This window comes from Arsenicicoccus cauae (assembly GCF_043162025.1).
Lineage (GTDB): Bacteria > Actinomycetota > Actinomycetes > Actinomycetales > Dermatophilaceae > Arsenicicoccus > Arsenicicoccus cauae.
On record NZ_CP171001.1, the window covers coordinates 3212854 to 3269171 of the forward strand.

53 protein-coding genes, 1 other RNA gene and 1 pseudogene (1 of these 55 running past the window's edge) are annotated in these 56318 nt (G+C 71.9%); 14 read left to right on the plus strand and 41 right to left on the minus strand.

From position 1 onward, the window contains the following. Positions 1-384, minus strand: partial view of an RdgB/HAM1 family non-canonical purine NTP pyrophosphatase gene (gene rdgB, locus ACF3NS_RS14945; protein WP_392467052.1) — the 5' portion only. Its footprint begins 219 nt before the window's first position; the window shows 384 of its 603 coding nt (coding positions 1-384); the start codon lies at positions 382-384; the stop codon falls past the left edge of the window. Next, positions 381-1130 carry a ribonuclease PH gene (gene rph / locus ACF3NS_RS14950; RefSeq protein WP_154592628.1) on the minus strand — a complete coding sequence of 250 codons (750 nt, stop codon included), beginning with the start codon at positions 1128-1130 and terminating at the stop codon, positions 381-383. The genes rdgB and rph overlap by 4 nt, the downstream gene beginning before the upstream one ends. Positions 1131-1214: 84 nt before the next feature. Between rph and ACF3NS_RS14955 the strand changes: the two genes are divergently transcribed. Then, a complete protein-coding gene (locus tag ACF3NS_RS14955; RefSeq protein WP_392467054.1) occupies positions 1215-3452 on the plus strand; it encodes an MMPL family transporter in 2238 nt (745 codons plus the stop codon). A 37-nt stretch (positions 3453-3489) separates the two neighbouring features. Here the strand turns inward: ACF3NS_RS14955 and ACF3NS_RS14960 are convergent, their stop codons facing one another. Then, entirely contained in the window at positions 3490-4344 is an 855-nt protein-coding gene (locus ACF3NS_RS14960; RefSeq protein WP_392469140.1) for a TetR/AcrR family transcriptional regulator, read from the minus strand. A 110-nt stretch (positions 4345-4454) separates the two neighbouring features. On the opposite strand from ACF3NS_RS14960, the gene ACF3NS_RS14965 reads away from it, so the two are divergent. Next, positions 4455-4856, plus strand: coding sequence for a cytochrome b5 domain-containing protein (locus ACF3NS_RS14965; RefSeq protein ID WP_392467056.1), 402 nt, complete (start codon positions 4455-4457; stop codon positions 4854-4856). 219 nt (positions 4857-5075) lie between these two features. On the opposite strand, the gene ACF3NS_RS14970 is transcribed toward ACF3NS_RS14965, so the two are convergent. The 9 genes from ACF3NS_RS14970 to ACF3NS_RS15010 form a co-directional block, all read right to left on the minus strand. Next, entirely contained in the window at positions 5076-5849 is a 774-nt protein-coding gene (locus tag ACF3NS_RS14970) for an MBL fold metallo-hydrolase (RefSeq protein WP_392467058.1), read from the minus strand. Further along, on the minus strand, positions 5846-6652 hold the full coding sequence (gene murI / locus ACF3NS_RS14975; protein ID WP_288798759.1) for a glutamate racemase: 807 nt from the start codon (positions 6650-6652) through the stop codon (positions 5846-5848). The genes ACF3NS_RS14970 and murI overlap by 4 nt, the downstream gene beginning before the upstream one ends. A 28-nt stretch (positions 6653-6680) precedes the next feature. Continuing rightward, positions 6681-7517 carry an amino acid ABC transporter ATP-binding protein gene (locus tag ACF3NS_RS14980; RefSeq protein ID WP_154592631.1) on the minus strand — a complete coding sequence of 279 codons (837 nt, stop codon included), beginning with the start codon at positions 7515-7517 and terminating at the stop codon, positions 6681-6683. A gap of 11 nt (positions 7518-7528) precedes the next feature. Then, positions 7529-8518 carry an amino acid ABC transporter permease gene (locus tag ACF3NS_RS14985; RefSeq protein ID WP_392467060.1) on the minus strand — a complete coding sequence of 330 codons (990 nt, stop codon included), beginning with the start codon at positions 8516-8518 and terminating at the stop codon, positions 7529-7531. Between the two features lie 3 nt (positions 8519-8521). Then, positions 8522-9448, minus strand: coding sequence for an ABC transporter substrate-binding protein (locus ACF3NS_RS14990; RefSeq protein WP_392467062.1), 927 nt, complete (start codon positions 9446-9448; stop codon positions 8522-8524). Positions 9449-9613: 165 nt separating this feature from the next. Then, entirely contained in the window at positions 9614-10204 is a 591-nt protein-coding gene (locus ACF3NS_RS14995) for a DUF2017 domain-containing protein (RefSeq protein ID WP_154592633.1), read from the minus strand. Then, positions 10205-10495: an ATP-dependent Clp protease adapter ClpS gene (gene clpS / locus ACF3NS_RS15000; protein WP_154592634.1), complete on the minus strand. Its 291-nt coding sequence runs from the start codon at positions 10493-10495 to the stop codon at positions 10205-10207. It lies immediately after the preceding gene. Positions 10496-10505: 10 nt separating this feature from the next. After that, positions 10506-10976: a DUF779 domain-containing protein gene (locus ACF3NS_RS15005; RefSeq protein WP_392467064.1), complete on the minus strand. Its 471-nt coding sequence runs from the start codon at positions 10974-10976 to the stop codon at positions 10506-10508. A gap of 3 nt (positions 10977-10979) precedes the next feature. Further along, complete coding sequence (locus ACF3NS_RS15010; RefSeq protein WP_392467065.1) at positions 10980-12503, minus strand: aldehyde dehydrogenase family protein; 1524 nt, start codon at positions 12501-12503, stop codon at positions 10980-10982. A gap of 250 nt (positions 12504-12753) precedes the next feature. On the opposite strand from ACF3NS_RS15010, the gene ACF3NS_RS15015 reads away from it, so the two are divergent. Next, positions 12754-14013, plus strand: a complete 1260-nt coding sequence (locus ACF3NS_RS15015; RefSeq protein WP_392469141.1) for a nicotinate phosphoribosyltransferase — start codon at positions 12754-12756, stop codon at positions 14011-14013. A gap of 3 nt (positions 14014-14016) precedes the next feature. Then, the gene (locus tag ACF3NS_RS15020; protein WP_392467068.1) at positions 14017-14676 is read left to right on the plus strand and encodes an isochorismatase family protein; all 660 of its coding nucleotides are present in this window, start codon (positions 14017-14019) and stop codon (positions 14674-14676) included. A gap of 119 nt (positions 14677-14795) precedes the next feature. Here the strand turns inward: ACF3NS_RS15020 and ACF3NS_RS15025 are convergent, their stop codons facing one another. Together ACF3NS_RS15025 and ACF3NS_RS15030 are read right to left on the minus strand one after the other, a co-directional pair. After that, positions 14796-15167, minus strand: coding sequence for a hypothetical protein (locus ACF3NS_RS15025; protein ID WP_392467069.1), 372 nt, complete (start codon positions 15165-15167; stop codon positions 14796-14798). A 49-nt stretch (positions 15168-15216) separates the two neighbouring features. Continuing rightward, entirely contained in the window at positions 15217-16101 is an 885-nt protein-coding gene (locus ACF3NS_RS15030; RefSeq protein ID WP_154592639.1) for an RDD family protein, read from the minus strand. Between the two features lie 132 nt (positions 16102-16233). Here ACF3NS_RS15030 and ACF3NS_RS15035 point away from each other — a divergent pair, with 132 nt between their 5' ends. Then, positions 16234-17973: an ABC transporter ATP-binding protein gene (locus ACF3NS_RS15035; RefSeq protein WP_392467071.1), complete on the plus strand. Its 1740-nt coding sequence runs from the start codon at positions 16234-16236 to the stop codon at positions 17971-17973. Further along, on the plus strand, positions 17970-19943 hold the full coding sequence (locus tag ACF3NS_RS15040) for an ABC transporter ATP-binding protein (protein WP_392467073.1): 1974 nt from the start codon (positions 17970-17972) through the stop codon (positions 19941-19943). Before ACF3NS_RS15035 ends, ACF3NS_RS15040 begins: the two co-directional genes overlap by 4 nt. 159 nt (positions 19944-20102) lie before the next feature. On the opposite strand, the gene hppD is transcribed toward ACF3NS_RS15040, so the two are convergent. Next, positions 20103-21311 (minus strand): 4-hydroxyphenylpyruvate dioxygenase, encoded by a 1209-nt coding sequence (hppD, locus tag ACF3NS_RS15045; protein WP_392467075.1) that lies wholly within the window; start codon positions 21309-21311, stop codon positions 20103-20105. A gap of 110 nt (positions 21312-21421) precedes the next feature. On the opposite strand from hppD, the gene ACF3NS_RS15050 reads away from it, so the two are divergent. Continuing rightward, entirely contained in the window at positions 21422-21889 is a 468-nt protein-coding gene (locus tag ACF3NS_RS15050) for an Lrp/AsnC family transcriptional regulator (RefSeq protein WP_392467077.1), read from the plus strand. A 1-nt stretch (position 21890) separates the two neighbouring features. Here the strand turns inward: ACF3NS_RS15050 and ACF3NS_RS15055 are convergent, their stop codons facing one another. From ACF3NS_RS15055 to ACF3NS_RS15075, 5 genes are all read right to left on the minus strand, one after another. Beyond that, entirely contained in the window at positions 21891-23645 is a 1755-nt protein-coding gene (locus ACF3NS_RS15055; RefSeq protein ID WP_154592643.1) for a DEAD/DEAH box helicase, read from the minus strand. Positions 23646-23771: 126 nt separating this feature from the next. Next, complete coding sequence (locus ACF3NS_RS15060) at positions 23772-23960, minus strand: hypothetical protein (RefSeq protein ID WP_154592644.1); 189 nt, start codon at positions 23958-23960, stop codon at positions 23772-23774. A gap of 112 nt (positions 23961-24072) precedes the next feature. Further along, the gene (locus ACF3NS_RS15065; RefSeq protein WP_154592645.1) at positions 24073-24378 is read right to left on the minus strand and encodes a DUF3039 domain-containing protein; all 306 of its coding nucleotides are present in this window, start codon (positions 24376-24378) and stop codon (positions 24073-24075) included. A 22-nt stretch (positions 24379-24400) separates the two neighbouring features. After that, complete coding sequence (locus tag ACF3NS_RS15070; RefSeq protein ID WP_392467079.1) at positions 24401-24961, minus strand: YqgE/AlgH family protein; 561 nt, start codon at positions 24959-24961, stop codon at positions 24401-24403. 106 nt (positions 24962-25067) lie between these two features. After that, a complete protein-coding gene (locus ACF3NS_RS15075; RefSeq protein ID WP_392467080.1) occupies positions 25068-27236 on the minus strand; it encodes a DEAD/DEAH box helicase in 2169 nt (722 codons plus the stop codon). A gap of 417 nt (positions 27237-27653) precedes the next feature. Here ACF3NS_RS15075 and trxA point away from each other — a divergent pair, with 417 nt between their 5' ends. After that, complete coding sequence (trxA, locus tag ACF3NS_RS15080; protein ID WP_154592647.1) at positions 27654-28112, plus strand: thioredoxin; 459 nt, start codon at positions 27654-27656, stop codon at positions 28110-28112. Between the two features lie 102 nt (positions 28113-28214). On the opposite strand, the gene ssrA is transcribed toward trxA, so the two are convergent. After that, positions 28215-28580: a transfer-messenger RNA gene (gene ssrA / locus ACF3NS_RS15085) on the minus strand. A 170-nt stretch (positions 28581-28750) separates the two neighbouring features. Between ssrA and ACF3NS_RS15090 the strand changes: the two genes are divergently transcribed. Next, entirely contained in the window at positions 28751-29677 is a 927-nt protein-coding gene (locus tag ACF3NS_RS15090) for an isoaspartyl peptidase/L-asparaginase family protein (RefSeq protein ID WP_392467082.1), read from the plus strand. 222 nt (positions 29678-29899) lie between these two features. Here the strand turns inward: ACF3NS_RS15090 and ACF3NS_RS15095 are convergent, their stop codons facing one another. The 3 genes from ACF3NS_RS15095 to ACF3NS_RS15105 form a co-directional block, all read right to left on the minus strand. After that, positions 29900-31198, minus strand: coding sequence for an MFS transporter (locus tag ACF3NS_RS15095; RefSeq protein WP_392467084.1), 1299 nt, complete (start codon positions 31196-31198; stop codon positions 29900-29902). A 129-nt stretch (positions 31199-31327) separates the two neighbouring features. Then, positions 31328-32377 carry a 3-hydroxyisobutyryl-CoA hydrolase gene (locus ACF3NS_RS15100; RefSeq protein ID WP_392467086.1) on the minus strand — a complete coding sequence of 350 codons (1050 nt, stop codon included), beginning with the start codon at positions 32375-32377 and terminating at the stop codon, positions 31328-31330. 50 nt (positions 32378-32427) lie between these two features. Further along, positions 32428-33702 (minus strand): MFS transporter, encoded by a 1275-nt coding sequence (locus ACF3NS_RS15105; protein WP_392467088.1) that lies wholly within the window; start codon positions 33700-33702, stop codon positions 32428-32430. A 283-nt stretch (positions 33703-33985) separates the two neighbouring features. Here ACF3NS_RS15105 and ACF3NS_RS15110 point away from each other — a divergent pair, with 283 nt between their 5' ends. Together ACF3NS_RS15110 and ACF3NS_RS15115 are read left to right on the plus strand one after the other, a co-directional pair. Next, entirely contained in the window at positions 33986-34570 is a 585-nt protein-coding gene (locus ACF3NS_RS15110) for a hypothetical protein (protein WP_392467090.1), read from the plus strand. A 224-nt stretch (positions 34571-34794) separates the two neighbouring features. After that, the gene (locus ACF3NS_RS15115) at positions 34795-38181 is read left to right on the plus strand and encodes a pyruvate carboxylase (protein WP_154592651.1); all 3387 of its coding nucleotides are present in this window, start codon (positions 34795-34797) and stop codon (positions 38179-38181) included. A gap of 115 nt (positions 38182-38296) precedes the next feature. Here ACF3NS_RS15115 and ACF3NS_RS15120 read toward each other — a convergent pair whose 3' ends face one another. The 10 genes from ACF3NS_RS15120 to ACF3NS_RS15165 all read right to left on the minus strand — a co-directional run bounded on the left by ACF3NS_RS15120 (position 38297) and on the right by ACF3NS_RS15165 (position 48893). Further along, positions 38297-40297, minus strand: coding sequence for a DUF2207 domain-containing protein (locus tag ACF3NS_RS15120; RefSeq protein WP_392467092.1), 2001 nt, complete (start codon positions 40295-40297; stop codon positions 38297-38299). 84 nt (positions 40298-40381) lie between these two features. Further along, positions 40382-40861 (minus strand): SsrA-binding protein SmpB, encoded by a 480-nt coding sequence (gene smpB, locus ACF3NS_RS15125; RefSeq protein ID WP_154592653.1) that lies wholly within the window; start codon positions 40859-40861, stop codon positions 40382-40384. A gap of 79 nt (positions 40862-40940) precedes the next feature. Then, the gene (locus ACF3NS_RS15130; protein WP_392467094.1) at positions 40941-42356 is read right to left on the minus strand and encodes a peptidoglycan DD-metalloendopeptidase family protein; all 1416 of its coding nucleotides are present in this window, start codon (positions 42354-42356) and stop codon (positions 40941-40943) included. A 201-nt stretch (positions 42357-42557) separates the two neighbouring features. Then, entirely contained in the window at positions 42558-43469 is a 912-nt protein-coding gene (gene ftsX, locus ACF3NS_RS15135) for a permease-like cell division protein FtsX (protein ID WP_154594579.1), read from the minus strand. Continuing rightward, a complete protein-coding gene (ftsE, locus tag ACF3NS_RS15140) occupies positions 43466-44260 on the minus strand; it encodes a cell division ATP-binding protein FtsE (RefSeq protein WP_392467095.1) in 795 nt (264 codons plus the stop codon). Before ftsE ends, ftsX begins: the two co-directional genes overlap by 4 nt. A 149-nt stretch (positions 44261-44409) precedes the next feature. Further along, positions 44410-44700 (minus strand): hypothetical protein, encoded by a 291-nt coding sequence (locus tag ACF3NS_RS15145; protein WP_392467097.1) that lies wholly within the window; start codon positions 44698-44700, stop codon positions 44410-44412. Positions 44701-44807: 107 nt separating this feature from the next. Next, positions 44808-45935 (minus strand): peptide chain release factor 2, encoded by a 1128-nt coding sequence (prfB, locus tag ACF3NS_RS15150; protein ID WP_288799031.1) that lies wholly within the window; start codon positions 45933-45935, stop codon positions 44808-44810. A 37-nt stretch (positions 45936-45972) separates the two neighbouring features. Next, the gene (locus tag ACF3NS_RS15155) at positions 45973-46728 is read right to left on the minus strand and encodes an AAA family ATPase (RefSeq protein ID WP_392467099.1); all 756 of its coding nucleotides are present in this window, start codon (positions 46726-46728) and stop codon (positions 45973-45975) included. Between the two features lie 141 nt (positions 46729-46869). Beyond that, on the minus strand, positions 46870-48255 hold the full coding sequence (locus tag ACF3NS_RS15160) for a GntP family permease (protein ID WP_392467100.1): 1386 nt from the start codon (positions 48253-48255) through the stop codon (positions 46870-46872). A gap of 59 nt (positions 48256-48314) precedes the next feature. Then, on the minus strand, positions 48315-48893 hold the full coding sequence (locus tag ACF3NS_RS15165) for a gluconokinase (RefSeq protein ID WP_392467102.1): 579 nt from the start codon (positions 48891-48893) through the stop codon (positions 48315-48317). A gap of 157 nt (positions 48894-49050) precedes the next feature. On the opposite strand from ACF3NS_RS15165, the gene ACF3NS_RS15170 reads away from it, so the two are divergent. Continuing rightward, on the plus strand, positions 49051-49767 hold the full coding sequence (locus tag ACF3NS_RS15170) for a FadR/GntR family transcriptional regulator (protein WP_392467103.1): 717 nt from the start codon (positions 49051-49053) through the stop codon (positions 49765-49767). A gap of 140 nt (positions 49768-49907) precedes the next feature. Continuing rightward, complete coding sequence (locus tag ACF3NS_RS15175) at positions 49908-50141, plus strand: hypothetical protein (protein ID WP_392467105.1); 234 nt, start codon at positions 49908-49910, stop codon at positions 50139-50141. Positions 50142-50147: 6 nt separating this feature from the next. Here ACF3NS_RS15175 and ACF3NS_RS15180 read toward each other — a convergent pair whose 3' ends face one another. From ACF3NS_RS15180 to ACF3NS_RS15210, 7 genes and pseudogenes are all read right to left on the minus strand, one after another. Further along, positions 50148-50651 (minus strand): pilus assembly protein TadG-related protein, encoded by a 504-nt coding sequence (locus tag ACF3NS_RS15180; protein WP_288799038.1) that lies wholly within the window; start codon positions 50649-50651, stop codon positions 50148-50150. Next, a complete protein-coding gene (locus ACF3NS_RS15185) occupies positions 50648-51145 on the minus strand; it encodes a pilus assembly protein (RefSeq protein WP_288799040.1) in 498 nt (165 codons plus the stop codon). The genes ACF3NS_RS15180 and ACF3NS_RS15185 overlap by 4 nt, the downstream gene beginning before the upstream one ends. Then, positions 51142-51558 (minus strand): TadE/TadG family type IV pilus assembly protein, encoded by a 417-nt coding sequence (locus tag ACF3NS_RS15190; RefSeq protein ID WP_288799042.1) that lies wholly within the window; start codon positions 51556-51558, stop codon positions 51142-51144. The genes ACF3NS_RS15185 and ACF3NS_RS15190 overlap by 4 nt, the downstream gene beginning before the upstream one ends. Before the next feature lie 3 nt (positions 51559-51561). Then, on the minus strand, positions 51562-51789 hold the full coding sequence (locus tag ACF3NS_RS15195; protein ID WP_154594572.1) for a hypothetical protein: 228 nt from the start codon (positions 51787-51789) through the stop codon (positions 51562-51564). A 26-nt stretch (positions 51790-51815) separates the two neighbouring features. After that, a complete protein-coding gene (locus tag ACF3NS_RS15200; protein WP_288799044.1) occupies positions 51816-52754 on the minus strand; it encodes a type II secretion system F family protein in 939 nt (312 codons plus the stop codon). After that, positions 52751-53617: a type II secretion system F family protein gene (locus tag ACF3NS_RS15205; RefSeq protein WP_154594570.1), complete on the minus strand. Its 867-nt coding sequence runs from the start codon at positions 53615-53617 to the stop codon at positions 52751-52753. The genes ACF3NS_RS15200 and ACF3NS_RS15205 overlap by 4 nt, the downstream gene beginning before the upstream one ends. Then, positions 53614-54237, minus strand: a pseudogene (locus ACF3NS_RS15210) (CpaF family protein); the annotation flags it as partial. The pseudogene ACF3NS_RS15210 and the gene ACF3NS_RS15205, both read right to left, overlap by 4 nt. A gap of 52 nt (positions 54238-54289) precedes the next feature. On the opposite strand from ACF3NS_RS15210, the gene ACF3NS_RS15215 reads away from it, so the two are divergent. Further along, positions 54290-55774 (plus strand): recombinase family protein, encoded by a 1485-nt coding sequence (locus tag ACF3NS_RS15215; protein WP_392467108.1) that lies wholly within the window; start codon positions 54290-54292, stop codon positions 55772-55774. The last annotated feature ends 544 nt before the right edge of the window (positions 55775-56318 follow it).

The following is a 56318-nucleotide window of genomic DNA, read 5'->3' on the forward strand; positions in this document are numbered from 1 at the left end:
CGCCAGCACCGCCGCGCACCGGAAGCGCGCCCCACGGTGCTCGTCCGGCACGTCGGCGAGCTGGTCCAGCAGGAGTCGCAGGTTGGCTGCGTCGTCCCCGTGCCGACCCGACCAGCGGGCCGAGAACACGCCGGGAGCACCGCCGAGGACGTCGACGGCCAGGCCCGAGTCGTCAGCGACGGCAGGCAGATTCGTCATGCGGGCGGCGTAGGTGGCCTTGAGCGTGGCGTTGGCCTCGAAGGTCACACCCGACTCGACGACGTCCTCCAGGTCGTGGAACTCCCCCAGCCCGACCACCTCGACGTCGGGCAGCGACTCCCGCAGGATCGTCTCGAGCTCACGGATCTTGCCGACGTTGCGGGTGGCGAGGACGACCCGGCTCACTGGACGCGCTCCCGCGGGGTCTCGGCCAGGGCCGCCTGCTGCAGGCGGGTGAGCTCGGCGCACCCGGCCGTGGCCAGCTCGAGCAGGGCGTCCAGCGTCGCCTTGTCGAAGGGCTCGGCCTCGGCGGTGCCCTGCACCTCGACGAAGCGGCCGTCGCCGGTCATCACGACGTTCATGTCGGTGTCGGCAGTCGAGTCCTCGGGGTAGTCCAGGTCGAGCACCGGCACCCCCTTGACCACACCGACCGAGACCGCGGCGACCGAGTCGCGCAGGGGCGTCGCGCCCCGGCGGATCGCGCCGCTCGTGACCCCACCCGCGATGGCGTCGGCGAGGGCGACATATGCGCCGGTGATCGCGGCCGTGCGGGTCCCGCCGTCGGCCTGCAGCACGTCGCAGTCCAGGACGATGGTGTTCTCCCCCAGCTGGTCCAGGTCGACCACGGCCCGCAGCGAGCGCCCGACCAGGCGGGAGATCTCGTGCGTGCGACCGCCGATCTTGCCCTTGACCGACTCGCGGTCCGAGCGGGTGTTGGTCGAGCGCGGCAGCATGGCGTACTCCGCCGTGACCCAGCCGCGGCCCTGACCCTTGAGCCAGCGCGGCACCCCCTCGGTGAAGCTCGCCGCGCACAGCACCCTGGTCCGCCCGAACTCCACGAGCACCGATCCCTCGGCGTGGTCCAGCCAGTTGCGGGTGATGCGGACGTCGCGGAGCTGGTCGGGCGTGCGCCCGTCGTGGCGTGCAGTCATGGGCCTCAGCCTATCGAGCCCGTATGCCGTCCCCGGCTCGCGTGGCGACGCGCGCATCCACCCGTCATTTGTTTCACTGGTGGAATGAGTGCCCAGCCTGGTCGTCATCGCCCCCGCCGTTCCGGGACCGCAGGACCGCGACCGGGCCGGTGGCTGCTCGCCGCCCTGGCGGTGGTCGTCGCCTGGCTCGCCGTCGGTGGGATCGGCGGACCCAAGGTCGGCGGCCTGTCCTCGGTGCAGCGCAATGACCAGGCAGCCTTCCTGCCCGCGAGCGCCGAGTCGACCAAGGCCCGCGAGGTCGCCGAGCGGTTCCAGGAGCAGTCGACGCTGCCGTTCTTCGTCGTGGTCGAGCGCGAGGCCGGGCTCACGGCCGACGACCGGGCCGCGGCGCGGCGCTATGTCGACTCGATCCCTTCGCTGACCCTGCCGGGGGCTCCTCAGGTCACGCTGCGGTCCCTGCTCGCCGGGCCCACGGTCGCCATCCCCTCCCCGGACGGCAAGGCGCTGCTCGTCCCCGTCACCGTGGACTCCTCCAAGACCGACACCGAGATCGACGGGGTCAAGCCCGTCGGCGCCATCGCCGAGGCGCTGCGCACCCAGCGCGACACGGTCCTGTCGTCGTCGGGGTTGCAGGCGTATGTCGCCGGCCCCGGCGGCTTCACGGCCGACCTGGTCAAGGCCTTCGGCGGCATCGACGGCGTCCTGCTGCTCGTGGCGCTCGGCGTGGTGCTCGTGATCCTGCTCGTCGTCTACCGCAGCCCGGTCCTGCCCTTTGCGGTGCTGGCCACCGCGATCTTCGGCCTGGCGGCGGCCGGCCTCGTGATCTACCCGCTCGCCGAGGGCGGCCACCTCACCCTCTCCGGGCAGAGCCAGGGCATCCTGTCGATCCTCGTGGTGGGCGCGGCGACGGACTACGCGCTGCTGCTGGTAGCGCGCTACAAGGAGGAGCTGCACGACCACGAGAGCCACTGGACCGCGATGGCCCGCGCCTGGCGGGGCACGGTCGAGCCGATCGCCGCCTCCGGCGGCACCGTCATCCTCGGCCTGCTGTGCCTGCTCCTGTCCGACCTCGGCAACAACGCCAGCCTCGGACCGATCGGGGCGCTCGGCATCGTCGGCGCCATGCTCGCCGCCCTGACCTTCCTGCCCGCGGTACTGCTGCTCGCCGGGCGGCGCATCTTCTGGCCGGCGATCCCGCGCGTCGACCACGTTCACGCCGAGGACGGGATCGGCGCACCGACGACCCCCTCGGGCGCAGCTGCGCGACCCGGCATGTGGGGCCGGGTCGCCGGCCTGGTCGGTCGGCACCCGCGCCGGGCCTGGGTGCTGTCGGCGCTGGGGCTCGCCGTGTGCGCGGCCTTCGTGCCGGTGCTGCGCGCGGACGGCGCACCCCAGTCCAGCTACTTCACCACCGAGGTCGAGTCGGTCACCGGCAACAAGGCGCTGGCCCGCCACTTCCCCGGCGGCTCCGGGTCGCCGGTCCAGGTCATCGTGCCCGCCGCCTCGGCCGCCCAGGTCGCGGCGGCGGTGCGGGGCGTCGACGGGGTGGCGTCCGTGGTCCCGCTCACGGACCAGGCGGGCAGCACGGGTGGCGGACGGCCCGACCAGGGCCAGCCGCCCAAGGTCGTCGACGGGCGTGTGCTGCTCCAGGCCACGACCACACCGGCCGCCGACACCCCGGCCGCGCAGGGCGTCGTGCGCGGCATACGGGCCGTCGTGCACCCCATCTCCTCCGACGCCCTCGTCGGGGGCATCGCCGCCCAGGGGCTCGACTCGCGGGACGCCGGGGTGCACGACCTGCGGACCGTTGGGCCCGCCATCTTGCTCGTGGTCTTCGTCGTGCTGGTGATCCTGCTGCGCTCGGCCGTCGCGCCGGTGCTCCTGACCCTGGCCAACGTGCTGAGCTTCGCGGCCACCATGGGGGTCTTCGCGGTGCTGTTCACGTGGGTGCTGGACTACCCGGGCTTCGACCCGACGGTGCCGCTCTACGGGTTCGTCTTCCTGGTCGCGCTCGGGATCGACTACTCGATCTTCCTGATGACGCGGGTGCGCGAGGAGAGCCGGAGGCGCGGGACCCGCGAGGGCGTCCTGGTCGGCCTCGCCGTCACCGGCGGCGTCATCACGAGCGCGGGGATCGTGCTGGCCGCGACCTTCTCGGCGCTGGGGGTGCTGCCGCTGAGCTTCCTGGTGCAGATCGCGTTCATCGTGGCGTTCGGCGTGCTGCTGGACACCTTCGTGGTGCGGTCTCTGCTGGTGCCGGCGCTGGTGCGCGAGCTCGGCGACCGCACCTGGTGGCCCTCCGCCCTGTCCCGCCGGGGGTAGAGGCATCGACCGGCCTCCGTCCCCCAGGCTGATGCCCTTACCCCCGGCGGGTCTTGGGGCGGTCGGCGAGCGGGCCTGAGGCTGGGGCCACGGGCCGTGATGGACCGGACAGCAGCTCCGCGACCTCACCCTCGAGCCTGGCCAGGAGGCCCTCGATCGTCGCGTCGTCCCAGGCCAGGTCGGGGTCCGGCTCGAGATGGCTGAGCAGCAGACCCACGAGCAGCCGCTCGGGGTCGGACCAGTCCGCCTCCTGCGACGACCCCAGCAACCGAGCCGTATGCCGCTCGTCGAGCCACCCCGGTCGCGGCAACGCCCGCAGCACCACGCCGGTCATCATCGCCCCGGTGGCGCCGGCCAGGGCCCGGAAGCCCGCGTCCCCCTCCAGCGGCGGCGCCAGGCGATAGCCGATCAGCCCGACGAGGTGGGCATAGATCGCGGTCCGCCGGGTGGTGAAGGCATCCTCGGCCTCGGCGAGGGCCTCACCGACCGCGTCGCGGACGCCGCCCTCGGGCAGACCCTGATAGGTCGCCGCCAGCGACACGAAGGTGCGCCAGCGCGGGGAGGCGACGATGCGTCGTACGTCCAGGTCGACCGCGACCCGCAGCGCCTCGACGACCAGGTCCCGCCGACCCTGCGCGCTGCCGAGGCGGGGCCGGTGACCCCGGACGACCTCGAGCAGGCGGGCCAGGTCCCGCTCGGTCTCGGGGATCAGCGAGGTGCGCCGCACGGTCTCCACCAGCACGTCGGCCAGGAAGGCCTCACGGCTGGACCAGCGCCGGTATGCCGTGGCGCGGGAGACGCCGGCCTCCGCGATCACGGCCTCCATGCCGACATCGGCGAGGCTCACCGTCATGCCGTGCGCCTCGATCCGGGCGACGGCGACGTCGAGCATGCGGTCCACGACGGGGTCCTCCCCTCGTGGTCGGGGACGGGTGGGGGATCCCCCTGATGCTGGCGCGCGCGTCATGCGACATAGTGTCTCACAGAAGGGCATGAGACACCGTGTCTCGCCCGGGAGAGGACATCGTGCGCACCTGGATCATCGTCACCGTCGTCGTCGTGGCCGTGCTGGCCGCGTCGGCGTTCTACCTGCTTCGGCCCAACCCCAACGTGGGGGACGAGTCCAAGCTGGAGCGGACCTACTCCGTCGAGGAGCAACGGCGCCTCGACACGGTCACCGTCACGGGCGCCGAGCTGGCGGCGGCCACCTGCCTGGACGGCGCTCGCTGCTACGTCGCCGTGCAGGACGTCGTCTACGACATGAGCGGCTTCCCTTCGTGGATCAAGCAGGGGCGTCATCACGGGCTCCAGGCGGGGACGGACGCCACGGCGGCCTTCGTCAGGTCGGGGCACGCCAGGGACAAGCTGCAGTCGATGCCGGTGGTGGGTCGCCTGCACCGTTGATGCCCCTACCGGGGGCCGGATCATCAGCCTGGCGAACGAAGGCCGGTCGATGCCCCTACCCCCGGCGGGATCATCAGCCTGGCGAACGAAGGCCGGTCGATGCCCCTACCCCCGGCGGGATCATCAGCCTGGCGAACGAAGGCCGGTCGATGCCCCTACCCCCGGCGGGATCATCAGCCTGGCGAACGAAGGCCGGTCGATGCCCCTACCCCCGGTAGGTCAGAGTGGGTAGGTGCGCTCGGGCTCCGCGAGCTCGACCTCGCCCGTCCACACCGACGCGGCCTGGGCGCGGCACACCTGCGGGTCGTTCCAGGACGGGATGTGCGTCAGCATCAGCCGCTGCACCCCTCCGGCCTCCACCGCGGCGGCAGCGGCCCGCGACCCGGTCAGGTGGATGTCGCGCGTGTCGTCCCGACCGTCCACGAAGGCCGAGTCGGCCAGCACCAGCGTGGCCCCCGCGAACAGCTCCGACAGCTCGGGGCAGGAGTCGGTGTCGCCGCTGTAGGCCAGCACCTGGCCGTCCGCCTCCACGCGCAGCCCATAGGCCTCGACCGGGTGGTTGACCGGCACCGGCGTCACCGTGAACGGCCCGATCCGGACGGGCCGACGGGCCTCCCACTCGCGATAGTCCAGCTGCCCGGCCAGCGCCGACCCCTCCCCGCCGCCGTAGGCCTCGGCCATCCGGCGCTCCACACCACGGGGGCCGTGCACCGGCAACCGTCCGTCGTCCGCACCCCGCGACGGGGCGTACTTGCGCGTGACGTAGAGCCCGCACACGTCGAGGCAGTGGTCGGGGTGCAGGTGCGACAGCAGCACCGCGTCGAGCGCGTCGAGGGCCAGGTGACGCTGCAGCACCCCGAGCGCGCCGTTGCCGAGGTCCAGCACGATCGACCAGGTGCGCCCGTCCGCGTCCTCGGCCTGCACCAGGTAGCAGGATGCCGGCGACTGCGGCCCCGGGAAGGACCCCGAGCAGCCGATCACGGTCATTCTCACGGGGCACCTCTGTCGTCGGCGAACACGGTGTCCACCTCGGGGCCGAGGAAGCGACGCGCCAGCCGACGGAACTCCTCGGGGTCGCCGGTGGTGGTGAACCCGTGGGACGGAGGCCCCTGGTCGGATGGTCGCAGCGCGTCACCGTCGGCCAGCACGCGGTAGACGTCCTTGGCAGTCTCCTCGGCGGACGACACCAGTGTCACCGTGTCTCCCATCACATAGGAGATGACGCCGGTGAGCAGCGGGTAGTGCGTGCAGCCGAGGATCAGCGTGTCGACCCCCTGGGCGATGACGGGCTCGAGATAGCCGCGCGCGACGTCGAGCACCTCGTGACCGCCCGTGACCCCGGACTCGACGAGCTCCACGAACCGCGGGCACGGCTGGCTGACCACGCGGATCTGCGGCGCCGCCGCGAACGCGTCCGGGTAGGCCCGGCTCTGGTGCGTCCCGCGGGTCGAGATGACGCCGACGACGTCGTTGCGGGTGGCGGCGGCGGCGCGTCGCACGGCCGGCCGGATGACCTCCACCACGGGCACGGCATACCGCTCACGCGCGTCGTGCAGGACCGCGGCGCTGGCGGTGTTGCAGGCGATCACGAGGACCTTGACGCCGTGGTCGACCAGCCGGTCGAGGCACTCGAGCGCGAAGCGCCGGGTCTCGGCGATCGGCCGGGGGCCGTATGGCGCCCGCGCCGTGTCACCGAGGTAGGCGATCGACTCGCTCGGCATCTGGTCGAGCACGGCCCGGGCGACCGTGAGGCCCCCATAGCCGGAGTCGAAGATGCCGATGGGTGCGTCGCTCACCCGACCGAGGATAGAGGCTGGTGAGGCGTCAGCCGTCGTGCGACTCCGACCGCATCCGCGACAGGAAGGCACGGGTGCGGTCGTGCTGCGGGTTGCCGATGACCTCGCGCGGCGGCCCCTGCTCGACGACGACCCCGGCGTCCATGAACACGACGTGGTCGGCAACCTCGCGGGCGAAGGCCATCTCGTGCGTCACCACGATCATCGTCATCCCGGACGCGGCGAGCTCGCGCATGACGGTGAGCACCTCGCCCACCAGCTCGGGGTCGAGCGCCGACGTCGGCTCGTCGAAGAGCATCAGCTTGGGCTGCATCGCGAGCGCCCGCGCGATGGCCACGCGCTGCTGCTGACCCCCGGACAGCTGGCCGGGATAGGCGTCGGCCTTCTCGGCAAGGCCGACCCGGTCGAGCAGCTGCACCGCCCGCTCCTTGACCTCGGTCTTGCGCTCGCCCTTGACCTGGACCGGCGCCTCCATGACGTTCGCGAGGACCGTCATGTGCGGGAAGAGGTTGAACCGTTGGAAGACCATGCCGATCTCGCGCCGCTGCGCCGCGACCTGCTTGTCGGTCAGGTGGTGCAGCCGCCCGCCCGCGTCGCGGTAGCCCATGAGGTCCCCGTCGACCCAGATGCGGCCGCCGTCGATGGACTCGAGCTGGTTGATGCAGCGCAGGAAGGTCGTCTTGCCCGACCCGGACGGCCCGAGCAGGCACACGACCTGCCCTTGGCGGACGTCCATGTCGATGCCCTTGAGCACCTCGTTGCCGTGGAACGCCTTGTGGACGTTGACGGCGTGCACCAGAGGTATGCCGTCCCGGCCGGCCCCTCGCGCGTCGCCGTCACGCCCGGTGGCGGCGGGCTCCGTCATACGGCTGCTCATCAGTGGCTCCCCGTGGTCGCGAGCAGCCGCTTGACGGTCTGGTCCTTCTTGCCGGGCGCGCTGCCGAAGCCCTTGCCGAAGTGCCGCTCGAGGTAGTACTGGCCGACCATGAGGATCGAGCACACGACGAGATACCAGCACACGGCCGCCATCATCGTGGGCATGATCTGCAGGGTCCGCTGGCCGATCACCTGGGTCTGGTAGAACAGCTCGGCGCTGATCGGGACGGCCGACAGCAGCGAGGTGTCCTTGACCATGGCGAGGGTCTCGTTGCCGGTGGGCGGCACGATCACGCGCATGGCCTGGGGCAGGACGATCCGGCGCATGGTCTTGCCCGCGGGCATGCCGAGTGCCTGGGCCGCCTCGCGCTGCCCCTGGTCGACGGACAGGATCCCGGCGCGGGCGATCTCGGCCATGTAGGCCGCCTCGGACAGGCCCAGGCCGATGACGCCGGCCCACAGGGTGGACGAGAAGGCGTTGACGTCGATCTGGGTGAGGGTGAGGTCCGTCCCGAGGCCCAGGGCCCCCGCGATCTGCTGGCCGAAGGGCACGCCCAGGGTCAGCTCGGGGTAGAGGTAGCCGACGCCGGTGCCGAGCATGACCAGCAGCACGAGGCGGGGGATGGAGCGGAAGAACCACGTGTAGGCCGCCGCGGTGAAGGTCAGCACCGGGTTGGACGACAACCGCATCACGGCGAGGATCACGCCGAGGGTGACGCCGATGACCATGGCACCGAGCGTGCCGAGGATCGTGCCCATGATGAGGCCGTTGAGCACCGGCTTGTAGTTCATCACCTTGACCATGAACGCCAGGTCCCAGCGCTCGTTGGTGAGGAACGAGCTCACCATCATGGCCAGGAGGACCAGGATGACGGCGACGGCCACCCAGCGCCAGGGGTGCCGGACCGGTCGGGCGTCGATGGCGCCCGGCCGGTCCGTCCTGCTGTCCGGCTGCCCCTGCTGCTGCGGCCTCGAGACGGAGTCAGCCATGGATCAGGGGTTCACCGGGAACTCGGTGACGGCGCCGTTGGCGTTGTTCCACTTGTCCAGGATCTTCTTGTAGTCCCCGGACTTCTCCAGCGCGGCGAAGGCGCCGCCGATGGCGTCCGCGAGGTCCTTCTGGTCCTTGGGGACGACGATGCCGTACGGCGCGGAGTCGTAGAGCTCACCGACCTTCTCCAGCTGGCCGTTGGTCTGCTTGACGGCGTAGTTGGTGATCGGGGAGTCGGCGGCCATGGCGTCGACCTTGCCCGAGGACAGGTCCGCGGTCACCTTGGACTGCTCGGTCTCGACGATCTGGGTGATGGCGGGCTGGCCGCCGTCGGTGCACTTCTTGGAGCGGGCGGTGAGGTCGTCGATCTGGACCGTCCCCTTCTGCACGCCGACCTTGAGGCCGCACGCCTTGGCCGGGTCCACCTGCTTGGGGTTGCCCTTCTTGACCGCCCACAGGGTCCCGGCGTTGAAGTACTGCACCATGTTGACCTTCTGCTTGCGGTCGGCGTTGATCGTGAACGACGAGACGCCGACGTCGAACTTGCCGGAGGTCACGCCGAGGATGATCGACGGGAACTCGGCGTTCTGGAAGTCCGCCTTGAGGCCGAGCTTCTGCGCGGCGGCGGTGAACAGGTCGACGTCCATGCCGGTGACGGTCTTGCCGTCGTCGCCGATGAACTCGTTGGGGGCGTAGGAGGCGTCCGAGCCGACCTTGAGGACGCCGGCCTGCTTGATCTTGGCGGGGACCTTGGCGGCGAGGGCCTGGTCGACGGCCTGGCTGGCGGCGGCGGTGGCCGAGCCGGCGGCGCTGGAGGCCTTGGCGCCCCCCGAGTCGAGCGAGTCCGAGCCGCAGGCGGCGAGGGACAGGGACGAGGCGACCGCCAGGGCGGTGACGACCACCGAGGCGCGAGCGGGACGGATCAGCACGGGGCTACCTCCATGAGCATGAGTGAGCGGTGCTGTGAACCATGCCACGCATGACCATGCGGGACAACGGATCGGGCCCTGGGTGGCCCTGCTGCGCCCGAATCGTGACGTGAGCGGTCGGCGGGGTGCGGCGAGCGGCAGCGGCGGGCGGGAGGCATACGGCGGTCAGCGGACCAGCGCCTCGGCCAGCGTCTCCTGGATCCAGGTCAGGAAGTCATAGAGCGCGGCGGTCTGCACGTGCGGATGGTCCTCGCCGAGCTGCTCGACCAGCTCCTCGAGGGCCGCGGCGTCCGCGTCGGTGCGCAGGCCCAGACGTTCCCCCAGCACGAGCCGCACGTCGGTCAGCGCCACGGTCAGCTGCCCGGCCTGCTGCGTCGTCAGGGTGAGCACCTCGGGGTCGGTGGCGTGCTCCAGCAGCGACACCGCGGCCTCGAGGGTGGCGACCTTGCGCTGCCGCAGCCCCATCTCGGTGAGCCGACGGAACTCCTCGGCCTCCGCGGCGACCTGCGGCCCGTCGTCGCGGCGGGCGTCCGGGAACAACCGTCGCACGGCCGGGTCGACCTGGGGCCGCGGCGGGTCCGCCGACAGTCCCGCCACCGCGTCGGCGAGCGGGTCACCGGTGAGATCCGGGATCGCCGGGCCCATCCCCCGGATCAGGCGCGCCACCTGGGTGAGCAGGCCGGCGAGGAGCTCACGCTCGTCCTCGTCGAGGTGGCCGACGATGCGGTCGCCGTGGCGACGGAAGGCCTGGGCCATCTACTCGTCCTTCTGGTAGGTCGCCCACAGGCCGTAGCCCTGCAGCGCCTCGGTGTCGCGCTCCATCTCGTCGCGCGTGCCCGAACTGACGACCGCGCGCCCCTCGAGGTGGACGTCGAGCATGAGCTTCTCGGACTTGGCCCGGTCGTAGCCGAAGTACTCCTGGAAGACGTAGGTCACGTAGGACATGAGGTTGACCGGGTCGTTCCAGACGAGGGTCACCCACGGCACGTCGGGGACGATGAGCTCGTCCGACTGCGGCTGGTCGAGCTCGACGGGGGCGACGGACATGGTCGCCAGTCTAGGCAGAGTCCTCCGGCAGGGCAGCGGCCCGCTCCTCGTCGGTCAGCAGCCGCGACCGCGTCAGGAAGCGTAGCCCCTCGGGCGACTCCAGCGAGAAGCCCCCGCCCCGCCCGGGGACGGCGTCGATCGTCAGGTGGGTGTGCGCCCACGCCGCGTGCTGCGCCCGCGAGATCCAGACCGGTATGCCGGGAAGCCCCGGGGCCACGAGCCGTCCGAGCAGCATGTCGGCGTCACCGGTGAGGAACTCCCCCTCCGGGTAGCACATCGGGGAGCTGCCGTCGCAGCAGCCGCCGGACTGGTGGAACATCACCGGGCCGTGCCGGTCCACGAGCCGGCGCAGCAGCTCGGCGGCGGCCTCGGTGAGCCCGACCCGCGACGGCGACGGTTGCGGGATCTCGGCATACGACCGCTCCTGCGGAGCCGGGCACACCGCAGGGATGACCGGCTCCGCAGGCTGGGGATCGCTCATGGCCTAGAAGAACCCGAGCTTGTCGGGGCTGTAGGAGACCAGGAGGTTCTTGGTCTGCTGGTAGTGGTCGAGCATCATCTTGTGGTTCTCGCGCCCGATGCCGGACTGCTTGTAGCCGCCGAACGCCGCGTGCGCCGGGTATTGGTGGTAGCAGTTGGTCCACACACGGCCCGCCTGGATCGCGCGGCCCATCGTGTAGGCGCGGTGCATGTGCCGGGTCCACACGCCGGCGCCGAGGCCGTAGAGCGTGTCGTTGGCGGTCGCGAGCGCCTCGACGTCGTCCTCGAACGAGGTCAGGGCGACGACGGGGCCGAAGATCTCCTCCTGGAAGATCCGCATGTCGTTGCGCCCCTCGAAGATCGTGGGCCGGATGTAGAACCCGCCCGCGAGGTCGCCCTCGAGCTCGGCCTTGTCGCCGCCGGTGAGGACCTTGGCGCCCTCCTCGCGACCGATCGCGAGGTAGCTCATGATCTTCTCGAACTGGTCGTTGGAGGCCTGGGCGCCCATCATCGTGTCGGTGTCCAGGGGATTGGCCTGGACGATCGCCTCGACCCGCTTGACCCCGTCGGCGACGAAGCCGTCGTAGATCGAGCGCTGGACGAGGGCGCGCGAGGGGCACGTGCAGATCTCGCCCTGGTTGAGCGCGAACATCGCGAAGCCCTCGAGCGCCTTGTCGTAGAACGCGTCCTTGGTCTGCGCGACGTCCTCGAAGAAGATGTTGGGGCTCTTGCCGCCCAGCTCCAGGGTCACCGGGATGATGTTCTGGCTGGCGTACTGCATGATCAGGCGCCCGGTCGTGGTCTCGCCGGTGAAGGCGATCTTGGCGATGCGCGGGGACGAGGCCAGCGGCTTGCCCGCCTCGACCCCGAAGCCGTTGACGACGTTGACGACGCCCTCGGGGATCAGGTCGCCGATGAGCTCGACCAGCTTGAGGATCGACCACGGTGTCTGCTCGGCCGGCTTGAGGACCACGGCATTGCCCGCGGCGAGGGCCGGGGCGAGCTTCCAGACCGCCATGAGGATCGGGAAGTTCCACGGGATGATCTGCCCGACCACGCCGAGGGGCTCGTGGAAGTGGTAGGCCACCGTCGTCTCGTCGATCTGGCTGATGCCGCCCTCCTGCGCCCGCAGGCACCCTGCGAAGTAGCGGAAGTGGTCGATCGCCAGGGGGATGTCCGCGTTGAGCGTCTCGCGGATCGCCTTGCCGTTGTCCCAGGTCTCGATGACCGCGATGTCCTCGAGGTGCTCCTCCATCCGGTCGGCGATCTTGAGGAGCACGTGCGCGCGGTCGGCGGCGGAGGTCTTGCCCCAGGCCGGCGCCGCCTTATGCGCAGCATCGAGCGCCGCGTCGATGTCATCGGCCGTGCCCCGCGCGACGCTGGTGAAGACCTGACCGGTCACCGGCGTCGGGTTGTCGAAGTACTCGCCCTTGACCGGGTCGGTCCACCGACCCCCGATCCAGTGGCCGTAGCGCTCCTTGATCTCGATCGAGGACTCGCTGCTGCCGGGCTGCGGATAGACGCTCATGGATGCTCCCAACGTCGTTGGTGGGTCGGTGGTCGATCGTTGCGGGTCGTCGGTGGCCGCGCTGGGCGTGACCGGGGTCACCACGCTACGACAGACCCGGGGCCCGCGCCCGAGGGACGACGCGCCCAGAGGCTGGGCGGGGCGGCATACGGCCACTGCCTCCCCCGCCAGGGAGGGTCCGGTTAGAGTGCGTCGCGTGACTCGCAACGTGGCCGGCACGGCCCTCCTCACCGATCACTACGAGCTGACGATGCTGCAGGCCGCCCTGCACTCGGGCGCGGCCCACCGCGACTGCGTGTTCGAGGTGTTCGCGCGTCGGCTGCCGGACGGGCGTCGCTACGGGGTCGTCGCCGGGACCGGTCGGGTGGTGGAGGCCATCCGCGACTTCCGCTTCGGCGAGGACGAGATCGCGTTCCTGCGGGACAACGCCGTGGTGGACGAGGCGACCCTGGACTACCTGGCCTCCTATCGCTTCACCGGCGACGTCTGGGGCTACGCCGAGGGCGAGGTCTACTTCCCCGGCTCGCCGTTGCTCGTCGTCGAGGGGACGTTCGCGCAGGCCTGCATCCTGGAGACGCTCGTCCTGTCGATCATGAACCACGACTCCGCCATCGCCGGCGCCGGGTCACGCATGGTCACCGCCGCCGAGGAGCGCCCGCTCATCGAGATGGGCTCGCGGCGCACCCACGAGGAGGCCGCGGTGGCGGCGGCGCGGGCGGCCTACATCGTGGGGTTCGGCAAGACCTCCAACCTCGAGGCGGGCCGGCGTTACGGCGTGCCGACGGCCGGCACGTCCGCCCACTCGTTCACCCTCCTGCACGACAGCGAGTCCGGCGCCTTCCAGGCGCAGCTCGAGTCCCTCGGCAAGGGCACCACGCTGCTGGTCGACACGTATGACGTCCGCTCCGCCGTCGCCGAGGCCGTCCGACTGGCGGGGCCCGAGCTGGGCGGTGTGCGGCTGGACTCCGGCGACCTTGTGGCCCAGGCCCGCGAGGTGCGTCTGCAGCTCGACGAGCTCGGCGCGACCACGACCCGGATCACCGTGACCTCCGACCTCGACGAGTACGCCATCGCCGCGCTGGCCGCCGCCCCCGTCGACGGCTACGGGGTGGGGACGTCGCTGGTCACGGGGTCCGGCGCGCCCACCGCCGGCATGGTCTACAAGCTCGTCGCCCGCAAGGACGACGACGGCACCTGGGTCTCGGTGGCCAAGGCCTCGAGGTCCAAGACCTCGGTCGGTGGCCGCAAGTACGCCCTGCGGCGCCTCGACGAGCGCGGCGCGGCGCAGGCCGAGGTGATCGGGATCGGAGAGCGGCCGGTCAACGACGGCAACGACCGTGAGCTCCTCGTGCCGCTGATGCGCGGGGGCGAGGCCGTGGGCGACCTGTCCCTCGAGGCCGCACGGGCACGGCACGAGGCCTCGGTGGCCGAGCTGCCGGCACGCGCTCGCCGCCTGTCGCGTGGCGAGCCGGCCATCCCGACCCAGTACGTCGACGGCGTGGAGGACTGAGCCATGACGGTGGGGACGGATCGGGACACGGCGACCGGCGGGGAGCCGGGGGCGTCGCGAGCGGACGGGGTCGACGAGAGCCGCGCGCTGCTGATCGTGGACGTGCAGGGCGACTTCTGCGAGGGCGGGTCCCTGGCCGTGGCCGGTGGCGCCGCGGTGGCGCGAGACGTCGCCTCGCTCGTGCTCTCCCGCGAGGGCCGGTATGCCGCCGTCGTCGCCACCCAGGACTGGCACGAGGACCCCGGTGGGCACTGGGCGCCGCAGCCGGACTACGTCGACACGTGGCCGGTGCACTGCGCCGCGGGCTCGTCGGGGGCGGACTTCCACGAGGGGCTGCGCCCGGCGCTCGGGTCCGTGGACGCCGTCGTGCGCAAGGGCCGACGGTCCGCCGCGTACTCGGGCTTCGAGGGGGTCACGGACGACGGAGAGACCCTCGCGCAGTGGCTCTCGTCGCGCGGGATCACCGCGGTGGACTGCGTGGGGATCGCCACCGACCACTGCGTCCGGGCGACCGCCCTGGACGCGGCGTCGGCCGGGCTGCAGACCCGTGTGCTGCTCGACCTGACGGCGGGCGTCGCCCCGGACACCACCGAGCGGGCGCTCGACGAGCTGCGCGCGGCCGGCGTGGAGCTGGTCGGCGCCCCGCGCCTCGGGCCTGCCTGAGGTCGTCCGCCTCGCCCGCGCTCGCCCCGCCGAGCCCGTCTCACCCTGCAGCACGAGACCACTCCGGCACGGCGAGACCACCACCTGACAGCGCGTGCACCGCGTGACGACCGGTGACCTCAGGTGGTGTCGGGGAGGATCATGGCGATGACGTCCGGTGCTGCGGGCTGCAGCCACGACGGGCGGGCCCGTCCGACCTCGACCCACCCGAGCCGGGGATACATGGCGTAGGCGCGCTCGACCTCCCCCGCCGGGCCGTCCTGAGGTCGGCGGGCGGATACCACGGCGACATGGCCGAGCAGCTCGCCGTCCCGTTCGGCCACGAAGGCGGCCAGCTCCCCCTCCCGCCGCACGAACTCCTGCGGCGGGAAGGGCAGCGGGTTGCGGTAGGAATAGCCAGACGTGGGCTGCTGCTCGATCAGCAGCCGCGCCAGCTCGGGGACGTCCTCGTCCCGGCGGGGTCGGATGCTCGGGACCGGTCTGGGGTGCACGGTCGCAGGCTAGCGCCCGTCCCACCTCATCGGCCGGGCGAGGTGCGGCTCATCCCCGCCGCCGCGGCAACGCGCCGCGCACGACGCACGTCCGGCCGACCTTGTCGTGGATGGCCTGGTGCAACGGTCGGTCGGCGAGCGGCCACAGCCCGTCCACCAGCATCCACACCGTGCCGATCGCGCCCGGCAGGATGTCGCCGAGCCGCTTGACGATGGTGCGCAGGGCGATCTGACCCGCAGGCGCGGGCGCCGCCTGGTCGATGCTGCGCACGCTGATCCCGGTGGCCAGCCGGCCCAGGGTGCGACCCCACCGGCTCAGGCAGACGACCTCGTAGAGCACGGCGGCGACGAACATGGCCCCCGCGACCTGCAGCTGCAGGGCCGCGCTGGGCATCGGGGTCGGCGGCAGGGTGGCGCTCCCGGCCGCCGCCGCGGCCATCGCCTCGTCCCACCAGGACTGCACCTGCGGGATCCAGTCGCGCATCAGGTATGTCGTGAGCGGCAGCATCACGAGCAGGACGAGGAGCCCGTCGAGGATCCAGGCGAGGAACCGCCGCCACCATCCGCTGAGGGGCTGCCCGTCCGGGGTGGTGTCCTGCGCCGGCTGGGCGTACGCGCCGGGGTAGGGGGCCTGTTGGTGCTGGCGCGGTCCCCGCGCGGTGCCGCTGCCCCCGATACCGCCGGGCGGGGCGACATACGGGCTCCTCCCCTGGCCACCATCCCTGGCCTGACCAGACCGACCCTCGCGGGCCTGCTGGTCCCGCTGCTGGTCCCGCGGGTGGAAGTCCTCCACCTGCGCCCCCTCGCCGATCTGCGACCGCGCCACCTGGGGGGCCACCTTGGGCGCCCGGTGGTCGCTCCACGACACTCCGTCGAAGTAGCGGAGGTAGGCGGGGTCCTGCGGGTCGTCGTACCACCCTGATGGCTGGGTCATGCCTCTAGCCTGCCACGGCGACCTGGGACCGGCGGCCGACGGGGCGGACGGGGGCAGACGGCGGTCGGAGGTGCGGGGACGGGCCGGCGATAATGCATGGGGTCTGTCGGTGCCGAGGACTACCGTGTCACCGTGCTGTCAGCCATCCTGCGCCGTCACCTCGGGCGCCACCGTGGGCCCCTGGTCCTGGTCCTGATCTTCCAGACCGTGCAGGTGCTGGCCAACCTCTACCTCCCCACCCTCAACGCCGACGTCATCGACCGCGGCATCGCCCAGGGCGACACCGGCTACGTCCTGCGCACGGGCGGCTGGATGCTGGCGATCACGGTCGTGCAGATCCTCGCCAACCTCGTCGCCATCTACTACGGCGCGCGCACCGCCATGCGCTTCGGTCGCGACCTGCGCGCCGAGGTCTTCAGCGCCGTCGAGGAGTTCGCGGCGGAGGAGCTCGGCAGGTTCGGCGCGCCGTCGCTGATCACCCGCACCACCAACGACGTCCAGCAGGTGCAGATGCTGGTGTTCATGACGCTCGTGATGATGGTGTCCGCGCCCATCACCGCCGTCGGCGGGGTCGTCATGGCGCTGCGCCACGACGTCGCCCTCTCGGGACTGCTGCTCGTCGTCGTGCCGATCCTGGTCGTGTGCCTCGGCCTGATCATCGTGCGGCTGCACCCGCTGTTCCGCCGGATGCAGGTGCAGGTGGACGGCGTCAACCAGATCCTGCGCGAGCAGATCACCGGCGTGCGGGTCATCCGGGCCTTCGTCAAGGACCGGGCCGAGCAGCAGAGGTTCGCGGTCGCCAACGACGAGCTGCGGGACATCGCGGTGACGGCGGGACGGCTGATGACCTCGATGTTCCCGCTGATCATGCTCATCATGAATGTCTCGACCGTCGCGGTGATCTGGTTCGGCGGGCTGCGGGTCGACAGCGGCGACATGCAGGTCGGTGACCTGGTCGCGATGATGACCTATCTCATGCAGATCCTCATGTCGGTGCTGATGGCCTCGATGATGTTCATGGTCCTGCCCCGGGCCCAGGTGTCCGCCGAGCGCATCGGCGAGGTGCTGGCCACGGAGCCCACGGTGCGGCCACCTGCTGCGCCGACACCGGCGCCGTCCGTCGAGCCTCGCGGGGTCGTGGAGCTGCGCGCGGTCAGCTTCACCTTTCCCGGAGCCGACGACCCCGTCCTGCGCGACGTCGACCTGGTTGCCAGCCCGGGCCGGACGACGGCCATCATCGGGTCGACGGGATCCGGCAAGACCACGCTCGTCAACCTGATCCCCCGGCTCATGGACGCCACGGCCGGCCAGGTGCTGCTCGACGGCGTCGACGTGCGCGAGCTCGACCTGCACGACCTGTGGGCCCGCTTCGGTCTCGTGCCGCAGCGCCCGTACCTGTTCACGGGGACCGTCGCGAGCAACCTGCGTCTCGGCCGCGAGGACGCGACCGACGACGAGCTGTGGGCCGCCCTGGAGATCGCGCAGGCCCGCGACTTCGTCGAGGCGATGGAGGGCGGCCTCGAGGCCCCCATCAGCCAGGGCGGCACCACCGTCTCGGGCGGTCAGCGGCAGCGTCTCGCGATCGCGCGGGCGGTGGTGCGCCGACCGTCGGTCTACCTGTTCGACGACTCCTTCTCAGCGCTCGACTACGCCACGGACGCCGCCCTGCGCGCCGCGCTCAGGCCCATCACCAGGGAGTCGACCGTCGTCGTGGTCGCCCAGCGGGTGAGCACGATCCGCGACGCCGACGAGATCGTCGTCCTCGACGAGGGAGCGGTCGTCGGTCGAGGTCGGCACGGTGAGCTGATGGGGACCTGCGAGACCTATCGCGAGATCGTGCTGTCCCAGCTGAGCGAGGAGGAGGCCGCATGACCGCGTCCACCGAGCAGCGCCGCACCTCGCCGGCGCGCGGCCCGATGGCGATGGGCGCCCCGGCGGCCAAGGCGGACGACTTCCGCGCCTCGGCTCGCCGTCTGCTCGGCGACCTGACCGCGCACCGGGGCCACGTCCTGGTCATCACGGTGCTCGGCGTCATCGGCGTGGCGTTCTCCGTGGTCGGGCCCAAGGTCCTCGGACGAGCCACCGACCTCGTGTTCGCCGGCGCGATCGGGCGGCACCTGCCGGCCGGCGCGACCCGCGAGCAGCTCGTCGAGGGGCTACGGGCGCGCGGTGACGCTCGCTTGGCCGACCTGCTCTCCGGCATGCCGGACCTCGTCCCGGGTGTCGGCGTCGACACGGGCGCCGTGGCGCAGGTGCTGGCGTGGGCCCTCGGCCTCTACCTCCTGTCGTCCCTGTTCACCTGGGTGCAGGTGTGGCTGACCACGACCGTGGTGCAGGCGACCGTCCACCGGATGCGCCACGACGTGGAGCACAAGCTCGAGCGGCTGCCGGTGCGCTACTTCGACACCGAGTCCCGTGGCGACATCCTGTCCCGGGCCACCAACGACGTCGACAACGTCGCCCAGTCGCTGCAGCAGACCATGACCCAGATGCTCAACAGCGCCCTGACCGTCCTCGGCGTGATCGTGATGATGCTCACCATCTCTCCCCTGCTGACGATCGTCGCGGTCGTGAGCATCCCCGTGATGGCGATGATCACCATGGCCATCGCCAAGCGCTCCCAGCCGCAGTTCCGCGAGCAGTGGGCCGCCACCGGTCGGCTCAACGGGCACGTGGAGGAGATGTACTCCGGCCAGCTGCTCATCAAGGTCTACGGCCAGCAGGACGGGGCCCGTCGCACCTTCGCCGAGCACAACGACGCCCTCTACGAGTCCGCCTTCAAGGCGCAGTTCGTGTCCGGGATGATCCAGCCCGCCATGTGGTTCGTCTCCAACCTCAACTTCGTCCTGGTCGCCGTGATCGGCGGCGTGCGCGTGGCCTCGGGCGCCTTGTCCATCGGCGGCGTGCAGGCGTTCATCCAGTACTCCCGGCAGTTCAGCCAGCCCCTCGGCCAGCTCGCCGCCATGGTCAACCTGCTGCAGTCCGGCGTCGCGTCGGCCGAGCGGGTGTATGCGCTGCTCGACGCCGAGGAGGAGTCCGCGGACGTGCCCTCCCGGCCCGAGGTGGCGGCCGCAGGCCCGCGCCCCGTCGCCGGTCGGGTGGCCTTCGAGGACGTCTCGTTCTCCTACTCCCCCGACACCCCGCTGATCGAGCACCTCGACCTGGTCGCCGAGCCCGGACAGACCATCGCCATCGTCGGCCCCACAGGCGCCGGCAAGACCACCCTGGCCAACCTCCTGCTGCGCTACTACGACGTCGACGGCGGCCGGATCACACTGGACCGCACCGACATCCGTGACCTGCCGCGCAGCGAGCTGCGCTCGGCGTTCGGCGTGGTCCTGCAGGACACCTGGCTGTTCACCGGCACCATCCGGGACAACATCGCGTATGGCGCCACGCGCCCCACCGAGGACGCTGTGGTCGCGGCAGCGACCGCCGCCCATGCCGACCACTTCATCCGGACGCTGCCGGACGGCTACGACACCGTGCTGGACGACGACGGGTCCTCCCTGTCCGCCGGCCAGCGACAGCTGCTGACCATCGCCCGCGCATTCCTCGCCGACCCGTCCATCCTCGTGCTCGACGAGGCGACGAGCTCGGTCGACACCCGCACCGAGGCGCTCGTCCAGGAGGCCATGGATCGGCTGCGGCGCGACCGCACGAGCTTCGTCATCGCCCACCGCCTGTCGACGATCCGTCATGCCGACCGCATCGTCGTCATGGAGCACGGCGCCATCGTCGAGCAGGGTTCGCACGACCGGCTCCTCGCCGCCGGAGGGGCCTACGCCCGGCTCTACCAGGCCCAGTTCGCCCAGGCCGTCGCCGAGGATCCGTCGGCCTGACCCGCCGCCGACCTCGTCAGCCGCAGCGACCCCCGCACCCCGCACCCTGCGCCCCCGCACCCCCGCACCCGCCGTTGAGAGGCGACAGATGGGGGCCATGCCGCCCGGATGACCCCGATTTGTCGCCTCCCGACGGCGGGCGGACGGCATTCGGGATGGTCAGAGGTTGCCGCGGAGGTCCTGCTCGCGCTCCAGCGCCACGAAAAGCGCCTTGAAGTTGCCCTTGCCGAAGCCCAGGGAGCCGTGGCGCTCGATCATCTCGAAGAAGACGGTCGGGCGATCACCCAGCGGCTTGGTGAAGATCTGCAGCAGGTAGCCGTCCTCGTCACGGTCGACCAGGATGCCGCGGCTCTGCAGCTCCTCGATCGGGACGCGCACCTCACCGATGCGGCGACGCAGCTCCTCGTCCTCGTAGTAGGAGTCCGGGGTGTCGAGGAACTCCACGCCGTTGGCGCGCAGCTCGTCGACGGTGCGGATGATGTCGTTGGTGGCGAGGGCCAGGTGCTGGGCGCCGGGGCCGCGGTAGAAGTCGAGGTACTTGTCGATCTGCGAACGCTTCTTGGCGATCGCCGGCTCGTTGAGGGGGAACTTCACGCGGTGGTTGCCGTTGGCGACGACCTTGGACATCAGGGCGGAGTAGTCGGTGGCGATGTCGTCGCCGATGAACTCGGCCATGTTCACGAAGCCCATGACCTTGTTGTAGAAGGCGACCCACTCGTCCATCTTGCCGAGCTCGACGTTGCCGACGATGTGGTCCAGCGCCTGGAAGAGGCGCTTGGGAGAGCCCTCGCGCTTCTGGTAGGTCGAGGTGCGCTCGACGTAGCCGGGCCAGTAGGGGCCGAAGTACCGGGAGCGGTCCACGAGGGTGTGCCGCGTCTCGCCGTAGGTCGCGATCGAGGCGAACCGCAGCGTGCCGTGCTCGTCGGCGACGTCCTGCGGCTCGTCGAGGACGGTGGCGCCCATCCGGCGGGCCTGGGCGACGCAGCGGTCCACGTCCGGCACCTCGAGGGCGATGTCGACGACGCCGTCGCCGTGCGCGGCGTGGTGGGCGATCAGGGGGCTGTCGGGGCTGACGGCACCCTTGATCACGAAGCGGATGGAGCCGGACCGCAGGACGAAGGCCTTGTGGTCGCGGTTGCCGTTCTCGGGCCCGGAGTAGGCCTCCAGGGTCATGCCCCAGGCGGACTGGTAGTAGTGCGCGGTCTGGGTGGCGTTGCCGACCACGAAGACGATGGCGTCCCAGCCGGTGACGGGGAAGGGGTCACGGGCCTCGTCGTACTCCACGAGGCCGACCAGCTGCTTGAGCTGGTCGAGGTCCAGGTCGGCGTCACGCTCTTGCGGCGTGAGGTCCACGGTGGTGTCGGTCATGAGGCCCAACTGTGGGGGCGACGACCCACCCGGGCAAGCATGCCCTCACCGCCTGGGCAAACTGGTCAAGATTGGTGGCGCAGGCCGCCCGAGGGTGGACAATGTGTCTCATGGGGATCGACGATCTGGACCGCAGGCTCATCAGCGCCTTCACGCAGGACCCGCACATCGGGGTGCTCGGCGCCTCACGAGTCCTGGGCGTGGCGCGCGGCAACGTCCAGGCGCGCCTGGATCGCCTGCAGGGTCGGGGGGTCATCTCGTCCTTCGCCCCGCACGTCGACCCCGCGGCGCTGGGCTACCCGGTGATGGCCTTCGCCACGCTGGAGATCCGTCAGGACCACGGCCACGAGCGGGTGGTGCGTCACCTGGAGCAGATCCCCGAGGTGCTGGAGGCCCACACAATCACCGGGTCGGGTGACATCTGGATCCGCCTGGTCGGCCGCGACAACGCAGACCTGCAGCGGGTGATCGACGACGTCGTGGCGGGCGGTTCCGTCATACGCACCTCGACGGTGATCTCCCTGGCCACCCGGCTGGCGCACCGCACCGCTCCGCTGGTCGACGCCGCCGTCCCGTGACCTAGCGGCGACCGACGAACCAGTTGCGGATCCTGTCGATGCGCTCGGTCACCTGCTCCCCGGACGCCTGGTCCAGGGCCGGTCCCCCGCACACCTGCCGGAGCTCGGAGTGCACGATCGCGTGCTTCGTGCCGGTCTTGCGGGCATAGGCGGAGACCAGCTTGTTGAGCTCCTTGCGCTGGGCCTGCAGCGCGCGGTGTGCCGAGACCTCCTCGTGCCGCTCCTGGGCGCGCGCGTTGGGCTTCTGGCCGCGCTGCCGCTCGCGGAGCAGGTGCGCCATCTGGTCGGGCTCCAGCAGGCCGGGCAGTCCGAGGTAGCCCTCCTCCTCCTCGGAGCCCACGTCCGCCACGAGACCGAACTGCTGGGCGTCGAACAGGACGTGGTCGAACTCCGCGTCCGACTCCAGCGCCTCGAACTTCAGGTCGAGCTCGTCACTGGCCTGCTCGGACCGGTTGGCCTCCTCGAGGAGCCCGTCCTCCTCGGACCAGAGCGGCTCCTCCTCACCGGGTTTCTTGGGCCGGTCGAGCGCGTGGTCCCGCTCGTCCTCCAGGCGGGCGGCGTGCTCGAGCAGCACCGGCACGGACGGGAGGAACACCGAGGCCACCTCTCCGCGCTTACGGGCGCGCACGAACCGCCCCACCGCCTGCGCGAAGAACAGGGGCGTCGACGTCGAGGTCGCGTAGACCCCGACCGCCAGGCGGGGCACGTCCACCCCCTCGGAGACCATCCGGACCGCGACCAGCCAACGATCGGTGGACTGGGAGTAGGTCTCGATGCGCTGGGAGGCCCCGGCGTCGTCGGACAGGACGACCGTGGGCTTCTCCCCCGTGATCTCGTGCAGGATCCTGGCGTAGGCGCGGGCATTGGTCTGGTTGGTCGCGATCACCAGGCCGCCGGCGTCCGGCACGTGCCGGCGCACCTCGGTGAGGCGCTTGTCGGCGGCGCGCAGCACGGACGGGATCCACTCCCCCGTGGGAGACAGCGCGGTCCGCCACGCGTGCGCCGTGAGGTCCTTGGTGAGCGGCTCGCCCAGCCGGGCGGCGAGCTCGTCGCCGGCGCGGGTCCGCCAACGCATCGCGCCCCCGTAGGCCATGAACAGCACCGGCCGCACCACGCCGTCGCGCAGCGCCTCGGCGTAGCCGTAGGAGTAGTCCGAGGCCGACCGACGGATGCCGTCCGGACCCTCCTCGTAACGCACGAACGGGATGGGGCTCGTGTCGGAGCGGAAGGGCGTGCCGGTGAGCGCCAGCCGCCGCGCCGCGGGCTCGAAGGCCTCGCGGATCGCGTCCCCCCAGGACTTGGTGTCGCCGCCGTGGTGGATCTCGTCGAGGATCACGAGGGTCGGGGCGGCCTCCGTGCGGGCCCGGTGCAGCAGCGGCTTGGATGCCACCTGCGCGTAGGTCAGCGCCACGCCGTCGAAGGCCTTGTTGTGCGTCCCCGCGGCGTTGGTGAAGGTCGGGTCGAGCTGGATACCGACGCGTGCGGCGGCGTCCGCCCACTGCACCTTGAGGTGCTCGGTCGGGGCGACGACGGTGACGCGGCGCACCACCCCGCGCCGCAGCAGCTCGGTCGCGACCCGGAGCGCGTATGTCGTCTTGCCGGCGCCAGGCGTGGCCACCGCCAGGAAGTCCTGGGGACGCTCGGCGAGGTAGGCCTCGAGGGCCTCCGCCTGCCAGGCACGCAGCTTGCCCGCCGTTCCCCACGCTGCGCGCTCGGGAAAGGCGGGGGACAGGTGTTCGGCAGCAGAGGTACTCATCGCGTCCTGCAGGGTAGACGTTTTCGCCGGGCAACATGCCGGGCGGCGGGTCCTTGACAGCCTCGAGCGGCACGCCATCGGCCCGCCACCCCGGGTCGGGACGGCGGGCCGAGGAGGTCCTGGTGGTCAGCCCAGCTTGAGGGTGACGCGGTCGACGGAGCCGACGGTGCTCGCGTCAGAGGGCGCCGAGCCGATCTTGATGGTGTCGGCCGGCTGCGAGCCGAGCTTGAGGGTGACGGCGTTGGCGGAGCCTCCGGCCAGGGTGGCGACGGCGGCGACGGTGATGACGGCAGCGGTGCGGGCGAGGTTACGCATGGTGGTTTCCCTTCGATGACGGCAGGGCGCCCCGTGACACCCTGCAACCAGAATAGCGCCTAGGGCGGCAAAATGTCACTAGCAGTGACCTAGACCTGTCAAAAGGGTGAAATTACTTCCCGCCGTCCTGGGGCTTGCGCAGGCCCTCGTAGATCTCCTGGCAGATCGGGCACACCGGGAACTTCTTGGGGTCGCGCCCCGGGACCCAGATCTTGCCGCACAGCGCCACGACCGGCTCCCCCGTCATGGCGCTCTCGAGGATCTTTTCCTTGCGCACGTAGTGGGCGAAGCGTTCCCGGTCGCCCGGCTCCTGCAGCTGCTCGTCGACCTGCTCGCGCTCCAGCACCGCGGTCTGCGTCGAGGGCCCGCCCGGCTCCGCGAACGGGTCCGGCGGCATCTCGGGGTATCCCTGGCTCATGCGGGACATCCTAGGCCGCGGCTCAGTTGTAGTCCTCGTCGTCGGGGTAGAGGCCGACGAAGGCCAGCCGCCCCGGCTGGCGACGCAGCACCCGTCGCCACAGCGTGCTCGGCTCGTCGCTGAACACGTCATCGGGGAGACGATCCACGACATACCACGACCCGTTGCGGATCTCACCCTCGAGCTGACCGGGGACCCACCCGGCATACCCGGCGAAGATGCGAACCCCGGTCAGGTGCGGCATCACCTGCTCGGCAGGCGTGTCGAGATCCACGACCCCCACCCCCGGAAAGAGCTGCTGCACCCCGTCGACCTCGCGACCGGGGTCGATGACCCCGACGACGCCGAGGGCCGAGTCCAGCTGCACCGGGCCGCCCTGAAAGAGGACCTGCGGCTCGCGGACGTGCTCCTGCCAGCCGTCCAGCACCGTGTCGATGGTGGCGTCGACGGGCTTGTTGAGGACGACCGCCTGGGCGCCGTCGTCGCCGTGGTGCAGCACGAGCATCACGCACCGCTCGAACACCCCCTCGTTGAGCCCGGGGGTGGCGATGAGCAGTTGTCCGGTCAGGTCCTCGGTGCGCACCGTCCCATTGTGCCCACCTCGACGGGCCGTATGCCGAAGCGGGCGCCACCCCTTATGGAGGTGACGCCCGCTGACGGGGTCCAGCCGTGGTGGTGCAGGGGCAGGATCAGCCGTCGTAGCGGCGGGCCGAACGGTCCCGGCCACCGCGGTCCTGGCGGCCGTCCCGGTCGTCGCGACCGCCACGGTCCTCCCGACCGCGGAACGAGCGCTCGTTGCGGCGCCCGTGCGGCTGGTAGCGCGCTCCGCCGCGACGGTGGCCACGCTGCGGGCGCGGCTCGCCCTCGACGAGGCGGCGGTAGCGCCCCTCCTCGATGGCCTCGCCGGACGGGGTGCGGGCCCCCACGCCGTCGTAGAGCAGCGGGTCGCCGGGGGCCGTGCGGACGGGCTTGACGTCCACCCCGGCCTGCTCGACGAGGCGCTCCATCTGGCGGCGCTGGTGCGGGAGCGCCAGCGTCACGACCGTGCCCCGCTCGCCGGCGCGCGCCGTGCGGCCGGAGCGGTGCAGGTAGTCCTTGTGGTCGGCCGGCGGGTCGACCTGCAGCACCACGGAGACGTCGTCGACGTGGATGCCGCGGGCGGCCACGTCGGTGGCGACGAGGACGGGCAGCGTGCCCTCCTTGAAGCCGGTGAGCACCCGGTTGCGCTGCACCTGGGACAGGCCGCCGTGCAGGGCCGCCGCGAAGACGCCCTGCTCGCGCAGCTGGAGCGCGACGCGGTCGGCGCCGAGCTTGGTGCGCACGAAGACCACCGTGCGGCCGGTGCGGTTGGCGACCTCGGCCGTGATGACCTTCTTGTGCATCGGGTCGATGAGCAGGACGTGGTGGTCCATGGTCTCGACCGACGCCGTCTCCGGGTCGGTCTCGTGGGTCACCGGGTCGGACAGGTAGCGCTCGACCACCGTGTCGATCCCGCGGTCCAGCGTCGCGGAGAACAGCAGTCGCTGCCCGCCACCGGGCACGAGGTCCAGGATCTCGCTGATGGCCTCGAGGAAGCCCATCTCGGCCATGTGGTCGGCCTCGTCGAGCACGGCCACCTCGACCTGGGACAGGTCGGCTGCTCCGCGGTCGATGAGGTCCTTGAGGCGGCCGGGCGTGGCGACGAGGACGTCCAGGCCCTTCTCCAGCGCCATGATCTGCGGCGGGTAGGGCATGCCGCCCGCCACGAGCTTGTGGCGCAGACCCATCACGTGCACGAGCGGCTGCAGCGCGTCGCTCACCTGCTGGGCCAGCTCACGCGTGGGGACGAGGATGATCGAGCGGACGACGCCCGGGGCGGCCTTGCCGCCCGCTGCGAGGGTCGCGATGAGCGGCAGGCCGAAGCTCAGGGTCTTGCCCGAACCCGTCTGGCCGCGGCCGAGGACGTCCCGGCCCGCGAGCGCGTCCGGGATGGTCGCCTGCTGGATCGGGAAGGGGGTGGTGATGCCGTCCCGAGCCAGGCGCTCGACGAGCGGCGTCGGGAGACCGAGGGCGGCGAAGCCGTTGTCGGCCCCGACCTCGACGGGCGCGGCCTCGGCCGGCACGTCGACGGACAGGCCCATCGCCTCGCGCTCCTCGCGGTCGGTCCAGGTGCGGCTGCGGTCCGCACGCTGGTAGCCCCGGTCGCCGCGGTCGTAGCTGCGGGGGCCCCGCTCGTCGCGGTCGAAGCGCCGCTGGGGGCGGTCACCGCGGTCGTAGCTGCGCGGCCCGCGGTCGTCCCGCTCGAAGCGCCGCTGGGGTCGGTCACCGCGCTCGTAGCTGCGCGGCCCGCGGTCGTCCCGCTCGAAGCGACGCTGGGGTCGGTCACCGCGGTCGTAGCTGCGGGGGCCCCGCTCGTCGCGGTCGAAGCGACGCTGGGGTCGGTCACCGCGGTCGTAGCTGCGCTGCCCGCGGTCGTCCCGCTCGAAGCGACGCTGGGGTCGGTCACCGCGGTCGTAGCTGCGCTGCCCGCGGTCGTCCCGGTCGACACCCCTGTCGTGGGGACGGTCGCCCCGGTTGAACGGACGCCGCTCGTCGCGGTCGAAGGAGCGCTGCGGACGGTCGTCGCGGTTGAAGGGGCGGCGCTCCGGGCGCTCGTCACGGTTGAACTCGCGACGGGGGCCGCGCTCGTCGCGGGACTCGCTGCGGGGCCCGCGGTCGGCATACGACCGCTCGTCGCGGGTGTAGGGGCGACGCTCGTCGCGACCGGCCGTGGGGCCCTGCCCGCGGTGGGGCTTGCTCGGGCCACGACGGGCCTCGACCTTCTTGGAGGTGCTCCAGCGCGCCTTCTTGGGCGCGCCGGACGAGGACTGAGCAGACATGGGGATTCCTTGCTGGGTGGTCGATAGGCACGCTTCGAGCCACCTGGCGAGGGCAACGATGAAGGCGAGCCTCAGGCTCCACGTGCGGGAGCCCGGTCGGGCCGGTCGACGAGCTGCCGCCGGCTGCGTCTCGCTTCTCGTGGGCCGCCCTGATGAGCGGCCAAGAAAGTTCTCGGGGTCGTGCGCCCCTGTGGCTTACCCAGACCTAGCTGGGGCCCTGTCCGTCGCGGACGTTGCGCCGTGGTGCTGGCGACCGAGGGACCGGAGGACCCGGACGTCGATCGCGAACACCGCACAAGCGAGACTGCTGACCCCAGTCTATCAGGCGCCCGACCGTGCCCGTTCCTGTCTGCTCAGGGCGCTGATCTCGACACCGGTCCGGGGAATCCTCGCCGGGTGGTCGTCGTTGGACCTCCCATGAGCACCCGTCAGATCACGGAAGCGACCTTCGAGTCGACCATCCAGGACAACGACATCGTCCTCTACGACTTCTGGGCCGACTGGTGCGGCCCCTGCAAGCAGTTCGCGCCGGTCTTCGAGGCCTCCTCCGACAAGCACGACGACATCGTCTTCGGCAAGATCGACACCGAGGCCGAGCAGGGCCTCGCCGCGATGCTCCAGATCACGTCGATCCCGACGATCATGGCCTTCCGCGAGGGCGTGCCGCTGCTCATGCAGCCCGGCGCCCTGCCCGCCAACGCCCTCGAGGACCTGATCACGCAGATCAAGTCGCTGGACATGGAGACCGTCAAGCGGGAGTACGCCCAGCAGGTGGCAGCCGCCGAGGCCCAGCTCGCGCAGCAGCAGGGTCAGCCCGGCGCCGCCGGCCAGGGCCAGACCCCGGGGACCAGCCCCGCGGACATCCCCTCCGTCTGAGCCGTCCGGCAAACGAGCCCGTATGCCGACAAGGCCCCCTCGATCTCCTGGTGGAGGCGAGGGGGCCTTGCGCTGCAGGTCCACGGCGTGACGTGCCCGATCTGGTGGAGGTGGCGGGAATCGAACCCGCGTCCGCTGACGACGCACCAGGGCTTCTCCGGGCGCAGTGCGCTAAGGACTTTCTCGGCCCCAGGGCTCGCGCGCACACGTCCCCTGACAGGCCCAGTCGAGAAGGAGTCCCGCACGCCGTCCCGACACCGGCGTGCAGCAAGATCTCTAGCTGATGCCAGACCCTAGGCCGAGATCACACCTAGGCTGACAGACTTCGGGCTCGCTCAGGCGGCGAGGGCGAAGTCGGTGCGCTTGGAATTGGCACCTATTGGTTTGCTGAGGGCGTTAACGAGACAACTCAGCATCCTCGGCCCGCTTCCCCTGCTAGATCGACCAACGTCGAAACCGATCACCCCCAAGGGGGTCCCGGTGAAGGGGCGGGCACGTCACGCTGTGGACTTGTCAAACGACGACCTGTGCGCGAGGCCCAGGTCAGACCCGTGAGTCTACCCTTCCCAACGCGCGCGCCTCCACCAGGATTCCCCGGTCGTCCTGCGCGGGTGCGGCGCCATACGACAATGGACCGTATGACGCCGCTGCCGCCTGTCCAGCTCACCCACCTGCCGGCCGGCGACGGCCCGGCCATCGCGATCCACGGGGGCGCGGGCGTCGACCCGGCGTCCCTGCCCTCCGTGCAGTCGGCGGCCGCCACCGCTGCGCTCGAGGCGGCGGTGCGTGCCGGGCGGGCGATCCTCGACGATGGCGGCGCGGCCCTGGACGCGGTGTGCGCGAGCGTGCGGGTGCTGGAGGACAGCGAGTGCTTCAACGCGGGGCGGGGCGCCGCGCTGACGATCGAGGGGACCGCCGAGCTGGACGCCTGCGTGATGGCCGGCGACTCGAGGTCAGGGGCCGTGACCTGCGCGAGCGGGCCACGCAACCCCGTCATGGCCGCGCGCGCCGTCATGGAGCGGAGCGACCACGTGCTGATGGCGATGCCGTCGCTTGCGCTGCTGGAGCAGTGGGGGCTTGAGCTGGTGACCCCCGACTACTACGTCACCGAGGCGCGGCGACGGATGCTCGAGCAGACGTCCTCCTTCCTGGAGTACCGCCACGGGACGGTGGGGGCGGTCGCCCGCGACGCCTCGGGCTTGGTTGCGGCGGCCACCTCGACCGGTGGCATCACCGCGCAGCTGCCGGGCCGGGTCGGCGACACGCCCCTGGTGGGCTGCGGGACCTGGGCCGACGACGCGACCGTGGCGGTGTCGTGCACGGGCCAGGGTGAGCTCTTTGTGCGGGGGGCGGTGGCGCACGAGATCCACGCGCGGCTCCGGTGGGGTGGGCAAGGTCTGGCGACGGCGGTGCGCGAGACGATCGACGAGCTCGTGGGGGCGCGTGGCGCCGACGGCGGGCTCGTCGCGGTGACGCCGGCGGGCGAGGTGGTGCTGGCGTTCAACTCCCCCGGCATGTACCGCGGCTACGACGTCGGCGCCGGCGCGGTGGCCGCCATCGCCTGACCCCGGCGCCCTCGCCGGGCTGCCGACGTGACCAAGGCGCGGGAGACCGCACTTTCGTCACACCCACGGCCCCGCAGCGCGACCGAAGCGCGGGGAGACCGCAGTTTTGTCACGCCCACGGCCCCGCAGCGTGGCCAAGGCGCAGGCAGACAGCAGATTCCGCACGCTCCCCGCCCCGCACCGTGGCACAGGTGCGGACAGACAGCACTCTTGTCGCGTGGGCTAGCTGCGGGAGGCGGTCGCGGCCAGGCTGCCGGCCGCTGCGGCAGCCACCAGGGCCACGACTCCGGCCACGGCCAGTGGCGCACCCGCGCCCCAGGCCCCGACCACCACGCCGGCCAGGGCGGTGCCGCCGGACGAGCCGAGGTTGGTGATGGTGCTCACCCACGTACTCGCCTCGGTGCGCAGGTGGGGCGGCGTCTCGACATCGGCCGCCACGAAGGCCACGGTGTAGCTCGGCGACATCGCCAGGCCCGCCCCGACGAGGACGACGCCAAGCAACCACCACGACGTCATCGCCGACGCCACGCACAGCGAGATCCCCAGCAGGGCAAGGGTTCCCGCGAGCTGCGCCGGCCAGGCACGCCGGTGCCGTCGGGCGCCCCACGCGAGGCCGCCGATCACGGAGGCGGCGGCCACGGCTGCCTCGACGTAGCCCGCCCAGCCCGGGTGCCCGGCGGCGTCGGCGCGGGCGGCGACCCCGGTGTACATCAACGCGCTCGCGCAACCGAAGCCCGCCATGAGGGCGAGCAGCCGCCACATCCCGGCGAGTCCGAGGGGTGAACCCCGCCGTCCTGGCGCCGCGGCGCCTCCAGACGCCGGTGCGTCGCTGGGTCGGGGTGCGTCGCTGGGTGCGGGCGAATCACCTGGCCCGGCGAGGACTTTCGGATCGTCCAGATCCGCCGCGGCCGCGGTGACGGTCGCGGCCGGGGAGATCATGAGGCCGGCCGCCCCGACCGCGACCAGCCCGGCGACGAGCACGAGCCGGTGCCAGGCCGGGCCCCGAGCCAGGAGAGCGGCGGCGACGATCGGGCCGACGAGGTAGAGGGTCTCCTCGCAGACGGCGTCGAGGGAGTAGGCCGTGACCCGCCGCGGCCCCTCGGGGACGAAGCTGCGCCACTGCGCGCGCATCGAGGGTCCGAGGGCCGGCGCCGTGAGGCCGAGCAGGACCGAGCCCGCCACCCACGCTCCCGGTGGGGCACCCGCAGAGCCGCGGGCGACGAGCGCGGCCGCGACGAGGACGAGAACGAATCCCGCTGCGACGCAGGAGAGCACGACACGCTGGCCGTGCCGGTCGGCGAGGCGGGCCTGCACCGGCATGACGAGGGTCGTCGAGCCGAAGACCGCCATCGCGGTGGCCGCCGCGGCGAAGCTGCCGGTGGTCTGGCGGACGGTGAAGAGGAAGCTGAGCGGGAGCACGGCATACCCTAGCCGCCCGACCAGGGCCAGCGCGAAGGTGCGCGCGACGACCGGGTCGGCGAGGAGGGTGCGGTAGCTCCCGGCACGCGTGGTGCCGGACATGGGGTGACTCCGGGTGGACGTGGCCGCGGCGCGGCCGGTGGCTGAGGGCACGACGAGCCGCCCACCGACGCAGGGTGGGTGGCGCTGGTGCCTCTACGCCGTCCGGATCACGTGGTCACCCTAGCCGGTTCAGCAGACGAACATGCCCTGCACGACGTCGTGCGGCACGTCCTCGACACGGTCCCAGAGCCACTGCGGCGGCTCGCCCGCGCCCTTGTCGACGAGGACCACCCGCACGCCTTCGGGCATGTCGGACCGCTCCCAGAAGTGCCGCCCGAGGACCCGGTCCTGCTGCAGCACCTCATTGATGCTGCGCATGCGGGCGGCGCGGCGCACGGCCTCGAGCGAGACCGCCACGGACAGTGGGGACTTCGTGCGTATGACGGCGGCACACCCTCTCGCCTCCTCGCTGCCATGCGCCTCGAGCCGCCGCAGGATCACCGCTGGGTCGTCGCCGGTGAAGCACTCGTCGATCCAGCCGCGTTGCGCGACAAGGGGGCTCGTCGGGTCGGTGTCACCGACGGAGGGGTCGAGCCGCTCCCCCGCCGCGAGCCGGTCGACCAGAGGGGGGATCTCGTCGGAGGAGATCAGCGCGTCCGCGAATCCCGTTGCCACGGCGTCCGCCCCGGTGATGGACGCGCCGGTCATGGCGAGGTAGGGACCGAGCTGGCCCGGTGCCTTGGCCAGCCACCAGCAGCCCGCGACGTCGGGGAAGAAGCCGATCGCGGTCTCGGGCATGGCCAGCCGCGTGCGCTCGGTGGCGAGGCGCAGCGAGCCGTGCGCCGACACCCCAACTCCCCCGCCCATGACGATCCCGTCCATGAACGCGATGTAGGGCTTGGGGTAGGCGGCGATCGCGGCGTTGACCTGGTACTCGTGGTCCCAGAAGACGATGGCGTCGTCGCGTCCGGCGAGCGTCGCCTCCCGCGCGGCCCGCATGTCGCCGCCGGCGCAGAGCCCCTTGGGGCCGACACCCTCGATGCTGACGCTGACGACCTCGTCGTCCGCCGACCAGTCCCGCAGCTGCTCGAGCATCGAGTCGACCATCGGCGTGGTGAGCGAGTTGATGGCCCTGGGTCGGTTGAGGAGGATCCGGCCGAGGGCCCCGCGCCGCTCGTAGAGGACCTCGTCGGTGTGCCCCGGGCGGGGGCTGGCGGTGGTGGGGGCGTCTTCCGGCATACGAACCCTCCTGCTGATCGACGGTGGTCGGCGACGGCTCCGCCACGAACCTATCGCGCGGCGCCACGCACGAGGAGGCCGCACCCGCACACGACCGCAGCGGCGGGCAGGCAGGACAGCGCGAGCGCGGGATAGCCCAGCCAGCCCACGATGACCCCGGCGAGGGCGCCGCCCACCGCGGCGGTCAGGCCCATGACCAGGTCGGCGAGCCCCTGGACCGGGGCGCGGGCGCCCACCGGGGTGGCACCGACGAGCGACGACGACGCCCCGATCAGCGCGAACGACCAGCCGAGCCCCAGCCCGAACAACGCGGCCGAGAGCAGCCAGGACGCGCCCTCCTGGGTCGTGGCCGCCGCGACGATCGACCCTCCCTCGACCACCGCGCCGAGCAGGACGACCCGCCAGCCGCCCCACCGGTCGACGAGACGCCCGACGAGCGGGGAGAAGGCGTACATGCCGAGGATGTGCCCGCTGAGGGTCAGCCCGATCAGGCGGATGCTCGCGTCGCCGTGCCGCATGTGGATGGGCGTCATGATCATCACCGACACCATGACGGTGTGGGCCAGCGCGATCGCCACGACGCAGGCGGCGACGGTGGGGCGGGTCCGCAGCACGTGCCAGGCGCTGACGTCGTCGTCACGGGTGGATCCGGCCGGGTCGCTCCGCCGCTGCTGCGCGGCGACGGCGCGCGCGACGAGCAATGGGTCGGGGCGCAGCAGCAGCCCGACGAGCGCGATGGTGACACCGAGCGCCAGCGCCGTGACGAGGAAGGCTCCGGTGAGGGCGGGCAGGCCGAGGCTCGTCGCCAGCGTCCCGCCCACGTCGGCGAGGTTGGGGCCGGTCACCGCACCGATCGTCGTGGCCCACACCACCGTCGACAGGTCCCGACCGCGATGCTGGTCGCTGGCCAGGTCCGTTGCCGCGAAACGTGACTGGGAGTTGGCGGCGCTGGCCGCGCCGAACAGCACCGCCGCCGCCAGCAGCAGCGGGAAGCTGCGGACCACACCGGCCAGCACGCACAGCAGGGCACCGGTGGCGCCCACGAGATAGCCGATCGACAGCCCGACCCGACGGCCGCGCCGGGTCATCACGCGGGACAGCACGTATGCCGCCACCGCGGTCCCCGCCACCTGCGCGGTCTGGCTGAGGCCGGCGAGCTCCTCGCGACCGGAGACGTCGGCGGCCAGCAGCGAGGCGACCGTGATCCCGGTCGTGACGCCGACCCCGCCGACAGCGTTGGTGACGGCCAGCGTCCGCACGGTGCGTCGCTGCAGCTCGACCCGGTCCGGGCTCCCGCCGAGGTAGCGGTCGGCGTCGATCGTCACCCCCCGAACCTACCGGCTGCAGGCCTTCCCCTGAGACGCCCTGGGACCTATCCTGGAGTAGACCCGTCGCCACGCGACGGGTGCCTGCAACCCACCGGCCGCCTCGGCGGCCGAGACCGACGCCTCGTCTCCCCCGGCCACACCGGCTTCCCTGCCCTGGCGCCACCCGAGGCCCGGCAGCACGCCCCGGCCTCCTCGCCGTCGGTCGGCGCAACGTCCCGGCCGGCGCCGCCCGTGCCCGCGACCTCGCGGCGGGCGACCTGCATCCATGGGGGACGTAGACATGAGAACCACCCATCACCTGACGTCGGGTGCGGCAGCCGCGGCTGCCGTCCTGACGGCGGCCACCAGCCTGGCCGTCCTCCCCACCGGTCCCGCGACCGCGGCACCCACCACCCGCTCGGCCTGCGCCACGAAGTGGGGGTCGCTGGACGAGGCCTCCACCAGCACCGCCGACGTCCGCGTCCTCGGCGCCCGGGCCGGCCGGCACGCCTGCTTCGACCGCCTGGTCGTCGACCTCGGACCGGCCTCGACCCGCACCGTCGGCTACCACGTCGGCTACCGGTCCCGGTTCACGGACATCGCCAAGGGCGACACGATCCCGCTGCGGGGGGCAGCGGACCTCGTCGTCACGGTGCAGGCGCCCGCCTACACCCCCGAGGGGCGCCCGACCTATCGGCCGGCCAACCGCCTCGAGGCCGTCCGCGTCTCCGGCTTCAGCACCTTCCGCCAGATCGCCTTCGGCGGATCCTTCGAGGGGCAGACCACCTTCGGCGTGGGGACCCGGGCGCGGCTGCCCATGCGGGCGTTCGTCGTCAAGGACGCGACCAGGCAACACCTGGTGGTGGACGTCGCCCACACCTGGTAGGCGGGTGCGTCACGGAGTGGCATCGCCCGCGCGTCGGGCGATGCCCCTCCTTTCCCCGGCCATCGCGCCTCGCCCGTCGCCCGTCGCCGCAGCGCACGACGGGCGATCGCTCCCGTCATACGGACTGACCAGGACAGGCCGACCCCCGCTCTCTAGGCTGGCCTCAGAGTCGGCCGGCCCGCCCGGCCGGCTGCCTGTCCAGCCACTCCCCGAGGGAGCACCCCATGTTCCGCAAGGTCCTCGTCGCCAACCGTGGTGAGATCGCCGTCCGGGCGTTCCGCGCCGCCACCGAGCTCGGCATCACCACCGTCGCCGTGTTCCCCTACGAGGACCGCAAGGCGGAGTACCGCCTCAAGGCCGACGAGTCCTACCAGATCGGCGAGGAGGGCCACCCGGTGCGGGCCTACCTCGACGTGGAGGGCATAATCACGGCCGCCAAGGAGGCGGAGGCCGACGCGATCTACCCGGGCTACGGCTTCCTGTCGGAGAACCCCGACCTCGCCCAGCGCTGCCAGGAGGAGGGCATCACCTTCGTCGGCCCGGCGCACACGGTGCTCGAGCTCACGGGCAACAAGGCGCGGGCCATCAAGGCGGCGGCGGAGGCCGGGCTGCCGATCCTGCACGACAGCGAGCCGAGCAACGACGTCGCCACCCTCGTGGCGGCCTCGGAGGAGATCGGGTTCCCGCTCTTCGTCAAGGCCGTCAGCGGAGGCGGCGGACGCGGCATGCGCAAGGTGGAGTCGGCCGACCGGCTCGAGGCCGCGATCCTCGAGGCGCAGCGCGAGGCCGCCAGCGCGTTCGGCGACGACCGGATGTACCTCGAGGAGGCCGTCCTCTCCCCGCGCCACATCGAGGTGCAGATCCTCGCCGACGCGACCGGCGACACCATCCACCTGTTCGAGCGAGACTGCTCGGTGCAGCGCCGCCACCAGAAGGTGGTCGAGGTCGCCCCCGCCCCGGGCCTCGACCCCGAGCTGCGCGACCGGATCTGCGCGGACGCCGTCCGGTTCGCCCGCCAGATCGGTTACGTCAACGCCGGTACGGTGGAGTTCCTGCTCGGGCCGGACGGCCGCTACGTCTTCATCGAGATGAACCCCCGCATCCAGGTCGAGCACACGGTCACCGAGGAGGTCACCGACGTCGACCTCGTCTCCAGCCAGCTGCGGATCGCGGCCGGCGAGACGTTGGCCGAACTGGGTCTGTCCCAGGACTCGATCCGGCTGCGCGGGGCGGCGCTGCAGTGCCGCATCACCACCGAGGACCCCGCCAACGGCTTCCGGCCCGACACCGGGCGGATCATGGTCTACCGCTCTCCCGGCGGCGCCGGGGTGCGCCTCGACGGCGGCACGGTCTTCGACGGCGCCGAGGTGGGTGCTCACTTCGACTCGATGCTGGTCAAGCTCACCTGTCGGGGGCGGGACTTCGCCACGGCGGTGCAGCGCGCCCAGCGGGCCCTGCAGGAGTTCCGGATCCGCGGGATCTCCACCAACATCACCTTCCTCGAGTCCCTCATCAGCGACCCCGACTTCATCGCGGGGCGCATCACGACGAGCTTCATCGAGGAGCGGCCCTCGCTGTTCGACAACCGCATGCCCGCCGACCGCGGCACCAAGCTGCTGACCTACCTTGCGGGGATCACCGTCAACCAGCCGCACGGTCCGCAGCGCACCGAGCGCTCGGCCCGCGAGAAGCTCCCGCGGCTGCCCGAGGACGTATGGCGGGCCGCCCCGCCCGCCGGGTCCCGGCAGCGCCTCCTGGAGCTCGGCCCCGAGGGCTGGGCCCGGGCGCTGCGCGAGCGCACCTCCGTGGCCGTCACCGACACGACCTTCCGCGACGCGCACCAGTCGCTGCTCGCGACCCGCGTCCGGACCCGGGACATGCTGCACGTGGCGCCCTACGTCGCTCGCATGCTGCCGCAGCTGCTCTCGGTGGAGGCCTGGGGCGGCGCGACCTACGACGTGGCGCTGCGGTTCCTGCACGAGGACCCGTGGGAGCGGCTCGCCCAGCTCCACGAGGCGATGCCCAACCTGCCGATCCAGATGCTGCTGCGTGGCCGCAACACGGTGGGCTACACGCCCTACCCGCTGTCGGTGACCAACGCCTTCGTCGCCGAGGCGGCTCGCACCGGGGTCGACGTGTTCCGCATCTTCGACGCGCTCAACAACGTCGACCAGATGCGCCCCGCGATCGAGGCGGTCCGCGAGACCGACCACGCCGTCGCCGAGGCCGCGCTCTGCTACACCGGCAACATGCTCTCGCCCGGCGAGCAGCTCTACACCCTCGACTACTACCTGCGCCTCGCCGAGCAGCTCGTCGAGGCCGGAGCGCACGTCCTCGCGATCAAGGACATGGCCGGGCTGCTGCGGGCACCCGCGGCGGCCCGGCTCGTGCGGGCGCTGCGGGAGCGCTTCGACCTGCCCGTGCACCTGCACACCCATGACACCGCGGGCGGCCAGCTCGCCACGCTCCTCGCCGCGATCGACGCCGGGGTCGACGCAGTGGACGTGGCGGCGGCCTCGATGGCCGGCACCACCTCCCAGGTGTCCATGTCCGCGCTGGTCGCGGCCACCGACGGGACCGACCGGGCGACCGGGCTCGACCTGGACGCCGTCATGGACCTCGAGCCCTACTGGGAGGCCATCCGGCGGCTCTACGGGCCGTTCGAGTCCGGGCTCGCCGGCCCCACCGGCCGCGTCTACACCCACGAGATCCCCGGCGGGCAGCTGTCCAACCTCCGTCAGCAGGCCATCGCGCTCGGGCTGGGCGACCGGTTCGAGGCGATCGAGGACATGTATGCCGCCGCCAACGACATCCTCGGCAACATCGTCAAGGTCACCCCGTCGTCCAAGGTGGTCGGCGACCTCGCCCTGGCGCTCGTGGGTGCTGGCGCGGACCCGGCGGCGTTCGAGGCGGATCCGCAGCGCTTCGACATACCCGACTCGGTCATCGGCTTCCTCAACGGCGACCTGGGGACGCCCCCCGGTGGCTGGCCCGAGCCCTTCCGCACCAAGGCCCTGGAGGGTCGGCGGACCAAGCCGGTCGAGACCGAGCTGTCCGCCGAGGACGAGCAGGCCCTGGCCGACGAGCCGCGTATGACGCTGAACCGCCTGCTCTTCCCCGGCCCTACCAAGGAGTTCGTGGCGGCACGCGAGGCGTTCAGCGACCTGTCGGTGCTCAACACGCGCGACTTCCTGCACGGCCTCGCGGTCGGCGAGGAGCACGAGGTGCAGATGGAGCGTGGCAAGACCTTGCTCCTCGGCCTCACGGCGATCGGCGACGCAGACGCCCGCGGCATGCGCAATGTCATGGTCACGATCAACGGCCAGATGCGCACGATCGAGGTGCGCGACGAGTCCGTCAAGTCCAACGTCGCCGCCGCCGAGCGTGCCGACACCACCAAGCCGGGCCACGTGCCGGCGCCGTTCGCGGGTGTCGTGACGCTGGCGGTGGCCGAGGGCGACGAGGTCGCGGCGGGCGCGCAGGTCGCGACGATCGAGGCCATGAAGATGGAGGCCGCCATCACCACGCCGGTCGCCGGGCGCGTGAGCCGCCTCGCGATCGGGGCGGCGCAGGCCGTCGAGGGCGGAGACCTCATCGTCGTCGTCGAGTGACCTGCCGGGGGCGGGATCATCGACCTGGCGAACGAAGCCCGGTCGATGCCCCTACCGGGGGCGGGATCATCGACCTGGCGAACGAAGCCCGGTCTATGCCCCTACCGGGGGTAGGTCACCAGGAGCCGCCGCCGCCGTCGCCGACCCCGCCGCCGGAGAAGCCGCCGCCCCCGTCGAAGCCGCCACCGCCGAAACCGCTGCCGCCCGACGAGCCCGGCGTCGAGGTGAAGGTCCCGGCCGCGGACGACGAGAACGAGTCGACCGCGTGCCCGAAGTCGCCGAAACCACCGAAGCCGCCGCCGTACCAGACGTAGAAGGTCGGGACGCCCACGTCGTAGCCGTCCGCCCGCGCCATCTCAGCGACCCGCGCGAAGATCTGCGCCCACCGGTCGGCCACGCCGAAGACCACGGCGTAGGGCAGGTAGCGGCTGAAGATGTCCAGCGCCTCGTCGTACTTGATCTGCTCCGCCTCGGCGGTCAGGAGGTACTCGCGGAAGCCCTTGGCCTGCTCGAGCACGGCGGACCCGTCGGCGGTGCGGGCGGGGAGCCTCTTGACCAGCCACCGCATGATGAAGGGCACCGAGAACAGCCCGGCCGCGGCCACCATGACCGACGGCACCGGCAGGTCGAAGCCCGCGATGCTGTCGCTCGTCAGCGCCCCCGCGAAGGAACCGGCGCCGAAGAACATCCACCCGAAGACCACCGCGAAGGGCAACCAGGTGAGGCAGCCGAAGCCCTGGCGCACCCGCTCCGGCGACTGCCGGAACCAGCCGCGCTGCACGGTCTCGGAGTACATCTCCTGCTTGGCGATGGCCAGCGTGCCCGAGAAGTGGTTCTTGAGCTCGGACATCATCACGGGCGTGCCGTGCGCGAAGATCCCGTCGAGGATGGTCCGCTCGTACTTCAGCAGACCGCGGTCCCCCGGCTTGGGGGTGCCGAGGTACTCGAGCCGCCAGTCCGAGGTCTGGAACCTCCCGCCGTCCTGCGTCTGCTCGATCCGCAGGTAGCCCCGCACCGCGAGGTCGATCACGGTCGCCGACACGTCGATGGTGTCGGCGTGCTCGTCGTAGATCGTGCCGATGAGCCCGGGCGTCGCGTTGTCCGGCGGGTTGAACCGGACGGCCGTCACGGGTGCCTTGCCACCGCGGGTCGTCGGCACCTGCTGCCCCGGAGCCGGGAGCGTGTCGGGAGCCAGGCCGACATACCGCTCGTCCCGTCCGCGCCGCCAGACCAGGGCGCCCATCCCGGCCAGGGCCAGCAGCGGTGCGCCCACGCCGACCCCCAGCTGGCTGAGCGTGCGCACGCGGGCCGCCTCCGGCGAGATGTAGGGCCCCCCGGAGTCCGCGGACCCAGCCTCGCGGACGTCCTTGCTGACGTCGGTGAACGCGGTGCGCGGCAGCAGCGCCACGATGCTCATGTTCTGCATGACCTCGAGGTTCTGCGCGCTGAACCTCGCCGGGTTGCCGGGCGTCGACTGGCAGGGCGTGTCGCTCTTGAAGGTGCCGTAGTAGCAGGCCGTCTTGCTGACGGCACTGGACCCGGGACCTCGGACGGTCACGTCGACCCGGTCGAAGGGCACCCGCCAGGAGTTGCCGAGGACGTTGTAGTAGAGCTCGACGCCGTTCGGCTGCTCGTTGACGACGTGCGCGAGGTGGTACTTGAGGACATAGCGCTCGTCGCCGGAGACGGTGCGGTTGGGCGAGCCGACGCGGATGACGGTCGCGTCGCCCTGGTCACGGACGCTCAGCTGGGCCGGGGCGCCGCTCGGGCTGCTGGCCGAGATGTCGCTGATCTCGTAGTGCCGCTCCTGGGAGGTGGAGCCACCGGACCCCTCCGAGCCCGCGGCGGTGTCCTCGTCCGGGGCGTAGCCCTGCGCCGTCGCGATGGTCCGCTCGATGCCGTGCCGCCCGCTGGTGTTGAACTGGTAGTCGTAGGTCTCCGTCACCGAGATCCCGCCCTGCGCGTCGACGACGTAGTCGACGACCAGCCGCGTGACGCGGTCGCTGCCCGCGGCGGCCCCCGCGGGCGTCAGCCCGAGCAGCATCAGCCACAGCGTGACGGCCAGGACGGCCAGCGCTCGTGCGGTCCGGCTGTGCGGACGTGGATCGGTGGTCACGGGCTACCCCCTGGTCGTCGGTGCGCCTCTTCGACGGCGAATCTATCCGAACCGCTCCCCCGACCGAGGAGGGATCACCGTCCGTCAGGCGCGGCCTCGCTTGAACGCGTTGGACATCGCCCGCTCCGCCTCACGGTTGTCCTGACGCTCGCGCAGCGTCTGACGCTTGTCGTAGAGCTTCTTGCCCTTGGCGAGGGCGATCTCGACCTTGGCCCGGCCGTCCTTGAAGTACAGCTCGAGCGGCACGATCGTGTGCCCACTCTCCTGGGACGAGGCAAAGATCGTGCGGAGCTCGTCGCGGTGCAGGAGCAGCTTGCGGCGGCGGCGGGCGGCATGGTTGGTCCAGGTGCCCTGGGAGTACTCGGGGATGTGGACGCCCTCGAGGTAGAGCTCGCCGTTGTACTCCTGCGCGAAGCCGTCGACCAGGCTGGCGCGTCCCTGCCGCAGCGACTTGACCTCGGTCCCGGACAGCACGATGCCCGCCTCCCACGTCCGCTCGATGTGGTAGTCGTGGCGCGCCTTCTTGTTGCGCGCGATCACCTTGGTGCCCTGCTCCTTGGCCATGGTGTCCGAGTCTACCTGCCGGCCACCTGGTCCTCCGGTGTCCTGAGCCTGCTCGTGCCAGCCGTATGCCGTCCGACCGTCAGAGCCAGTCCATGGGATCGGTGAAGCGACCGTTGACGATCGTCTCGAAGTGCAGGTGGCAGCCGGTGGAGTAGCCCGTGGTGCCGGAGTAGCCCAGCAGCTGCCCGCGCCGCACGCTGCCGCCCTGCACGGCGAAGGACGTGAGGTGGTTGTAGGTCGTCACCAGGTCGACGCCGCGGACGGTGCCGTGCTCGACCATGATCCGGTTGCCGTAGGCCGTGTTGAACCCGGCGGAGATGATGCGGCCGTCGGCCGCGGCATACACGGGCGCGCCGCAGCCGGTGGAGAAGTCGGTGCCGGTGTGCAGCTTGTAGACGTGCAGGACGGGGTGCTGCCGCATGCCGAACGTCGACGTGATGCCACCGGTGGCGGGGCGGCCGAGGACTCCCCCGCCGGGGGCGGGGTTGCTGCGGGGCGCGGTGTCGGCCGGTGCGGGTGCCGGAGCGGGACGGCCCTGCCGGGCGGCCTCCGCGGCGCGGCGCGCCCGCTCGGCGTCGACGGCCGCCCGACGGGCACGCTCGGCCCGTTCGGCGGCGGCTGCGGCCCGGGCCCGGGCGGCGCGGTCGGCGAGCTCGCTGCGGACCGCGTCGGCCTCGCGGTCCAGCTGGGCGAGCCGGGCGGTCTCGTCTGCCTTGCGGGCCTCGACGGCGGCCTTGGCGCGGGCGGTGGTGGCGACGAGCTGCTCGACCCGCAGCCGGGCAGCGGAGGCGTCGGCCTGGGCGTTCTCGCGGGCGCGGACGTTGTCGGCGGACTCGGACCTGAGCTCGGCGACGCGGGCGCGGACGGCCTCGAGGCGGGCCTGCTTGGCGGTCTCGGCGGCGCGGACGGTCGCGAGGTCCCGGGCGGCGGAGGCGCGGACCGAGCCGACGGCCTCGAGGGCGGAGTAGCGGGTGTAGAGGTCATCGGGGGTCTGCGCCTCGACCAGCAGCGAGAGGTCGCGCAGCTCCGCGCCGGGGTCCTGCATCTCGGTGGCCACCTGCCCGATGGCCTCGGTCGCGGTCTCCATCGAGGCCCGGGTGCGGTCGAGGTCCCGGCGGGCCTCGGCCTCGTCGGCGCGGGCCCGCTCGAGCTGGGCGGCGAGCTCGGTGTCGCGACGTCGGGCGGCCTCGAGGGCGGACGTGGCGGTGGCCTCCACCGCGCGCGCCCCGGGGAGCTGGCGCTCGGCCGTCACGAGCTCGGCGTAGGCGTCGGCAAGGTCCGCCGAGGTGAGGTCTAGGCTGCTGCGCAGCGCGCCCATGTCGCGCTCGAGCGTGGTCTGGCGGTCGCGCAGGTCGTTGTCGGAGTCCCCGCGCAGCTGGGCAGCGTGGGCCGGCGCGGCGGCCAGGACGGACGGCAGCACGGGCAGGGCCGCCGCGAGGGCACAGGTCAGGGCGACGGAGCCGCGATGGAGACGGCCTCGGTGGAGCACGCTCATGTCTGACGTCCTGGGGGTTGCGGGGCGGTGGCGGTCGGGCACGTCGGTCGGTGCCGTGCGACACCGCCATGACGTTGGTACCACCAGCACCAGTGGTCACGCGACCACCGGTCGTCCACGGAACCCCTCCGAGACCCACTTGTCACCCGTCTGCGACCTGCGACCATGCGAATGGCCTAAGCGAGCGGGCGAGCAGGTCCGTCATACGCGCAGATAACGACGCAGGGTGACCAGCGAGGTCAGCAGGGACACGACCAGCGCGGTCAGGAACAGCCAGGGCGCGACCCGCCACAGGTCCCCCTGGTCGACGACCGCGATGCCTCCGAGGATCACGAGCTGGCCGGCCTTCTGCCCGACGAACCACGCGAGGACCGACCACAGCAGGCCGGTGGCGAGCGCCGCGCCGATGAGGGAGGCGACGACCGTCTCGATCACGAACGGCGCCTGGATCGTGGTCGCTCCCGCCCCCACGAGCCGCATGATGCCGGTCTCGCGCCGCCGGCTGTAGGCGGACTGCCGGATCGTCGTGGCCACGAGCAGGGTGGCGCAGACCAGCATGACGCCCGCGAGCGCGATGGTCGCCACGGTCAGCGTGCTGAGCAGGTCGATGAGGGGTTCGACGACCTTGCGCTGGTCCTCGACCTTCTCCACCCCCGGGGACCCCTGGAAGGTGCTGGTGATCTGGGAGTACTGCTGCGGGTCCTTGAGCCGGACGCGGTAGGACGCCTTGAGCTGGTCCGGTCGCGTGCTCTGGACCAGCGGGTTGTCGCGGAACTGCTCCTTGAACCGGGCGTAGGCTTCCTGCTGGCTCTCGAAGTCGCGCTCCTGCACGATCGCCATCGCGTCGAGCTGCTTCTCGATGGCCGCGCGGTCGGCGTCGGTGGCCGCCCCCTTGGAGCACGCCGCCTCCGCGGAGGTGGCGTTGCACAGGATGATCGAGACCTGGATCTTGTCGTACCAGTAGCCCTTCATCGTCTGCACCTGCTGGTAGGAGAGCAGGCCGATGCCGAGGAAGAGCAGGCTGACCATCGTGACGAGGGCGACCGAGACGGTCATCGACAGGTTGCGGCGCAGCCCGGTCCAGGCCTCGCCGAGGATGAACCCGAGCCTCATCGGTCCTCCTCGGTGCGTGCGGTCGATCCCGCGGGGTCGGGAGAGCCCGTGGGTCGTGCCGTATGCCGGGGCGCGCCGCCGTCCGGGCCGCGGAGCCCGGTCGCGCGGGTGAGGGCGTACTCGCCGCGCTCGTCGTCGCGGACCAGCCGCCCCTCGTCCAGCTCGAGCACGCGTTTGCGCATCGCGTTGACGATCTCGTCGTCGTGCGTGGCCATGAGGACGGTGGTGCCGCGGCGGTTGATCTGGTCGAGCAGGTCGACGATGTCGAGACTGGTGGCGGGGTCGAGGTTGCCGGTGGGCTCGTCCGCGAGCAGGATCGAGGGTCGGTTGACGATGGCGCGGGCGATGGCGACGCGCTGCTGCTCTCCGCCGGACAGCTCGTGCGGCAGCCGCCTGCCGAGGTCGGCCAGGCCGACCAGGTCGAGGGTCTCCCCCACCTGGCGGCGGACGTCGCGGCGCCGGCCGCCGATCACCTGCAGGGCAAAGGCGACGTTGTCCGCGACGGACTTGGCCGGCAGCAGCCGGAAGTCCTGGAAGACGCAGCCGATCTCGCGTCGCAGCGCGGGCACGTCGCGGCGGGGCAGCCGCGCGAGCTCTCGGCCGGCGACCTGCACCTGGCCCGACGTGGCGGACTCCTCCTTGAGGACGAGGCGCAGCATGGTGGACTTCCCCGACCCCGAGGACCCCACGACGAAGGCGAACTGACCGCGCTCGATGCTGGTGCTGACGTCGTCCAGTGCCGGCCGCGTGGTGCGCGGGTAGACCTTGGACACGTGGTCGAACCTGATCATCGTGTGGCGTGCCCCGTCCTCGTCCCGTCGGCCGCCGCCGGGTCAGGTCGCGACCCGCGGCACGGGACGAGCGTAGGCCGACCGGGGGGACCGGCGCCGCACGTCTCGTCGGCTCGGCGTTGCGGACGGCGACCGCCCGTGACGATGCGTCAGGAGGTGCTGGGCTGGGAGTGCTCGGCCAGGAAGGCCTCGACGTCGTCCTTGGCGGTGACCAGGTCGAGGTGGCGGGTCTCGCGGTGGACCTTGATGGCCTCGATGCGCTTGCCGCGCAGGGCCAGCTGCTGGGCCTGCGCGTCGAGGACCGGTCTGGCCTGCGGGAGGTGGTTGGGGTCCATGCCCGCGAACTCGGCGAGCATCGCGACCTGCTCCTCGAGCAGCTCGACGCGGCGGCGCAGCAGCGCGACCTCGCGACCGGACGGGTCCCCCCACAGCAGTGCCATGGGGTCAGCCTAGGTCACGGTGAGGTCACAGCGGGGTGAATACTCGGCCTCGCCACTCGGATGCCGCCTGATGGACGACGGACGGGTGACGCAACGCCCCGCGACGACTACCCAGCGTCCTGATCGGTGTCGTTGGCCTTGTTGCGGCGCCAGCGGATCCCCGCCTCGATGAAGCCGTCGATGTCCCCGTCGAGGACGGCCGAGGTGTTGCCGACCTCGTGCTCGGTCCGCAGGTCCTTGACCATCTGGTAGGGGTGCAGCACGTAGGACCGCATCTGGTCGCCCCAGCTCGCCTTGACGTCGCCGGCGAGCTCCTTCTTCTTGGCGTCCTCCTCCTGCTTCTTCTGCAGGAGCAGGCGGGACTGCAGCACGCGCAGCGCCGCGGCGCGGTTCTGGATCTGGGACTTCTCGTTCTGCATCGACACGACGATGCCGGTGGGCAGGTGGGTCATCCGGACCGCGGAGTCGGTCGTGTTGACCGACTGACCACCCGGGCCCGAGGAGCGGAAGACGTCGATCTTGAGCTCGTTCTCGGGGATCTCGACGGTGTCGGTGGTCTCGATGAGCGGGATGACCTCGACGGCGGCGAAGCTGGTCTGGCGGCGGCCCTGGTTGTCGAAGGGGCTGATCCGGACCAGCCGGTGCGTGCCGGCCTCGACGGACAGGTTGCCGAAGGCATAGGGGACGTTGACCTCGAAGGTCGCGGACTTCAGCCCCGCTTCCTCGGCGTAGGACGTGTCCATGACCTTGGTCGGGTAGCCGTGCCGCTCGGCCCAGCGCAGGTACATCCGCATCAGCATCTCGGCGAAGTCGGCCGCGTCGACCCCACCGGCGCCCGAGCGGATCGTCACGACGGCCTCGCGCTCGTCATACTCCCCCGACAGCAGGGTGCGGACCTCGAGCTCGCCGACCGCCTTGTGGATCGAGGCCAGCTCGCGCTCGCACTCGGCCAGGGTCTCGGCGTCGCCACCGTCCTCCGTCGCCATCTCGACCAGGACCTCGAGGTCCTCGATCCGCTGGTCCATCTCCACGACCCGGTCGCGCTCGGCGTTCGCGCGGGACAGGGCGCTGGTGACCTTCTGCGCGGCGTCGGGGTCGTCCCACAGGTCGGGGGCGCTGGCCTGCTTCTCGAGCTCGGCGATCTGGCCCGCCAGTGCGTCCAGGTTGGTCACCTCGCGCACGGACGCCATGGTCGCGCGGAGGTTCTTGATCTCTTCGGAGAAGTCGACAGCCACAAACCGACAGCCTACCGCCCGGGCGCACACCGCCCGCTCAGCGCAGGTGCCGCAGGTAGCGCTCGGGTCGCTCAAGGAACCGGCGGTAGTGGTCGACCAGGTCGAGGTCCTCCCACGCCACCGGCCGGTAGCCCTTCTCGTCGAGCTGCAGCAGCGTCGCACCCGGCAGGCTGGCCAGTACCGGCGAGTGCGTCGCCATCAGGACCTGGCTGTCCCCGCGGTCCATCAGCTCCAGCAGCACCCCCAGCAGGTGCAGCTGGCTCGTGAAGGACAGCGCCGACTCCGGCTCGTCGAAGACGTACAGGCCGAACTTCTGGGTGAAGCGGGGCCCGGTGAACAGGTCCCGGAAGCCCTCGCCGTGCGAGCGGCCATGGAAGTTCTCGCCGAAGCTGCCCTCGACGTAGGTGTAGAAGGAGTGCATCGTCTCGGCGCGCAGGAAGAACCCCCACCGCGTCGCCGATCCCGCGTGCCGCACGACCTGCAGGTGCTCGTGGAGCGGGGACTCCGTCGGCCGGGTCACGTGCTGCGCACCGGTCGACCCGCCCTCGGCGTTGAGGCCGTAGGCCATCGCGATGCCCTCGACCAGCGTCGACTTGCCGGCGCCGTTCTCTCCCACCAGGACCGTGGCCGGCCCCGGGTCCAGCCCCTCCCGCAGCAGCTGGGCGACGGCCGGTACGTCGAACGGCCACACGTCCTCGCGGCGCTCCGGCACCTCGCCGTGGACCCGTGCCTCGATCCGCCGCACGGGCAGCCTGATGTCGTGCCAGGGCCGGGTCGTGCGGCGGGAGGTCATACGCCCATGCTCCCCCACCCACCGACAGGCCGGCGGGCAGAGCTCGCCGGGGGGCCGGGACATGCGTGTGGCGTGGCCGCCCAGGGGGCAGCCACGCCGCACGGGTCGTGGGGGCCTGCCGCGGCAGGCCGGGTCAGCGGGTCAGACGAAGAGCGAGGCGACCAGGACCGAGAGCAGACCCATCACGGAGATCAGGGTCTCCATGATCGACCAGGTCTTGATGGTCTCGGACACCTTGAGGCCGAAGTACTCCTTGACCAGCCAGAAGCCTGCGTCGTTGACGTGCGAGAAGAACAGCGAGCCCGAGCCGATCGCGAGGACCAGCAGGGAGGTCTCACCCGTGCTCATGCCGGCGACCAGCGGGGCGACGATGCCGGATGTGGTGACCGTGGCGACGGTGGCGGAGCCGGTCGCGAGGCGGATGACCACGGCGACGAGCCAGGCGAGCAGCAGCACCGACAGGCCCGAGCTGGCCATGCCGTCGGCGAGGAGCTTGCCGATACCGGTGTCGACCAGGACCTGCTTGAAGCCACCACCGGCGGCGACGATCAGGATGATGCCCGCGATGGGGGGCAGCGAGGACTCGACGCTCTTGGTGAGCTCGGCGCGGGTCCAGCCGGCGCCGCGGGAGAAGGTCCACATGGCGACGAGCGCGGCGATGAGCAGCGCGATCAGCGGGGTGCCGAGGAAGTCGAGGCTGACGCGGATCAGGTTCTTCTTGTCGCTGATCAGGATGTCGGCGAGCGCCTTGCCCATCATGAGCACGACGGGCATCAGCACGGTGAACAGCGTGATGCCGAAGCCCGGGCGACGACCGGTGGTGTCCTCGCGGGACTCGAACAGGTCCGGCGCGGGCACGTCGACCCAGCGGCCGGCGATGGTGCCGAAGACGGGGCCGGCGACGATCAGGGCGGGGATCGCGAGCAGGACGCCGAGGGCCAGCGTGAGGCCGAGGTCGGCCTTGAGGACGCCGATGGCGGCGAGCGGGCCGGGGTGCGGCGGGACGAAGCCATGCATCACGGACAGGCCGGCCAGGGTCGGGATGCCGATCCGGATCAGCGACTGGCCGGAGCGGTGCGCCACGAGGTAGATGACGGGCATCAGCAGGACGAGGCCGATCTCGAAGAACATCGGCAGGCCGATGAGGGCACCGACGCCGGCCATCGCCCACGGCAGCGCGGCCGGGGAGGCCTTGCCGACGATGGTGTCGACGATCTCGTCGGCGGCGCCGGAGTCGGCCATCAGCTTGCCGAAGATCGCGCCGAGGGCGATCAGGGTGCCGACGCTCGCGGCGGTGGAGCCGAAGCCCTTGGTGAAGGACTCGACGGCGGTGTTCATGTTGAGACCGGCGACGGCGGCCACGGCGAGCGACCCGATGGTCAGGCCGAGGAAGGGGTGCATCTTGAACTTGGTGATGAGCAGGACGATCAGCGCCATGCCGAGGAGGGCGGCCGGGATGAGCCGACCCGCGGGGATCGCGGCTGCTGCGTCCCCGGCCTGGGCCAGGGAGATGAGGGTGGTGGTCATGCTGGGCGACATCCTTGTCTGTCAGGGTGCGTCGTCGCGGTGGCGATCGAGCGGGGGGGTCAGGGGGCGGCGTGCACGGCGGGGTCGCCGGGAACGGCCTGGGCCGGGAAGGCGCGGACGTAGTCCTCGACGATGACGTCCACGGGCAGGGCGAAGTCGATCGCGATGCCCGCCTCGTCGTCCTGGAGCGGCTCGAGCGTGGCGTACTGCGAGTCGACGAGGGAGACGGGCATGAAGTGGCCGGGGCGCCCGGCGACCCGCGACGACACGACCTCGCGGTCGCCGTGCAGGTGCAGGAAGGTCAGCTCGGGGGCGCCGCTGCGCAGGATGTCGCGGTACTTGACCTTGAGGGCCGAGCAGCCGATGACGGCGCCGGTCTGCTCGTGGTCGCGCAGCCAGGTGGCGAGGCGAAAGAGCCAGGGGCTGCGATCGTCGTCGTCGAGGGGGATGCCGGCCGCCATCTTGTGGACGTTGGCCTCGGGGTGGAAGTCGTCCGCGTCCGCGAACGGGACGCGCAGCCGCTGCGCGAGGGCCGCGCCGGCCGTGGTCTTGCCGCAGCCGGTGACGCCCATGACGACGACCCGTGGGGCGCGGGTCCGCGCGCCGCCGGTGTCGATGTCGATGTCGGTGGAGCTCATCTTCGAAGCCTCCAGGTCCGTGGGGGACGCGCCTCGTCGCGCGTCGAGGGCAACAGCATGCAACCTCTTGGCAGACGATTTCAAGCCCCAGATCAGGATAAGTATGACGATTGACCCGTATGGGCGTCTCAACGACTCCATGTGGCACCATCGAGCCATGCCCGCCCCGCCCTCCCGAACCAGCCTGCACGACACCGTGGTCGACCGCCTGGGGCGCGCCATCGTCTCCGGGGAGCACGCCCCCGGCACCGTGCTGCGAGCCGACCTGATCGAGGAGACCTTTGGCACCTCGCGGTCCGTGGTGCGCGAGGCGGCCCGCGTGCTGGAGGCCATGGGGCTGATCGCGACCCGTCGCCGGGTGGGCATCACCGTGCAGCCGAGGGACGCCTGGCAGGTCTTCGACCCCCGCATCATCCGGTGGCGTCTCGACGGCACCGAGGAGGACCGCGCCGATCAGCTGCGCTCGCTCAACCAGCTCCGCGCCGGGATCGAGCCCATCGCGGCCGGCCTCGCCGCCCACCATGCGACGCCCGAGCAAGCCGCCACGCTCGTCGGCGCGGTGATGGAGATGGCGCGCTGGGCCAAGGCCCAGGACCTCGAGGCCTATCTCGAGGCGGACGTCGTCTTCCACACCACCTTGCTGCGTGCCAGCGGCAACGAGATGCTCGCCGCGCTGGACGGCGTGGTCGCCGAGGTCCTTGCCGGGCGCACCCACCACGACCTCATGCCGGTGGACCCCAACCCCGAGGCGATCCGCCTGCACGGCGACGTCGCCCAGTCCATCCAGTCCGGCGAGTCCGAGGGCGCGACCCGCGCCATGCAGGAGATCATCGACGAGGCCGCCGCCGCGGTCGCCGCGGTCGTCGGCTCCTGACGCGGCGACGACGCACGACCGCCGAGGGAAGGCTTCCCGCGGGAACGCTTTCCGCGGGATGGAGGCTGGGGGACGATGTCCACCCACCTCACCTCGCCTTCGGGTTCCTGGTCGACCTCTTCGAGCGCGGCTGCACGTCCTTGGCCTACGCCTACTCGCCCGAACTGTTCGGCACCGATGCGCGCTCCCTGGGAACGGGTTTCAGCCATGGCCTCGGACGCCTATCCAACGCCGCAGGGCCATTGATCATCGCGTCGATCTACACCTCATCCGGCTACCAGGCGGTGTTCTACTTCATCGCCGCGACCTGGTTCGTCGGCGCCCTGGTCCGCGGCTCCTTCGGACCACGAACACGTCAGCTCAGGACCGTGTGACGCAGGTCAGCGGACCTCCGAGCGGGCGCGGGACACGACGGTCACGTCCACTCCCCCGCCGAAGGCCTCGACCACGCTGCCCACGATCGGCAGGTCCACGTGCCCGGTGACCTCGACCACGGCGATCTGTCCGTCCGGGCTCCCGGTCCGACCGCCGAGGGACCAGGACCGCACGAGATGCGGCCGCCGCTCGGCCGACAGGTGCTGACCCGCGACCTCGACGACCCCCGCGCTGGTGACGGGGACCATGGCCGGCAGGCCCTGGGCGTAGACGCGGTCCTCGTCGATGCGGTCGGCGGCATCCAGGGCGGCAGAGTCTGCGGCGTCCCACAGCTGGGTGCGGGCCAGCTGCACGGCCGTGATGTCGACGCCCACCACGATCATCATCGCGGCGACCAGCATCATCCCGAGGGACAGCAACGAGATCGACCCACGGTCCTCGGGGACGGCGGCCCCGCACCCAGGGACGGCGTCCGCGCCGGACGCGGCCCTGGGCCCGCTGGCCCTCATGACCCGCCCCGGAAGCGATCGACGGTCGCCAGGTGCTCGCCGTGCACCACGACCTCCGACGGCATCACGCCTCGCACGACGTCCGGCACCAACGGCAACTGGACGCGCAGCGACGTGGTCGCCCGCACCCGGGCGTCCGGCCCGAGGCAGGGGTCGTCCAGGCAGGTCACCTGCACGTCGCCCGAGGCGAAGCCGTAGTCCTCGAAGATGATGCGCGCGGCCGCCTGCGACCGGGAGTGCGCGGCACCGACGTCGCGCGACTCGGCAAAGACGCGGCCCGCGTCGCGAGCGGCCCCGGACACGGCATACGCACCCGCCTGGAGCTGGGCGAGGGTCATGACGAGGTAGAAGAGCGGCACGAGCAGGAGCACGGAGACGCCGATCAGCTCCAGGCTCGCCGACCCGCGGTCGCCCTGCTCGCGCACGTGCAGGGTGAGGCGCCGGCGCAGCCGTCGCGGCACGCCCGCCTGGTCCGGCGGGTCCGGTCTGGTCATGACGGCTCCTGACCCTCGCGATAGGCCCGCCCCGACACGGTCAGCTGCCCGGCCGGTCCGAGGGTGCCGATGACCGGGAGCGGGGCACGGATCGTCACCTCGACCACCTCGGCCCCGCCCGACGAGGTCACGCGGGACGAGACGTCCTGGGCGTAGCGGTCGGTCGTGAAATCGCGCACGAGCGCCTGCGCCCGCCCGACCGACGCCCCGGGGTCCACGTCCGCGCGAGCGCCGTAGCGGGCGCCCTCGACCGCGCACTGCACGAGCGTGTTGCGCACGTGCAGCGCGACGGCGACCTGGACCAGCCCGAGCACGAGGACCATGAGCAGGACGGTGACCATGGTGTACTCCGCTACGGCCGAGCCGCGCTCCTGATCGTCTCCCTCGACGGTCGGCAGGTGGGCAGGGGTCACCGGTCAGCCGCCGATGGTGGCCATGGCCTTCTGGAACAAGCCGGTGAGGGCGGGCTTGGCCACGAGCGCGAGCGCCGCGACCAGGCCGGCCGTCATCAGCGTGATCATGACCCAGCCGGGCACGTCGCCCCGCTCGCGGTCCCGATCGTCGCGCAGGCGCGCGACGAGGACGTGGACGGTAGCCGTGGTCCGTGCCACCAGGGCGAGTCCGGCGTCGGTGAGGTGGTTCATGTCGTCCTCCGTGAGGGTGTGATGGGTCAGACGGTGAGGGTGAGCAGCTGGAGGCCGGGAAAGACCGCGAAGAGCACGGTCACCGGCAGGATGAGGAAGACGACGGGCGTCATCATGGCGATCTCGCGCCGACCGCCCTCCTCCATGACGGCGCGGCGGCCCTGCTCGCGCACGTCCTGCGCCTGGGAGCGCATGACGTCTGCCAGCGGGGTGCCGCGCTCGACGGCGATGACGATGCCGTCGACGAAGCGGGCGAGGCCGGGGAGCCCGGTCCGGTCGGCCAGGGACTGCAGCGCGACGGGCAGCGACGACCCCGCGCGGGCGTCGGCGAGGCAGTGACGCAGCTCCTCGGCGAGGTCCCCGCGCGAGAGCCGGCAGACGCGGTCCAGGGCACCGGCAGCGCCCTCCCCCGCGCTCACGGACAGCGCGAGCAGCTCTGCCACCGTGGGGAACTCCTGGAGGATGCGTTCCTCGCGACGGCGCACGGCACGGCTCAGCAGGTGGTCGCGCAGCACGACCCCGGCCGCCGTGGCCACGGCGGCCAGCACCACGGCGGGCACCAGCGCGCTGCGGTCCCGCGCGACGGCGATGGTGGCCCCGGCGGTCCCGAGCACGGCTCCGCCCGCGCCCCACAGGACCTGCTGCGCGCGGAAACCTTCGACGTCGGGGGCCTGCCCGGCGCGCTGCAACCGTCGCCGCACCGACTCCTGCCCGCCGAGCGCCAGGTCCAGCCTGGCCCCGGCACGGACCAGCCAGGGCCGAAGGACGACCAGCAGCCCATGGTCGTCGATCCCCCGCCGCACCGTCGGGGGTGGCAGCGCGACGTCCTGCAGGTATGGCGCCACCCGGTCGTCGATCGTGGGTCGGCGCCGCCCGGGGAGTCGCCGCCATACGAGCAGGGCCCCCATGGCCCAGGTGAGCCCGAGGGCGGCGCCGGTCCACGACCAGTCGGCCAACCAGCTCATCGCAGCACCCTCCGCTCCTCCGGGAGGCGCCCGATGCGCACCATCAGCTGGTAGGCGATCACGGTGATGACCGCGCCGGACGCCAGGACGACGGCCCCCAGTGGAGTGCCGAAGGGCTGCAGCGACGCGGGACGGCTGGCCATCGTCGCCAGGACGACCCAGGGAGCGGCCACGGCGAGCCGGGCCGCGTTGACGGTCCAGCTCTGGCGGGTCTCCATCTCGGCGCGGGTGCGGGCGTCCTCGCGGAGGAAGGTCGACAGGGTCCGCAGCAGTCGGCCGAGGTCGCTGCCGCCGACCTCGCGTGCGAGCCGCATCGACTCGACCAGCCGGTCACCCACGGGGTCGGCCAGCTGGGCCTTGAGCCGGTCCAGGCAGTCGCCGAAGCGCCCGGTCACGCGGTAGTCGTCGGCGAATGCCGCGAACGCCGGCCGCAGCGGCTCCGGCCCGCGGACGGCCAGCTGCGCCAAGGCCTCCGGCAGCGCCAGCCCGGCCCGGACGCCGGACGCGATGTTGTCCACGGCGTCGGGCCACAGGTCGCGCAGGAGCATGCGGTGCCGGCGTGCGCGAGCCCGCACCACCGCGAGCGGTGCATATGCCGCCATGGCCCCGAAGCACACCGCAACGGGCACGACGTCCGTGGTCGCCCAGGACGTCACGAAAGTGATGACTCCGAGGACGCCGCACCCGGTCAAGACCTGCGCGGGGGTGACCGAGCGCAGGTCGGCCTGCGCCAGCTCGTCGGCCAGACGGGCCAGCCTCGGCGCGCGCACCTGCTCGACCGCATCCTCGGACGGCACCCAGCAGGACCACCAGATGCAGAACAGTCCGAGGCCGAGGAGCAGCCCCACCGCCAGGCCGCTCATCGGCGTGGTGCCCCGAGGATCGCCGCCACGTCGTGGCCCGCTCGCTCGAACCGATCCAGGTGGGGCGGGAACCCGTCGCTGCGCACCAGCTCGCCGCCACGTCGGGTGAACAGGTCGGCGACCTCGATGACGTCGTCCTCGACCCGACCCGGGACGGCGACGATCTCGCGCACCCGGCGCGACCCGTCACGCTCCAGAGCGACCTGGACGACCACGTCGATGCTGCCGGCGACCGTCGGGACGACGAAGCGTGAGCCGACGTTCTCCCCGGCCAGCAGCGGCAGCGTGCACATCTTGGTGATGGCCTCGCGTGCGGAGTTGGCGTGGATGGTCGCCATGCCGGGCAGCCCGCTGTTGAGGGCGATGAGCAGGTCGAGGCTCTCGGCCTGCCGCACCTCGCCCACCACGATGCGGGAGGGCCTCATCCGCAGGGCCTCCTTGACCAGGCGTCGCAGGGGGATCTCGCCGGTGCCCTCGAGCGAGGACTGCCGGCACTGCATCGCAGCCACGTCCCGCAGCGGCAGCTGCAGCTCGAAGACCTCCTCGCAGCTGACCACCCGCTCGCGGGGCGGGATCGCCGAGGCCAGGCAGTTGAGCATCGTGGTCTTGCCCGCCTGCGTACAAGCCGAGCCTGAACAGGTACGTTGTCCTCAACCACCCAAGGAGCACCCCATGACCACCGCCGTCATCTACGCCCGGATCAGCGTCACCCTAGAGGAGTCGGTCAGCGTCGAGCGCCAGCTAGAGAGCGCCACGGCGTACGCCGCCGCGCGCGGCTGGACCGTGGCGGGAAGCTTCGTCGACGACGGGGTGTCGGCCAGCCGCAACCGCCCGGACGACCGCAAGGGCTGGGCCGCGCTGCTGGCCTCCCCCACCGCCTACGACAAGGTCATCATCTGGAAGGTGGACCGGCTGGCGCGGCGCGTACTCGACTTCCTCAACGCCGACCAGGCGCTGCAGGACCGGGGCGCGGGCATCGTCGCCGTGGAAGACCCCGTGGATATGACCACCCCCCAGGGGCGAGCCTTTGCGACCATGCTCGCCGTGTTCGGGGAGATGGAGGCGGCGGCAATCTCCGCTCGAGTCAAGGCCGCACGCACGCACCTGCTCCGGTCGGGGCGCGTGGTGGGTGGGACCGTGCCCTACGGGTGGCGGTCGGTAGCCAACCCCGACGGTCCGGGAATGGTCCTCGCCAAGGACCGCGACCGAATCGGCTACGTAGACACCATGGTTGCCCGAACGCTACAGGGGCACAGCATCTACTCGACCGTCCAGCACCTCAACCGCCTGGGCGCGCCCACCCGCAACGGTCGCCCCTGGGCGTACACCACGGTAGAGAACATCCTGCGGCACCCCATTCTGGCCGGTATGACGCCCTTCAACCCTGGCAACGACACCAAGAAGCGCGGCCGCGAGGTACTGCGCGACGCGGACGGCCTGCCCGTGGTGGACGAGTCGGTGGCGCTTATGTCGCCGGGCGAGTGGCGGGCGATGGTCAAGGCCCTGGACGACCGCAACGACGGCCGGGCTAAGCCCCGCGCGATGCGATCCAAGACCTCCGCGCTGCTGTCGGGGCTCGTGTGGTGCGGGGAGCACCTGGACGACGACGGCAACCCCACCCGCATGTGGCGGGGCACGTCGAGCGGGCGGCACGCCTACTCGTGCCCGGTGTGCCACCAGACGGTGTCCGGGCTGGACGACCACGTGGTCGAGCGGTTCCTGACCACCATGGGCGACACCACCCGGTGGACGCGCGTGGTCGAGGTCGAGGAAGGCGGAGCCGAGGAACTGCCCGAGATCGAGCACGCGCTAGCGGACCTGTCGGAGCAGCTAGCCCGTACGGACGACGACGCCGAGGCCGACCGGCTAGGGGAGTCAATACGGCGGCTGCGGGCGCGGCGGCGGGAAGCGCGCTCGGCAGCCCCCGTCGTGGTGCAGCGGGAGGTGGGCTCCCCCACCACGTTCCGGGAGGCCTGGGAGCGGGCGCTGGACGACGCGGAGCGCCGGGCCGTCCTGGACGATGCCATAGACACAGCCTGGGTAGTGCGCGGCAAGGTAGGCCGCTACTTCGACCCGGCCCGGCTCGTGGTGGAGTGGCGCACGGAACCGACCGTGTGGCCCTCCGACGCCGACGTCGCCGCCCACGAGGCGCGTTAGCCGGGCACCCAACCACCCGCGTAGAGGCCGCGTGGAGCCGTTCCACGCGGCCTCTACGCGGGGGGCCGCGTGGAGCCGTTCCACGCGGCTCCACGCGGCCCCGGCAAAACATCGCGTTTCCGCTGGTCGGCGTACAAATCACCCGCGTGGAATACCGTCCACGCGGCTCCACGCGGCCCCCCTACGTGGGGTAGCGTCGCGTCGCCCCCCTATAAGGGGCGACGCGGACGCTACCCACAGGGCCCGGTCTCAGGTAGTCATAGTCCTGGTTGGGGTGCTAGCTGGCTGCGGCCTTCGCACAACTACTCAAACTATGCGCGCTGGGGTTCTTCCAGTCGGTCGTCTGGCCACCGCTGGTGGGCGGAGGGGTGACCGCGCGTCCCGGAACACCACCGAGAAGGGCACGTTCCGCGGGGCGGACGAGATAAGCAGGACCCGGTTCTAGCCACCCTGCGTCCTCTCCGTCCCTCTAAGAGGCGATCCACCCGTGGCCGGGCGGCTACACCCGCCACACCCCGAACGTCCGGGAGAGGGACGGAGAGGA

Bases quoted from the DNA above. Each gene is read 5' to 3' on its own strand.
- rph (WP_154592628.1), bottom strand. From the start codon at position 1,130: ATGACTGCACGCCACGACGGGCGCACGCCCGACCAGCTCCGCGACGTC.
- ACF3NS_RS14955 (WP_392467054.1), top strand. From the start codon at position 1,215: ATGAGTGCCCAGCCTGGTCGTCATCGCCCCCGCCGTTCCGGGACCGCA.
- ACF3NS_RS14960 (WP_392469140.1), bottom strand. From the start codon at position 4,344: ATGCTCGACGTCGCCGTCGCCCGGATCGAGGCGCACGGCATGACGGTG.
- ACF3NS_RS14980 (WP_154592631.1), bottom strand. From the start codon at position 7,517: ATGACGGAGCCCGCCGCCACCGGGCGTGACGGCGACGCGCGAGGGGCC.
- ACF3NS_RS14985 (WP_392467060.1), bottom strand. From the start codon at position 8,518: ATGGCTGACTCCGTCTCGAGGCCGCAGCAGCAGGGGCAGCCGGACAGC.
- ACF3NS_RS14995 (WP_154592633.1), bottom strand. From the start codon at position 10,204: ATGGCCCAGGCCTTCCGTCGCCACGGCGACCGCATCGTCGGCCACCTC.
- clpS (WP_154592634.1), bottom strand. From the start codon at position 10,495: ATGTCCGTCGCCCCCGTCGAGCTCGACCAGCCGCAGTCGGACGAGCTC.
- ACF3NS_RS15005 (WP_392467064.1), bottom strand. From the start codon at position 10,976: ATGAGCGATCCCCAGCCTGCGGAGCCGGTCATCCCTGCGGTGTGCCCG.
- ACF3NS_RS15010 (WP_392467065.1), bottom strand. From the start codon at position 12,503: ATGAGCGTCTATCCGCAGCCCGGCAGCAGCGAGTCCTCGATCGAGATC.
- ACF3NS_RS15015 (WP_392469141.1), top strand. From the start codon at position 12,754: ATGCTGCAGGCCGCCCTGCACTCGGGCGCGGCCCACCGCGACTGCGTG.
- ACF3NS_RS15020 (WP_392467068.1), top strand. From the start codon at position 14,017: ATGACGGTGGGGACGGATCGGGACACGGCGACCGGCGGGGAGCCGGGG.
- ACF3NS_RS15030 (WP_154592639.1), bottom strand. From the start codon at position 16,101: ATGACCCAGCCATCAGGGTGGTACGACGACCCGCAGGACCCCGCCTAC.
- ACF3NS_RS15040 (WP_392467073.1), top strand. From the start codon at position 17,970: ATGACCGCGTCCACCGAGCAGCGCCGCACCTCGCCGGCGCGCGGCCCG.
- hppD (WP_392467075.1), bottom strand. From the start codon at position 21,311: ATGACCGACACCACCGTGGACCTCACGCCGCAAGAGCGTGACGCCGAC.
- ACF3NS_RS15050 (WP_392467077.1), top strand. From the start codon at position 21,422: ATGGGGATCGACGATCTGGACCGCAGGCTCATCAGCGCCTTCACGCAG.
- ACF3NS_RS15055 (WP_154592643.1), bottom strand. From the start codon at position 23,645: ATGAGTACCTCTGCTGCCGAACACCTGTCCCCCGCCTTTCCCGAGCGC.
- ACF3NS_RS15060 (WP_154592644.1), bottom strand. From the start codon at position 23,960: ATGCGTAACCTCGCCCGCACCGCTGCCGTCATCACCGTCGCCGCCGTC.
- ACF3NS_RS15065 (WP_154592645.1), bottom strand. From the start codon at position 24,378: ATGAGCCAGGGATACCCCGAGATGCCGCCGGACCCGTTCGCGGAGCCG.
- ACF3NS_RS15075 (WP_392467080.1), bottom strand. From the start codon at position 27,236: ATGTCTGCTCAGTCCTCGTCCGGCGCGCCCAAGAAGGCGCGCTGGAGC.
- trxA (WP_154592647.1), top strand. From the start codon at position 27,654: ATGAGCACCCGTCAGATCACGGAAGCGACCTTCGAGTCGACCATCCAG.
- ACF3NS_RS15090 (WP_392467082.1), top strand. From the start codon at position 28,751: ATGACGCCGCTGCCGCCTGTCCAGCTCACCCACCTGCCGGCCGGCGAC.
- ACF3NS_RS15095 (WP_392467084.1), bottom strand. From the start codon at position 31,198: ATGTCCGGCACCACGCGTGCCGGGAGCTACCGCACCCTCCTCGCCGAC.
- ACF3NS_RS15100 (WP_392467086.1), bottom strand. From the start codon at position 32,377: ATGCCGGAAGACGCCCCCACCACCGCCAGCCCCCGCCCGGGGCACACC.
- ACF3NS_RS15110 (WP_392467090.1), top strand. From the start codon at position 33,986: ATGAGAACCACCCATCACCTGACGTCGGGTGCGGCAGCCGCGGCTGCC.
- ACF3NS_RS15115 (WP_154592651.1), top strand. From the start codon at position 34,795: ATGTTCCGCAAGGTCCTCGTCGCCAACCGTGGTGAGATCGCCGTCCGG.
- smpB (WP_154592653.1), bottom strand. From the start codon at position 40,861: ATGGCCAAGGAGCAGGGCACCAAGGTGATCGCGCGCAACAAGAAGGCG.
- ACF3NS_RS15130 (WP_392467094.1), bottom strand. From the start codon at position 42,356: ATGAGCGTGCTCCACCGAGGCCGTCTCCATCGCGGCTCCGTCGCCCTG.
- ftsX (WP_154594579.1), bottom strand. From the start codon at position 43,469: ATGAGGCTCGGGTTCATCCTCGGCGAGGCCTGGACCGGGCTGCGCCGC.
- ftsE (WP_392467095.1), bottom strand. From the start codon at position 44,260: ATGATCAGGTTCGACCACGTGTCCAAGGTCTACCCGCGCACCACGCGG.
- ACF3NS_RS15145 (WP_392467097.1), bottom strand. From the start codon at position 44,700: ATGGCACTGCTGTGGGGGGACCCGTCCGGTCGCGAGGTCGCGCTGCTG.
- ACF3NS_RS15155 (WP_392467099.1), bottom strand. From the start codon at position 46,728: ATGACCTCCCGCCGCACGACCCGGCCCTGGCACGACATCAGGCTGCCC.
- ACF3NS_RS15160 (WP_392467100.1), bottom strand. From the start codon at position 48,255: ATGACCACCACCCTCATCTCCCTGGCCCAGGCCGGGGACGCAGCAGCC.
- ACF3NS_RS15165 (WP_392467102.1), bottom strand. From the start codon at position 48,893: ATGAGCTCCACCGACATCGACATCGACACCGGCGGCGCGCGGACCCGC.
- ACF3NS_RS15170 (WP_392467103.1), top strand. From the start codon at position 49,051: ATGCCCGCCCCGCCCTCCCGAACCAGCCTGCACGACACCGTGGTCGAC.
- ACF3NS_RS15180 (WP_288799038.1), bottom strand. From the start codon at position 50,651: ATGAGGGCCAGCGGGCCCAGGGCCGCGTCCGGCGCGGACGCCGTCCCT.
- ACF3NS_RS15185 (WP_288799040.1), bottom strand. From the start codon at position 51,145: ATGACCAGACCGGACCCGCCGGACCAGGCGGGCGTGCCGCGACGGCTG.
- ACF3NS_RS15195 (WP_154594572.1), bottom strand. From the start codon at position 51,789: ATGAACCACCTCACCGACGCCGGACTCGCCCTGGTGGCACGGACCACG.
- ACF3NS_RS15200 (WP_288799044.1), bottom strand. From the start codon at position 52,754: ATGAGCTGGTTGGCCGACTGGTCGTGGACCGGCGCCGCCCTCGGGCTC.
- ACF3NS_RS15205 (WP_154594570.1), bottom strand. From the start codon at position 53,617: ATGAGCGGCCTGGCGGTGGGGCTGCTCCTCGGCCTCGGACTGTTCTGC.
- ACF3NS_RS15215 (WP_392467108.1), top strand. From the start codon at position 54,290: ATGACCACCGCCGTCATCTACGCCCGGATCAGCGTCACCCTAGAGGAG.